Raw genomic sequence first — 44,957 nt, 5'->3', positions numbered from 1 at the left:
TGGGCGTTGATGACCAGGCGGGTCAGGCGTGAGGTGCGGGCCAGGCGGTGGATGTCGCTGATCGGCAGCAGATGCCCGGTAGCGATCAGCAACCCGGGCGCGAGCCGATCCGGGGCATGCCCACACGTACGACACGCATCCGCAGACGCCCCGGTGCCCGAAGATGCTCCGGCGTCCGCTGACCCGCCGGTACCCGCACGCGCGCCAGCACCTGCACGTGTGTCCCGGTTCGCGTGTTTCCCGCTTCCCACACCCGCATCTTCGCCCGTGCCCGTGCCCGTGCCCGTGTCTGTGCGCGGGCCGGTGCGCGTGCCGGCGCCCACGCCGGTGCTGCTGCCCGCGCGTGTGCCTGTGTCCGGTTGTGGGTGATCGTGCCCAGGCGGGGATGCCCCGCCGGGTGGTGCCTGCTGACGGGAGTACCCCCCGGGTGGCCGGGTGTGATCGTGTCCGGGCTCGGGGGAGCGGGGGTGTTCGGGCTGATGGGGTGGGGTGTCCGGCTGGAGGGGCGGGGTGGGGATCGACTCGGCGGGCTGGCCGGACTGGCCGGGCTCGGTGGGGCTGGCGGGTCCAGTGGTCGAGGCGTCGGTGGCTGCGCCGTCGGCGCGAGGCCCGGCGGTCGGGCTGGGGGCCGGGTCGGGGGTGGCAGTGGGCGGCTCGTCCGGGGTGCGGGCAGGGTGGGCGGTCTCCTGCCGGAGGCCGTCGTCGTCCTGCTGCCGGGGGCCGTCACCCTGCCAAGGGTCGTCCTGCTGTTGGGGGCCGTCCTCATCCTGCCGGAGGTCGGAGTCTTGCCAGAGGGCGTCGCCATACTGTTGGGGTTCGGTGTCGTTGCTGTCGTCCATGCTGGGTGCGGTCACGTCGTCGGGCATGGATTCGGCGCGGACCAAGATCAGCAACTCGCTGGAGACCTTCTTGGTCAGCAAAGCGGCGAACGCGTCAGCCTGGCGCACCCGCAAAGGCCGGTCGTCGTCTTTGTCCTTGGGACGGGCGTAGGCCGTCATGAACTCCACCAGCGCGGCGGACGCCTCCCGCGCAAGGCGGAACTCCCCCTCCACCCCACCGGTACGCGACTGCCGCAACAACAAAAACCGAGCGGCGTAATCGTCGTCGCACTCCTTGTCCAGCGTCCCCGGATTCAGCAACTCCCGCAGATATCGGCCGACCTTGGCGATCTCCGCCGGAGAACCGTTCCCGGCCAACTCCGCCACGATCGGCTCAGCCCGCACCGCGTCCTCGTCACTCAACTTGGCCGTCACCGCCGTGATCGCCTCCACCGACCCCTCCGGCAACAGACCCAGAGCAAACCGCTCCCGGATCACCGGCAGACGAGCCAACTCCACGGCCATCCGCATCAGCTGAGCCGCACCCCCCTTCCCCATCCCCGGCCCGACCCTCCCCACCGGCCCCCCGCCAGCACCGACCGCATCACCGCCGACGGACGCGCCTGCCGTGCGGTCCGCAACAGTGCCGCCCGCACCGGGAGAGAGGAGATCGGCAGTGGCCAGGCCGCTGGCGGAGTCGCGGACGGCCGGGTCTGTGGTGGCCGGATCGGGAGTGGCGGGGTCTGTGGTGGCCGGGTTTGTGGTGGCCGGGCTGGGAATGGGCGTGCTGGAGCGGAGCCAGGTGCCGGTGGAGGCATGCCCGTGCGCCTTGGCCTCACCGGTCACGTGCACCCGCTGCACCCGGGCGGCCAGCGCCGAGGTCACCAGATCTCGCGCCCGTATCAGCGTCTCCGCCTCATCCAGGCACAGTGCTGGACTGTCCGGCACACCGGCAACCGCCAACCGCCCGGCGATCCGCAACAACTCGCTCGCCAGCACCCCCGACCCCGTCGCCCTAACACCAGCGTCGCCGACACTGGTGCCGACGGGTTCGCCGATCGCATCACCGGCGACTGACCGCTCACCGCCGGGCGATCCGCCCACCGGAACGCCGCCACGAGCGTTGTGGTCATCTCTGCCGGGCGAGGCGAAATACGGATCGAGCGGGGTGCCCTTCAACAACTCCGGGACCGCCCCGTTCACACCGGCGCCAGTGCCGACGCCGTCGGCGAAGGCGAAGGAGAAGGCCGGAACGGGTGAGGAGTGCTCCTCGGCCGAACAGTCATCGATCGAACCAACTGACACCCCCGAGCACCCCCTTCACCCCGCCGGAACGGTCCAACAACCCCCACGCTATCGACCGCCACCGACAAAACCCGGTGCAAAGCACGGGCATAAGACCAGGTCACAAGCGCCGCGCAAAAGATCTACCGAACGACTGGACCCCGTCTCCGAGCTGCTGGGGAGCGTTTCGAAACGGCCCCACGCCCGCTCCCCGAACGGCAGGACCCGAACGACCCCACGCCCGCTCCCCGAACGGCAGGACCCGTATGGCAGGAACCGTATGGCTGGGGAGGGGCCGCCGCGGGTGGCGAGCCGTCGGCGGCTCCCGGAACCCGCGGGCGCGGATGGCGCGGCACGGCTCATCGGTGCGCCGTTCAGCAGGAACGTGACCTGCTCAGGCAAGCCGGCCCGCACAATGCACCGGCGCGGGAGGAATCTTGACGCTCATATCTATGTCGTGTAATTTAATGACACGACATAGAACTCCCTGGGAGACCTCAAATGAACACTCCGGCAGATCCGATCAAGCGTGTCTCCGTGGTCAGCACCGGCTCGGTGTCCATCCGGCCAGAGCACGTCGGGCCGACATGGAAGAACCTCTACTTCTGGCTGTTCACCTCGACACGGTGGACCACCCCTCGTCCGATCAACGTCTATGTGATCGAGCATCGTGAAGGCGTTGTGCTCTTCGACACCGGGCAGGACCGCGCGTCCGTGACCGACCCCGGCTACTTCCCGGGAGGGCTCAACGGGCTGATCTACTCACGCCTCGCGAAGTTCGCCGTCGAACCGGACGAGACGCTCACGGCCGGGCTGTCGAGGCTGGGGTACGCCATCGACGACGTGGGCACTGCGGTGCTCTCCCACCTGCACCAGGATCACATCGGCGGGCTGCCGCTGCTCGGCCACGCCGACATCGTCACCAGCCATGACGAGTGGGAGTCCCTGCAGAAGCGAATGCCGGAGGCACGTGGCCTGATGCCGTCGCACATCGACCTGCCGGGGCTGAACTGGAAGCGGATCACACCTGAACCGCTCGCGGATCCGGCGGTGGCCCCCTTCAGCACCGGCCACGATCTGTTCGGCGACGGAAGCCTCCTGCTCCTGCCCACTCCGGGGCACACCCCCGGATCGCTCTCAATGCTGATCCGTCGCCCAGGCCACGCGCCGCTGATCCTGGTGGGCGATCTCACCTACGACGCCGACCTCCTGGCCGCCGGCCAACTGCCCGGCGTGGGGAACAAGAAGCAGATGCGTGACGCGGTGGGCAAGGTGAACGCCTTGCGGGCCGCGATGCCCGGTCTGACGGTTCTGGCCGCCCACGACCCCGGGGCGGCCGGTCGCCTCGCCGAGACCCTCAGCCACGAGCGGAGCGCGTGAGCGCTGGAGGTGCCTCAACGCCGGCCGCCATCGATCCGGCGTGACCCAGGCAAGGCTCACCAAGGAGTAAAGCCATGATCAGCGAATTCTTCAGATCCTCGCGAACAGAAAGAAAAGTGCATTTCACCAACGCCTTGCGCATCGAGCGTCCGGTCAGCGCGGTCTTCGACTATCTGGCCGATCTGCGCAACCTTCCCGCCTGGAACTACGCGATCCGCGAGACCCGACCCGTCACGCCAGGACCGGCCGGTCTCGGGAGCGTTTATCAGCAGTTGCGCAGCCTCCCCCGGCCGATGCGGGAACAACTTGAAATCGTCGAGTACGAGCCCGGCCGCCGCCTCGTCATAGAAGGCGGCTTCGGCCTCCTCCAAGGACGCTCAATCTACGATCTGGAGGAGGCCGCCACCGCGACGAACCTGGTCAACGAGATCGAGCTCGAAGCCGGGGCCCGGAACGCGCCGGGCGGACTGGTGACCCGCGGCATAGCGCACGCCGTCGCGCGCAATCTCCGCGTCTTGAAGGACATCCTCGAAGCGCATGACCAGGGAACGGGATCACGGTGACGGCTACCTGGGGTGGAACCGCCCCGGGACCCCACACCGGCCTGTCTCCTGCTACGGGCGGCGGCCCCGGACAGGCCGATGACACGTCATCATCTGACATAGCATGCGTGCGAGAGCGTACGGGTGACGGCCGCAGGGCGCGCCACCTGAGAGTTTTCCGCTGAGAGAGGATCCGGCACGGTGAGGGACGCTGAGGAGTTTCGCTACCTTGTCTTGGCCGTGCAGCGAGAGGGCAACCGCATGCTCGCCGCCGCGCTCCGCCCGCTCGGCCTCACGCCGTCTCAGGCCGAGGTGGTGAGCGTCCTCGACGACCGCGGGCATCTCACCCTCTCCGGGCTCGGTGAGTTGCTCGTATGCGAGTCGGGGGCCAATCCGAGCAGGCTGGTGGACCGGCTCGTGACCGCCGGGCTCGTCGAGCGGACGACCAGCGCGAACGACAGACGGCACGTCACACTGACACTCACCGCGGCGGGCAGGCAACTGGCCGAGCGCGTCCAAGCGGTCCAGGACGGCCTGCACGAAGCGCTCGAGGAAATGCTCGCCGGGCAGCCGGTCGCGCCTACGCTGACCACGCTTCGAGCCGTGGCCTCCCACTTCCCCGCCGGAGAAACGGTGCGCCGGCGCAAGGAGGCCGCAGCCCCTTAGGTTCTGGGGACCGTGGCCCGGCTCGCCCGATCAGTGCCCGAGCCCGCCTTCGCCGAGCAGAGGCGCACACACGTCCGCCGCCTGCTGAACGGCTTCACCGCCTGACGACTCCGCCACTCGATCAAGGCGAGCCGGGCCGAAACGCCGACAGCCCGGTCACGCACCAGTCACCGAGCTGCGCGCATGCCCGTGAAGACCGTGGTGGCGGCCAGAAGGAAGGCGTCTGACCGGCGCATGATGCCCTCCGGCGCGTCAGGATCGAGCAGTACGTCGAGTGTCTTGCCGTCCTCCACGTCCGCCGGCTCGCTCAGCGTCTCTCGCAGCCGGGTCAGATGTGTGTGCAGGTAGGCGCGGGCCGTCTGTCCCAAAGGTGCCGGCAGGTCGAGAAGGGAAGTGAAGCTGCCGACTCCGGTGAGCCCGGCGCGGCCGAGCATCGCCGGCCAGTCCTCGACCACGCCGGTGCTGCCGGGCAGATCGGCTCGCATGGTCTCGAACCAGTGCTCCTGGGCCGCGTCGAGCCGGGCCTGCAGGCCCGGCCTGCCGATGCCGATGTCGCGTGGGAGGAAGCGCATGGGCAGGCCGCCCTCCGCTACGGCGAGCAGCCCGCCGGGCCTCAGCAAACCGGCGAGCTTGTTCAGGGCGCCCTGCTGGTCGCCGAGATGGTGCACCGCCCTGCTGCTCCAGATCAGATCCGCCGCGCCGAGGCCGCCTTCCCCGTGCTCGTCACCGCCGTCCAGGTCCTCGGGCAGCTGTGCGTGCCGGACGGCCACCCTGCCGCCGAGGCCCAGCCGCTCGGCGCGGGCCAGCACGCGGTCCAGCAGCCCGGGCGTGCCGTCCACCGCGACCACTTCGACGTCCGCGAAGACCTCGGCCAGCACGCAGGTCATCACGCCCGGCCCGCTGCCGATGTCGAGGACGCGCCGGATCTCCCTGTCCGGGCCGAGCAGATCCCTCAGACGGGCCGCCGTCCGGCGGAGGACCGGGAGCTGCAGCTCGCCGCCGTGCTCCAGCTGGGTGGCCATGACCTCCCAGTCGATGTCGGTGTGTCCGTGACCGTGACCATGTCCGTGTCCGTGTCCGGAATCGTTGTGTGGGCTCATGCCGAGGAGGGTGCACCCGCCGCCAGACGGACGGCAAATCCTGTTGCCGTTTCTGGAATCCGGGCCGCATACGCTTGTCTCCGCTCGTTTCCCTCGAGTAGACGATGGGCACCGACTCATCCTCCCAATCCACAGCGCAGACCAGCGATTGATCCGCTGATGTCCGATTTTCCGGGCCGCCGCAGCGGGGCGGATCAACCTACACCGGGGGGCATGTCCGGGAGTGCAGGACTGGCCGGGCCCGCCGATCTGCCGACGGCTTGGAGAAAGCGTGTGCCCCAATCTCTCAGATGATCGACGAATTCCGGCGGTTGGAGCACCTCGAATTCGGCGCCGAGATTGCCCAGCGCTTGCGTGGGCCAGTCCAGACTGGTGGAGATCATCGTCAGCCGGCAGCGATGGTGGCCGGCCGGTTCGACCTCGCCCCATTGGCCGACCATCCGGCGCACCTGCTCTGCGGGTGCGTGAACCAGCACGACGACGGTGTGAGCGGTCGGGACCTGGGTCACGGTGCGGACGAACGCGGCGGCGTCCCCGCCGGGCAGTGGCCGTGGCAGGAAGGCGGAGCCGGTGTTGCGCGGCTGGGCCAGCCGGTCGAGGCGGAAACTGCGCCAGTCGTGTCTGGTCAGGTCGTAGGCCACCAGATACCAGCGGCCCCCGAGCGCGACGAGACGATGGGGTTCCACCTCGCGTTCTGTTTGCGCGCCGCCGCGGGTGGTGTAGTGGAAGCGCAGCCGTTCCTGGTCCCGGCACGCCTGGGCGATCATCGTCAGCACCTCCGCCGGGATGACCGGCCCGGAGGAGGCCGCAGAGACGGTCATCGAGCGCAGCGCGTTCACTCTGGCACGCAGCCGGGGTGGCAGGACCTGCACCACCTTGGTCAGCGCGCGCACCGCCGCCTCGTCCAGCCCGGCGATGCCGCTCTGCGCCGCGTCTCCCATGCCGACCGCCAGCGCGACTCCTTCCTCGTCATCCAGCAGCAACGGGGGCAGCACGGCCCCGGGCTCCAGTTGATAGCCGCCGTCGGTGCCCCGGGAGGCGTGTACCGGATACCCCAGCTCGCGCAGGCGGTCGACGTCCCGGCGCAGCGTGCGTTCCGACACCCCGAGACGAGCGGCCAGATCCGCGCCCGGCCAGTGGCGGTGTGTCTGCAGCAACGACAGCAGCGTGAGCGTCCGGGAACTCGTGTTGGCCATGTCACCATTCTCTGAGGACTTCCGGTCAAAAACCGACCGGAAGCCTCGATAGCGTGATCCCATGATCACTAACGAGATCCAGTTGACCGCCCAGATCGACGCCGCCCCCGCCCCCGAGCACTTCACCGTCGTCCAGACGGAGATCGAGGGCGAGGTCGTGGTCCGTACCGACTACCTGGGCCTGGCCGCCACCTACCTCGAACTGATGCGCGCCGACTGCCACCTCCCGATCCCGGCCTGGCAGCCCGGCCGGCGGGTGGGCGTCATGGCGATCGGCACCGTACTGAGCTCGGTCAGCCCCAACCTGCGAGAGGGCGACTTAGTGCAGTCGATGACCGGCTGGAGCACCCATTCGGCGGGACCGGCCGCCTCTTACGTCAAGCTGGACCCGGACGCCTACCCCGACCCCAGCTACTACCTGGGCCAGGGCCCGACCGCCTACTACGGCATAGCCGACGTGGCCAAGGCCGGCGAAGGCGACGTCGTGTTCGTCTCCGGCGCGGCCGGCGGTGTCGGCTCACTGGCCGGACAGATCGCCCGCAACCTGGGCGCCAAGAAGGTGATCGGCAGCGCGGGCAGCCAGGCCAAGGCCGACTATCTCGTAAACGAACTCGGCTTCGACGCCGCCTTCGACTACCACCACGACCCGGTCGCCGCGCTCAAGGAGCTGGCCCCTGAGGGCATCACCGTCTTCTTCGACACCGTGGGCGGCGCGCTGTACGACGCCGCGCTCGAAGCCGCCGCACCGGGCGCCAGGTTCGCCCTGTGCGGCTCACTGTCCACCCAACTCGGCGCCGCCGCAGACCGCTTCCCCGAGCCCGACCGCGACGCCGCCCTGACCAGGGGAGTCGAGCTGATGCAGTTCTCCTGCTACCACACCCCCGACCAGATCGCTGCCTGGCACCACCACTTCCGCACCGCACTCGACCAGGGCCGCTTCGTCTACCCGCGAACCGTCATCGAGACCGGCATCGACGGCGTGCCCGGCACGTTCCTGGCCATGCTGCGCGGAGAATACCGAGGCAACGTCTCGGTACGACTGGCATGACCACGCTGCCCCGCCACGCGCTCAACCGGGCTCTGCTTCTGCGGCAGTTCTTGCTGGAGCGGACCGGCCTGGCGGCTACCTCAGGGGCGCGGATCTCACCTACGCGACCTCACCTACGCGAAACCCACCCGCGCGAAACTCGGCGGCGCGGACCTCACCGGCGCGGTGGGTGTGCCGTCGTGGGCGGCGGAGGGGGACGGGGTCGGGGTCCGGCGTCCCGGCGCTGGGGTGGGCGGCGGGGTGCCGGTGGAGCCTCACGCCAGGTGAAGTTTCATCCGGGGTTCAGAAGCATCGGAAATGGGACGGTCGGTCGGAGGGCGTCGGCGTGAGCCAAGCCTCGTGCCGGGCAAGGGATATGCCGGGTTTGGCGGCCCGCCGGATTTTGGCGGCAGGAGCGAGCACCACATTGCGGTGAAATGACCGTATAGCCAGCAGATCTTCCCGCGTACCCCCGCGCGCGATCATCGCATCGGCCGCCGCCCAGGTCCGCCGGACCGCCCGCGACGCAGCCCCGACTCCGGCCCCTGAGCCTCCCGCCGGTCCGGAACCGTCTCCGCCCCATCTCGGCGACATCGAGGCGAACACGCTGGACATCGTCGAGAGTGCCCGCAAGGGTGGGTGCATGATCAGTCTGTACGCGCACGCGGGCGGCGACGAGGGCTTGCACAGGCTGGAAGAGATCTTCTACACGAAGGTCCTCCAAGATCCCTTACTCAGGGAGCTGTTCCCCGAGCGTCGCCCGACGCATGTCGACCACCTGACCTGGTTCACGGCCGAGTCGTTCGGCGGGCCGGACCGCTTCACCCGTGAGCTCGGCTTCGACTACCTCATCGGGGTGCACCGCCACCTCGACATCTCCGACGAGCAGCGCGACCGCTTCGTGGAGCTGTACATGGAGGCCTTCGACGAGGCGGGGCTGCCCGGCGACGAGCCGTTCCGCGAAGCCGTACGCGAGCACCTGGAGTTCGGCTCGCGGGTGGCGCAGCAGAACTCCCGCGCGGTGACCGACGAAGAGCTCCACCCCCTGCGCGAGGTCCCCCTGTGGACGTGGAAGGAGCCGGACAGCCCGGCGACATAGCGAGGCTTCCCCAGCCATACGCCGTCCCGCCGAGGCCGGTTTCGCCGCACCGGCCGCCGGTGACGCGCGGTCCTATGCCCTTGGGGTGACGCGACCCCTGTCGTAGGCGAGCAGTTCCAGCTCGCCGAGGCGGGGATGGCCGCGAGGGCGGCCGGCGCCGCGGCGCGCGGCACGCCGAGCATGTGACGCGGGTCTTCCAGGGCGGTGCGGCGGCGATCTCTATCGCGTCCAACGCGGGGGGCTCCCCTTCAGGCTGGAGATCGACGAGGTGGCGGGCGACGCCGGACTGCACGGCGACGACCGACGAGGTGAGGGCGACCATCGAGTAGCGGCAACAAATAGATATGTCGAAGGGAAAGGCGCGGATCGCCGTGCGTGATTCCGGCGGACGGAAAGCGAGCCCCCATAAGAATGGTCCGCCGGCAGTTCTCCACCGAGGCTGACTTGATTCGGAGAGAATGCCGGAATTCGGGGACATAGGCACATTCAAGGGGGAAGAATGCCCAAGGGCCCTAAGGTTGTTGGATTTCTCGCGATCAGCGCCGCACTGACCGGCTGGATCGTCGCCTTGGGCACTCCGGCCGTCTCGGCATCCGCCCGGGGCGCCGTCGTGACCGTTCCCGGTGTCGATCACCGGGCCCTCGGTGACGATCCGCGAGCGCATGAACGCCATCGGGCCGGGCAACACGGCAGGCACCGGCAACGGGAGCACGGGCGGCAGCGGGAGAACCAGCACCTGCTCCGCGATGTCACGCTCGCCGTGACGCCGGCCCAGAAGGATGAGACGGATTCGCAGGCTCTGCCGTACAACTCACAGAAGACGGACGCGAGCGCGAACCCCCAGAGCGATCAGCACAGCCGGTCGGACGTCGCGAGCGGCGGCGGGGCCCCTGAGGCGATCGACAGGTACCTGCGGGATCTGGCCGCGCGGAACCAGTTCACCGGCTCGGTGCTGGTGGCGCGGCGTGGGAAGGTGCTGGCGCGGTTCGCCTCCGGCTTGGCCGACGAGGCCAACGACATCCCCAACCGGCCGGGCACGATCTTCCGGGTCGCCTCGGTCACCAAGCAGTTCACCTCCATGCTCGTGCTGAAGCTGCGCGACCGCGGCCTGCTCGGCCTGGACGACCCGATCTGCCCTTATCTCATCCCGACGTACATCACCACCTGCCCGGCGGACTGGCAGCCCATCACGATCCGTGAGCTCCTGATCCACACCTCCGGAATCCCCGACTACCAGAACCTGCCCGGCTTCTACACCATGCTCTCGCAGCCGACCACGACCCGGGAGATCATCTCGCGGTTCGTGAACCTGCCGCTGACCTCCCCGCCCGGCACCACCTGGAAGTACACCAGCTCCGGCTACATCGTGGCCGGGGCGATCATCCAGTCCGTGACGCACAAGCCGTACGGCACCGTGCTGCGCGAGGAGATCACCCGCCCGCTGCACCTCAAGCACACCGGCTACAGCAGGGGCAATCCGCCCGACGGGTACGCGAAGGGCTATTTCACGGTCGGATCACCGGCCCCGCCCATCAACGGGTCCGAGGCGTTCTCCGCGACCGGCCTCTACACCACCACCGACGACCTCGTCCGCTGGGACCGCGCGTTCGGCGCGGACCTGGTCGCGCCACCCGCCACCGTCGAGGAGGCGTTCACGCCACAGGCGCAGTGCCCCGCCAACGGCTGCCTCAACCTGCCGTCGAGCGCGTACGCCTTCGGCTGGCTCGTCGACACACTTGAGGGGCACCGGCTCCGGTACCACCCGGGGCTTCTCACGGGCTACTCGGCGAGCAACATGTACCTGCCCGACGACGACATCGAGGTGGTCGTGCTCAGCAACGTCGAGAAGACCGACACCAACGGCATCGCCCGCCGGCTCGCCACGATCGCCCTCGACTCCTGACCCTACGACTGGCGGGCGTCGTGCTCGACGCCCGCCAGGCACCGCATGTCGGGGAGCGGGGCCTAGACGTTGTAGTCGCGGATCTCCCAGTAGCGCGAGGGATGGCTGTCGCAGTTGTACTGGACGGCGTTGAGGTTGTTGGCGGTGCTCACACCACCGGCGATCGTCAGGCACTTCCCGGTCTGCACGTTCTGGAACTGCACGTAGATGCCGGCACGCGCGCCCAGCCCCCATAGGCGCGACGCGTCACTGTCGCAGTTGTACTGGACGGCGTTGAGGTTGTTCGCGCTGCTGACGCCGCCGGCGATCGTCAGGCACTTGCCGGTCTGCACGTTCCTGACCTTGAGAGCGCCGCTGGAGTAGCCCCAGATGTCCCAGCGACGTGAGGGGTGGCTGTCGCAGTTGTACTGGACGGCGACGACGTTGTTGTCGGTGCTGACGCCTCCGGCGATCGTCAGGCACTTGCCGGTCTGCCAGTTCACCAGCTGGACGTTGGAGGCGGCGTAGACCCTTGCGGCGGACGCCGGGGTGGCCGCCACCGTTCCCAGGGCGACCAGCGGAGCCAGGACGGCCACGGCCCGGAGCCCGGCCGAGCGAAGAATGGTTCTTTTCATGCGCCCAGAGTGCGGGCCGCTCCACCTGCCTGACGTGAGTAGGACCCTACTCAACCCGTCTCGGTCTCGACAAATAACAGCGCTTATATAAGTACTGTTACAATGCTCCCATGGACGACCCCGCCCAGGAAAGCCTCTGGCGGCCGCTGTGGCGGCTTCAGGCATCGATGGACGCCGACATCGCCCGGCTCTACTCCGGCAGGCGCATCGAAGGGCTCAAGCCGAGCTTCGTGATGGAGCTGCTCCGGCTCCACGCCCGCGGGCCGATGACCATCACCGAACTGGCGGACTCCGTCGGCCACACGCATTCGGCGCTCAGCCAGAAGGTGGCCGCGATGCGCGCGGCCGGCTGGGTCCGTACGGTCGCGGGCGACGACGCGCGCAGCAAGAAGGTGACACTGACCGACGACGCTCGCGCGATCGTCGGCCGCCTGGCGGCGGAGTGGCGGGCGACCGAGGCCGCCATCGCCGAGATCGAGGCCGAGATCCCCTACCCGCTCACCCGGGTCGTCACCGACATCGAGCGGGCCCTCGCACGCAAGAGCTTCCACGATCGGATCGCCGAGAAGCTGGCGCACGACCCCGCCTGGCGATGAGGCGCGCGCTGCTCGACGTGGCCCCGCTGCGGGCCTCACCACCGTTCCGGCGGCTGTTGATCGGCCAGGCTCTGTCCGGACTCGGCGGCCAGATGACGTCCGTCGCCGTGATGTTCCAGGTCTGGCGGATGACGGGCAGCACGGCGTGGACCGGCGCGGTCGGCCTGGCCCAGGCCGTTCCGCTTGTCGCGCTCGGGCTCTTCGCCGGCTCGGTCCTCGACCGGGTGGACCGGCGCAGGTTCTACCTGGTCACGGTCGGCGGCCAAGCCGCGTGTTCGCTGCTTCTGGCCGTCCAGGGCTTGCTCGGGTATCTGCCGGCCGCAGGGGTGCTGCTGGTGGTCGCGGCGCAGTCCTGCCTCACCGCCAGCAGCGGCCCGGCGTCACGCACCTTCATCCCCCGCCTCCTCCCCAAGCACCGGCTCGCCGCCGGGCTGGCGCTGAGCCGGATCACCTTCCAGGGCTCCATGTTGCTGGGCCCCGCACTGGGCGGGCTGATCCTGTCAGTGGCGGGTGTCGCCGGCTGCTACCTGGTCGACGCGCTCACCTTCGCCGCGGCGATCTTCGGCGCGCTGGGCCTGCCGCCGATGAGCCACGACGGCGAGCCCGCCCGCCCCGGCATACGCGGCGTGCTGGACGGCCTGGCCTTCCTGGCCCGCACCCCCGTCGTCCGCGGAGCACTCCTCACCGACCTCGCCACCACCGTGCTGTCGATGCCGGTCAGCCTGTTCCCTCTGATCAACGCGGAGCGGTTCGGCGACAGCCCCCGCACTCTGGGACTGTTCCTGACGGCCATCGCGGCCGGAGGCGTCGCCGCCTCCCTGTTGTCCGGAAGCTTCACCCGGCTGCCACGCCCGGGCCTGGTCATGCTCGGCGGATCGGCGGCATGGGGAGCGGCACTCACGCTCTTCGGCCTGTCGCCCAGCCCGTGGGCGGGGCTGGCCTTCCTGATCCTGGCAGGCGCCGCCGACACCGTTTCCGTGGTCTCCCGCAGCACCATCGTGCAGACACACACCCCGAACGCGCTGCTCGGCCGGGTCAGCGCGGCCGAGCAGATCGTCGGGCGAGCCGGGCCGGACATCGGCAACATGCGCAGCGGTCTCGTCGCGGGCGCCAGCTCGGGCATGACAGCCCTGGTCAGCGGCGGCTTGCTCTGCATCGGCGCCGTCGCGCTGGTCGGGGCGGCCACACCAGGCCTGCGCCGGCTGGCGGCGCCTCCGCCCGGGCCGGCCGACGAGTAGACGCTTTTCCTCCGCGACGCATTATCCCGACCGGCGCGGCTTTTCGAAAGAAGGAACATTCGTGTAACCACGGGAAGGAAAAGTGCCTTCTTCCCCCGCATGGGTGAACCGGTCGATGATCCGAACGTGCGGAAGGAAAGGACTTGGAAATGACAACAATCGCCATTGTCGTCGGCAGCACGCGGCCGGGCCGGATCGGCCGGAACGTGGCGGACTGGGTCCACCAGAGCGCCTCGAAGCGCCTTGAGGCCGACTACGAGCTCGTCGACCTCGCCGACCACGACCTGCCGCTCTACGACGAGGCGCTCCCCGCCGCCGCCGGCCGGTACGCCGGGGAGCACACCAAGCGGTGGGCCGAGATCGTCCGCCGGTACGACGGCTACCTCGTGGTCACTCCCGAGTACAACCACGCTCCGCCGGCGGCCCTGAAGAACGCCTTCGACCTGGTCTACGCCGAATGGCACAACAAGGCCATCGGCTTCGTCGGTTACGGTGCCGCGGGAGGCGTGCGGGCCGTCGAGCACCTGAAACAGGTGGCGGTCGAGCTGAGCATCGCGCCGGTCGCCGCTCAGGTCGGGCTGGTGATCCCGGCGGACTTCCCGGCCTACCCCGAGTTCACACCGCTGGAGCAGCGCGAGTCCGAGCTCGAACGCGTGCTGGACCAGCTGGAGTCCTGGACGAAGGCGCTGGCCACCGTACGCGGCTGACCTCCCGGCGTGGAAGGCGGGGAAGGCGCGGAGGGCGGGGAAGGCGCGTGGCTTGTCCACGCGCCTTCCCCGTGTGAGGCTGTCGTTGTCAGCGGCGAAGGGAGCGCGATGTCAGCGGGATCTCGGCTGCCCGGCGACGTGGAGCCCGGCGCGTGCGCGGCGTTCCGCGACGCCCTCGACCGGGTGGGGAGCAAATGGGGGATCGCGATCATCGCGGCCGCGAGCGGCGGGCCCATCCGGTTCGCCGAGCTCCACCGGACGATTCCCGGCATCAGCCGCCGCATGCTGACCCTCACGCTGCGCACCATGGAACGTGACGGGCTGCTCGTCCGCACCGTTTATCCCACGGTGCCCCCGCAGGTGGAGTACACGGCCACCTCCCTGGCCACGGAGCTGTTCACGTCCACGCGCGCACTGTCGGACTGGGCGGAGAACAACCACGAGAAGATCACGGCCGCGCGGGCGGCCTACGACGGCAACGCCGGCGCGCGTCAGTAGCGGGCGGTCCTCCCGCTGCGACGTACGCCTGCTCACGAACGGACAGACGTACGCCTTGATCTGGTAGATGTCCGGCGTGTACGTGGTCGCCATGACGTGGCCCTGCCGGCTCTCCTCGCCCATGGCGTACACGTAGGCCTCGCGGGACCCGAGCTCGGTCATGATCGCCGCGGCCTGCTCGGCGTCCGACCCGGAAAGCTTGCGAGAGTGACGCGAACCGGGCGCGGGGCGCCGGACCGGAGCGTGTCCGGCGCCCGGTCAGCCCTCCACCCAGCCGTACTTCTGCGCGAAGGTCAGCAGACCGCGCCGCAGGTGGACGATCTGCGTGCCGGTCAGCTCGGGGGCCTCCACGAGGAGCACCTCGGTCAGCTCCTGGACGAACTCGTTCGCGGACAGGACGTCGCAGAGGCCGTCGTCCTCCTCCGGCCTGCGCGCGGGCGCGCCGCCCTCCCCCGGCTGCGCCGGTCCGGCCGTCACGGGCCCGTTCTCCGTGCCCCCGGCCGCCTGCCGCGGCGGGCGCTCCTCCTCTCTGACGCGCACCGCGAAGGCCTTCAGGCCCCGTTCGCCCTGGGCGACCTCGAACTCGACGGGCGTCCCGGGCGCTACCGACCTCTTGTCGTCGAGCAGGTCGTTGACGTGCAGGAACACGTCCTCGCCGCCGCCGTCGGGGACGATGAACCCATAACCGCGAACGTCATCGAACCGCAGCACCTTGCCAGTCCTCACCACGACCATCCCTCCACACACGAACAACACATCACCGGAAATTATGGCGGCGCGGGGCCGCTGCGGGCCGCCGGCACCAGCTTGTCGGGAACGGGATCGTCCCCGTGGCGCATCCGCTCACGCACGTCCTTGCCGTCGCCGGCGAGATGCCGGCCGTCTCCGCCGATCCGGGCATCGGGCTGCGACTCCTCGTCGCCCGTGCAGCCGCGCGGCATCCCCTTGGCTTCGGGTTGTGCGCCTCGCCAGGCCGGGGGATTCGCCGGTGAGGCGGCGGGGACCAGGCGGGTGAGGAGGGCTCGGAGGCTGGGGGTGCCAATAGGCCCGTCAGGGCCTACCTGGAATCGAACCAGGTTGAGAAGGAAGCCTCCGAATGGCCTCACCCGCCGGGCGCAAGGAAAGCGGGAAAGCTGGAGCCAGACCGGCGCCCGTACGGGCAAACCGGTTCCAATGAGAAGGAAGCCCTCCCATGGCCTTGCTGTCGGCAAGATATCAGGCCGGGATGAGCTCGTGCAGTGTGGCGGGCGTGTAGACCCGAGCCCCGTCCGGCAGGCCGGCGGGCGTCCCGAGCCCGATGTACGTGCTGTGGCCGCCGATGGAGGGCTTGGCCCGGAGGAGGCCGGCCAGGTAGCCGACCCGGAGGTAGTCCCGTTCCACGATCGAGCGCACGAGCAGCGACGCGGTGACCCGGTTGCCCTCCACCTGGTTGAACGCCGGACGGCCGGACAGGTAGAGATGCAGCCACTTCACCCACCACGCGCCGTCGTCCCCGCGCAGGAAGACGAGCGGCAGCGCGATGCGGCCGGACCCGCGCAGGTCGGACTTCATCCGCACGGTGCGCGGTTCGAACGGTCTGCCCTCCTGGGCGGCGTCCCTGGTCATGTAGCCGAAGAACGCCTCCGCGGCTTCATTGAACCCCTCCCCCGTGTAGATGTTGACCTGAGGGATGATGATCGGCCGAGTGGCGCGGGACAGACGCACGTCGATGAACTCCGAGGCGCCGTCGGCTGCATCGGTGAGGTCGCCCGAGTAGGTCGCGAAGTCGTTGCCGTAGGCCGTCCACGAGATGTGCGTCGGGTTGTCATAGGTGGGGTCGAGCATGAGCGCGGACAAGTCGTAGTCGGTGCGCCGCGCGGCCTGACGCCAGTGCACGAAGAACCGGAGCAGTTCACCGTCCACCGGCGAAAGCGAGCCGCGGGGCAGCATCCCGAGCCCGGGCACGACGGCCTTGCCCGACAGGGGCAGCGCCACGTCGAGCACGGCGGGGTCGACGATCAGCTCGCCGGGGTCGGGCAGGCGGCGGGTGATCTCCTCGTCCAGGATGGCGAGGGTCCGGTGGAGGGCCTCCTCATCGAGCGGGGAACGCGTGTCGGGTGTCGTCCACGCCCTGCCGTGCCGGTTGACGAAGATCCGGCTCACTGGCGCGAGCCGGTTCTGCAGATGCTCGCGCAGGGACAGCAGCACACGGCCGGAGGCACGGGCGGCCGACCTTTCCGCCGCCTCCAGCACGGCGGAGCCACCCCCCGCGCGCAGCAGGTGGTCGAGGCGGCGCAGCAGGGCGCCCGGCGTGTGCTCCAGCAGCGAGACGGCTTCATCGGTACGGCCCGCGGCCAGCGCGGCCTCGACCCGGCTGCCGGAGCTCGCCGCCTTGCGCACTCCCCTGGCCACCTCGAAGACCTGGGCCGCCCGAGGGAACTGCGGGTACTCGTGGGGGTGCAGCCGCTCACCGAGCCGCTTCCACTGCTCCCGGTGGCGTAGCACGTCCCCGTGCTTGGCGGCCGGGACGGCGTCCAGGGCGGTCAGCAGGATGCGGCGTTCGGCGCGGCGGAACGAACGCAGGCGGGTGGGGGTGGCCAGGGTGACGTCGCCGCCGGAGCACGCCGCGGCCAGCCGGAGCACGTCTGTCACGGTGTCGGCGAGCAGCGGCCGCCCGGCCGCCAGCCGTGCTTCGTTGACGACGGCCCGGTTCTCGCGTACCGGGACGTGTTCGGGCTCGTCGCCGGCGCAGAAGGCGGCCAGCGCGCGCAGAGCGTCCAAGTCCTCGGCGGCGAGCGGCACCTCGGAGCCGGCCAGTGACAGATAGAGCTCCCGCGCTTCGTCCCGCAGGCTTCCGCCCAGCTCCAGCACGGTCACCCGGTCGCCTGCCAGGGGGATCAGCTCGGCGTGCGCGGCCAGCAGGTCGGCGTAGGTGTGCTGGTAGCCGCCGTACCGTGGCAGGTCCAGCAGGTTGAGCGAGCCCGGCTGGAGCCGGGCGGCGGCGACCGGGTCGAGCATGGCCTCGCGCAGCAGCCCCGCCCAGAACTCCAGCGTGTCCGGGACGTTCCTCGGGAAGTCGATGAAGTAGGCGTTGTGCTCGACGTGGTCGCCGGTCAGGCGGCGGACCGCGGCCAGGACGCGCACGCCGAGATCGATCACCTGCTCGCCGGGCAGCCGGGACAGGCGGTCGAGCAGAGCGGGGGAACACGTGAAACCGACGCTCAGCAGCGCCGCGTCGAGCTGCCGGGCGGCCACCTCACCCCAGCCGGGCATGGTGTCGTTCCCCGCGTCGTCGACGGGAACGCGCAGGCGCCGGGCGATGATGAGATCCTCCACGGAGGAACGATATAGGGCGGACACGGGCGGATCGCCACTGAAAAACAGGGACAAGCCCGGACGCCGGGAAGATCCTCGCCGCCTCCGTGTGACTCGGACAGGACCGGGTGGTCTCAGAATCCGATGGCTTCGCGGAGCAGCAGGACGATGCCGCGCCCGGGGTGGGGTTCCGCGTTGAGGATGAGCAGGCGGTTGACGGCGCTGGGCTGCCCGTAGACCTCCAGGGCTCGGGCGTTCTCCAGTGGCAGGGCGTGGTCTTCCACGCGGCGCAGCGCGGCGGGCAGGTCGGGCACCACCTTCTGCGCGCCGACGATCCAGATCGCGCGGCCGGCGCCGCCGGCGTAGGCGGGGAGCTGGCTCCCGCTGGCCGAGGGGACGACGAGCGAGCCGGTTTCTGTGACCGCGGCGACGCTGCCCACGACGACGTCGGGGCCGGCGAGCAGCCGGCGGATGTCGTCGGCTTCGGTGACACGGTCCATGGCCAGGAGACGTGGCTTCAGCGCCTGATACCGCCCACTGGTGTTGATGTCCTCATCGATGCCGGACAGGCGGAGGGTCTCGCTGGCGCCGGTGAACACGCCGGCGCCCTCGGGTATCAGATCCTTGATGCGGGTACGCGCGGCGGCGGCGTCGTCGAGGATCTCGACGGTGAAACCGTTCGCCGTCAGCGCGGTGGCCGCCCGCTCCAGGCGCTCCGCCGGCGCCGGGTCGGTGAACTGCGTCTCCGCCCATGCCACATGGGCGGAGCCCGCGAGCGGAGTGGTGTCGAAGTACTTGACCTCGAAGACGCGCTCGGTGAACTTCCAGCCGTCCGGGGTGCGCCGGTAGCCGTCGTGGAACAGGGCATAGTTGAAGATCGACCTGCCGTCGCGCAGACGCCCGAGTTCGCAGACGTAGGCGCGGCCGGACGCGGTGTCGCCGTCAAGCTGGATCGCGCCCGGGTGCGTGGTCTGCACGAAGTACTCCCACTCCCCCGCCAGCCGCTCGGTCCCGGCGCGGATCTCCTCCCGGCCGGTCAGCTCGATGCCGGCGTCGGGGATCCGATACACGGCGTCGTGGGTGAACAGCGACGCGAAACGGTCGTAGTCGCCCATCATCGCCGCGTCGCCGAACTCGCCGCGCAGCGTCTCGATCTCGATGCGGTCGGCGACGGCCTGCAGATCGTTCATCGGTTCACCTCGTTGTCTGTCCAGCCCGGCGTACGACGGCATCGGGCTGCTGTGGGATGGCGCCGCCTGAAGAGTCCACGCCGACCTGGCAAAGGTGGCGCCGGGAGTGGCCAGGGTGCCGCCCGGCGCGATCGCCAGGCGAACGAGCCGGTCACATTCCCGCTGGGTCTCCCGTTCTCCGCATGGCGGGTTGTTCTCACCGGTACGACAACACAGGCCCCCGGAATGTCAGGTGACGCACCCGCCTCCCGGTTCCGGGGTTGCGTCCGAAACGACAGCGGATCCGCTTCAGCGCGGCCGCCTGCTCGCACTGCGCCTTCGACTCACTCTGAACGGGCCGGCAAGCGTGGGCTCATGCCTTCGAGCGCGATGTCGATGAGCCGGCGCCAGTCACCGGCCGCATAGCGGCTGATCGCGGCCACCGCGCCGGCGATCATGTAGAGGTCGTCGACCTTGGAGTCCGGCCGCAGGGTCCCGTCCGCCAGCCCGCGGTCCAGCAGCGCCTGGCCGATCGCGAGCAGTTCGACGGCCACCTGTCCGCGGGGTTCGGTCGAGCCCAGGGCCGCCTCGATGGCGCTGGAGACACCGCGCGCCCGGTCGTGCACCTCACCGATCCGGCTCAGGAAGCAGACCAGGGCCTGGCGGGTGTCGGGGTTCGGCAGGCACTCGGCACGGGCGAACGCCAGGATTTCCGCGAAGCGCCGCTCCGCCACCGCTTCGATGAGCGCCTGCCGAGTGGGGAAGTGCCGATAGACGGTGCCCACGCCCACTCCCGCGGCCCTGGCGACCTCCGCCATCTGCACCTCGTCGCCGTGTTCGGCGAACAGCTCGCAGGCCACCTCCAGCACCCGGCCGCGGTTGTGCTCGGCGTCGGCACGGGCCTTGCGATCAGGCTTCTTTGACATCCGTGGTCGGCTCCCGCCTATACTCAATACGGAACCGGATTCCGAATCCGGTTCACTAGTGGAAGGGTATCTCATGTCCCGAGACCGCTTCATCCTCCTCGCTCCCGAAGACTCCCCGGCGACCTGGGCCGTCAAGGTGACGGACGACGACACAGAGGGCCGCTTCACCCTCGCCGAGGGCCGCGGAAGCATCCAGATCACGCTCGACGACGCGCGCGACGAGTTCGTGTACGTGCTGGAGGGTGAGCTCGACGCCCGCTGCGACGGCCGTACGCACCGGCTCACCGCGGGGATGTGCGCGCTCCTGCCACACGGCCTCGTACGCGACGTTTCCGGGACGCGGGCGCACCTGCTCCGGCTGTCCTGGCCCGGCACCACGGACAGCCGCTACGTCCTCGGCAAGAGCCAGGCCAGGCCGGGACGGATCAAGGTGCCGCCCGCGTTCGCGGCGAAGGCCCGAACCACCGACACCGGCGGCACGCTGTCGGTGATGGAGACGCTCGTGGTCAACGAGATCCCCCGCCACATCCACCACAAGGCGGACGAGGGCGTGTACGTGCTCGACGGGGAACTCACCGTCGAATTCGACGGCGAGACGCATACGGCGGCCAAGGGACAGTTCGTCCTGCTCCCCCACGGGGTCCGGCACGCCCTCCGCCCCGGGTCCACGCCGCCGCCGCGAGTCATCCAGATCTCCGCGCCGGGCGGTTGGGAGTGTTTCATCGAGGACCTCATCGAGGCGGGGGCACGAAGCGGCACCGGCGGACGACTCGAACCCGCCAGGCTCAACCCCATCGCCGCCAAGTACGACATCACATACGACGAGGCATAGGGCCATGCGAGTCTGCGACACCGGGGCCGCGCGATTTAGGATCGGGCCATGCCCTTGGCCGCAGACGACGTCGACCGCTTCGAGAACTGCAGGCCGCGCCTGGAGGCCATCGCCTACCGGCTCCTCGGCTCCGCCGGGGAGGCCGAGGACGCCGTACAGGAGACGTTCCTGCGCTGGCAGGCCACCGACGTCGGCCGCATCGAGGTTCCCGAGGCCTGGCTGACCAAGGTCCTGACCAACCTGTGCCTCAACCAGCTCACCTCCGCGCGGGCGCGCCGCGAGACCTACGTGGGCCAATGGCTTCCCGAGCCGCTGCTCGCCGGTGACCCGATGCTCGGCCCGGCCGACACCGCCGAGCAGCGCGAGTCGGTCTCGTACGCGGTCCTCACGCTCATGGAGCGCCTCTCCCCCGGCGAGCGGGCGGTGTACGTGCTGCGGGAGGCCTTCGACTACTCGCACAAGGAGATCGCCGAGATCCTCGACGTCACCGAGTCCGCCAGCCAGCAGATCTTCCACCGCGCCAAGAAGCACGTCGCGGACGGCAGGGCCCGCTCGGCGATCGACCAGGCCGCCGCCCGGCGGATCGTCGAGGAGTTCCTGTCCGCCGCCGCCAGCGGCCGGATCGAGCCGCTCGTGCGCCTACTCACCGAGGACGCCGTCTCGATCGGCGACGGCGGCGGGAAGGTCCCGGCGCGCACCAAGGCGTTCGAGGGCGCCGTCGCGGTCGCGAAGTTCCTCAGGGGCCTGTTCGCACCCGGCGAGGCCAAGCGCGCCCTGGTCGGCGGCGTGCCCGGCGTCTACGCCTGGACCGCCAACGGCGGCCCGGCCGTCGTGGCCGTCGTGGACGGCCGGGTCGTCGGCGTCATGTGCCTGGAGGTGACCGCCGGCGGCATCGCCGCTGTCCGTGCCCAGGCCAACCCCGACAAGCTCGAACGCGCGACCGCGCGGTGGGCGGCCGGCGACCACGGGGAGCCCCTGTTCCACGCATTCTGATCGCCATGTGAGGTGCTTCACACCGCGTTCCTGTCAGGAAACGGCGCGCCGCCCGGTTCAGGTGGCAAACCACAAGACAGGAGCAAGGGCATGCAGCACCGCATTATCGTCCTCGGAGCCGGATACAGCGGAGCCGTCGCCGCCGGGCGCCTCGCCAGGCGGCTCCGCCGCGAGGACGTCGCCGTCACCCTCGTCAACGCCGAGCCCGACTTCGTCGAGCGCGTCCGCATGCACCAGCTGGTGGCCGGCCAGGAGCTGAAGCCCCGGCCGTTCAGCGAGATGTTCGCGGGCACCGGCGTCGAGCTGCGGCTCGCGAAGGTCACCGGCGTCGACGCCGACCGCAAGACCGTCACCGTCGCCGACGCCGCCGGCACCGAGGAACTCACCTACGACACGCTCGTCTACGCTCTCGGCAGCGACTGGAACGACCAAGGCGTCCCCGGGGCCGCCGAGCACGCCTACGGAATTGCCGGCCGCCCCGGAGCGCTCCGGCTGCGTGAGCGCCTGGCCCGCCTCGACGCCGGGCAGACCGTGGTCGTCGTCGGCGGCGGCCTCACCGGCCTGGAGGCCGCGACCGAGATCGCCGAGGCCCGCCCGGACCTCGACGTCGCCCTCGCCGCCCGCGGCGACCTCGGCGACTGGCTCTCGTCCAAGGGCCGCGACCACCTGCGGAAGGTCTTGGCCAAGCTCGGGATCACCGTGCATGAGCACACCGCCGTCACCGGCGTCGAACCCGGCCGCGTCACCACCGCCGACGGCACAGCCCTCCCGGCCGCGGTCACTGTGTGGACCGCCGGCTTCGCGGTCCACCCGATCGCGAAGGCGACCACCCTGGAGGTCGCCGGCACCGGCCAGATCGTGGTGGACGGCACCATGCGCTCGGTCTCACACCCCGATGTGTACGCCATCGGCGACGCGGCCATGGCCATCGGCCCGGGGAACAAGCCGCTACGGATGTCGTGCGCCTCGGGCATTCCGACCGCGTGGCAGGCCGCCGACGCGATCGCGGCACGCCTGACCGGCGGGAAACTCCCCAACGCGCCGATCCGCTACTTCAACCAGTGCATTTCCCTGGGTCGCAAGAACGGCTTGATCCAGTACGTCACCGCCGACGACCGCTCCGTACGGGCGGCCCTGACCGGACGGATCGCCGCCGTCTACAAGGAGCTGATCTGCAAGGGCGCCGCCTGGAGCGTCGCCAACCCGATGCTCGGGCTGCCGGTCCGCCGCCGCCCGGTCACGCGGGGGCGGGCCGCGGCGGGCTCCGCCGTCAAGGAGCCGGCGTAGAGCGCGGCCCCGTGCCGGCCGGCGATTGACAAAGCGGCGGCTGTCCAAGACCCTTCCTTGGAGCATCCGAGGGGGCGGAATCTGGGTGGAATTTCACGTTCTCGGACCGCTCAGTGTCTCCCGCGACGGCCGGCCGGTCCCTGTCAGCGGAGCACCGAAACTCCAGCTCACCCTTGCCGCCCTGTTGTCCAAGGCCGGCCAGCCGGTGTCGATCGACTGGCTGATCGCCGCCGTCTGGGGTGACCAGCCGCCCGCCTCCGCGCGGCGCAACATCCACCTCTACGTCCACCGGCTGCGGCGGGTGTTCGGCGCCCATGTCCTGCCTGGACGGCCGGGCGGGTACGCGCTCATCACCGACTCCCTCGACGCGGCACGTTTCCGCAGCCTTGCCGCGCAAGGAGGCGCGGCCCTGGACCGTGGAGATCTCGAACAGGCCCGTGACCGGCTGCGTGCGGCGCTGGACCTGTGGCGGGGGCCCGCGTTCGCGGAGTTCGGCGACCATCCGCTCATCGCCGAGGAGGCCCGGCGACTGGAGGAGTCGCGACTCACCGCCCACGAACGGCTGGCGGAGGCCGAGCTCGAACTGGGCCGGCACATCGAGGTTGCCGCCGAGCTGGCCGATCTCACCCGGGAGCATCCGTACCGCGAGAGCTTGCGCGCCCATCTCATGCTCTCGCTGTACCGGTCCGGCCGTCAGGTCGAGGCGCTGGAGGTCTTCCGCCGGACCCGCGACCTGCTGAACGCTCAGCTCGGCATCGAACCCGGTCCCGCGCTCCAGCGTCTGCACGAGGCGATGCTCCGCGGCGACGAGGAGCTTCTCCCCTCCCTGGGACCACCACGGACGGCCTCCACGCAGCGGAAGCCGGAGGAATGGGCCGCGGACGACTGCCCGTACCGGGGTCTGATGGCATTCCAGCCGGAGGACGAAGCATGGTTCTTCGGCCGCTCTCAGCTGGTCGACCGGCTCCGCGAGCTGGTCGACCGACTTCCGGTGGTCGGCGTGTTCGGGGCGTCGGGAAGCGGGAAGTCATCTCTCCTGCGCGCCGGCCTGCTGGGGTCGATCTCCAGCCGGCACGGCACGGCCGGGCCTTGGCGGGGCCTGCTCATGACGCCGGGCGAGCACCCGCTGGACACGCTGGCCGACCTGGTGGCGAAGACGTCCGGCGGAGATCCCGATGCGCTCCGCGACGATCTGTCCGGCGATCCCGCCGCCGTGGACACCGCCATGGACACCGCCGTGAACGCCGCGCTCGGCGGCGCCGGGGAGACCCGCCTGCTGCTGGTGGTGGACCAGTTCGAGGAGATTTTCACGCTGTGCGCCGACGAGGGAGAACGCCGCCGCTTCGTCGAGGCCCTGCTGGGCCTGGCGCTCGGCGCCGGCCGCCGCGTCGTTCTCGTGCTCGGCATACGGGCCGACTTCCTCGCCCACCTGACTCAGCACCCCGGCCTGGTCGAGGCTCTCGGCGGCGAGGCCCAGTTGCTCGTGGGACCGATGTCGCCGGCGGACCTTCACGAGACCGTCGTCCGTCCCTCCGCCCGGGCGGGGCTCACCGTGGAGCCCGACCTGCTGGCCACGGTGCTTGCCGACGCCGCGGAGGAGCCGGGCAGCCTGCCGCTGGTCTCGCACGCGCTGCTGGAGACCTGGCGCACCCGCACCGGCCCGAGCCTCACGCTGCCGGCCTATCAGGCGGCCGGCGGCGTGCGCGGGGCCATCGCGCAGAGCGCGGAACGGGTCTTCGACGAGCTCGCCCCCGCGGAGCGGCAGGCCGCACGACGGATCTTCGTGAGACTGACGGCGCTGGGAGACGGCACCGAGGACACCAGGCGTCCCATCTCCCGGGCGGAGCTCGTCGGCGTGGCCGACCCCGAGGTCACCTCGGGCGTGCTGGACCGGCTCGCGGCCGCACGGCTGGTCGTACTCGCGGAGCAGACGGTGGAGGTGGCGCACGAGGCGCTGATCCGGGCCTGGCCCCGGCTTCACCGCTGGCTCACCGACGACCGCGAGAACCTGTTCGTCCACCGGCGGCTCACCGACGCGGCGCAGACGTGGCGGGAACTGGAGCGCGACTCCGGAGCCCTGTACCGAGGCGCCCAGCTTCTCGCCGCCAAGACCTGGGCGGAGGATCACCCGCAGGAGCTGAACGACGTCGAAAGCGCCTTTCTGCGCGCCAGCCGCGCGCTGGAGGACAGCGAGCGCACCGCGGCGAGACGCCGCACCCGGCTCCTGCAACGCCTCCTGGCCGCGATGGCCGTGCTCTTCCTGCTCGCCCTGTCCGGCGGAGGCGTGGCCGTGCGGCAGGGCCAGGAGGCAGGCCGTCAGCAGCTGGTCGCCCTCTCCCGGCAGCTGTCCTTGGAGGCCCGATCACTCCTCGGCACCGATCCCGATCTGGCCGGCCTGCTGGCGATCGCCGCGTTCCGTCTCAATCCGGAGGCCGAGACGCGCGGCGCCCTGATCAGCGTGTCGGCCGCGGCGCGGCGCCGGATCGAGCTCAACGCCGAAGGCCCCTCGATCTTCGGGGTCGCGTTCAGCCCGGACGGCTCCCGGCTGGCCTCGGCCGGCAGCGACGGAACGGTCGGCCTCTGGGACCCGCGCGGCCGGGCCCGCGTCGCGACCTTGTCCGAGCACGCGGAAGTCGCGGGCGCCGGGGAGGTCCAGGCCAGGGCGGTGGCGTTCAGCCGCGACGGCAGGCTGCTGGCGTCCGTCGTCAGGGAGCCCGCGCCCGGGGCGTCCAAGGGCTCGATCGTCGTGTGGGACCTGGGCTCCCGCCGGCCGGTGTTCCGGCAGCCCCGGAAGAGACTCACCGACGCGATGGCGCTGAGCCCCGACGGGACGAAGATCGCCGTCGGGGCCGGCAAGGGTGCCGTCGAGGTGTGGGACCTGACCACCGGGACCAGACGCACCCTGAAAGGACGGCGGGAGGAGGTCGTGGCTCTCGCGTTCAGCCCCGACCAGGCGTTCCTGGTGTCGTCCACAGGCGGAACCGAGAAGCCGCGCGTGTGGGACGTCGCCTCTGGGACCGTGGTGGCCACGCTCGGCACCGACAACGTCCACAGGCTGGGTTTCGATTCCGCCGACGGCACCCTCGCCACGGGATCGCCGTATCACGGGGTGCGGTTCTGGCGCGTCGCCCACGACCGCGTGACGGCGCTGTCCGCGCTGCCCAGGCGGTCGCCGTACATCTGGGACATGTCCGCTCCCGTCGCCGGGCGGATCGCCGTCACCGACGAGGACGGCCTGATCACCGTCTGGGACATCGCGCGGCGGCAGCCCGTCGAGACCTACCAGGACAGAAGCCGCACCGAGGCGCTGTCGCTCACCTTCAGCGCCGACGGCTCGATGCTCGCCTCGAGCGGACTGGGCCCGACCATCGTGATCCGGCAGCGCGCCCTCCCTCCGTTCAGCGGGCACAGCGGGGCGGTCAACGACATCGACGTCAGCCCGGACGGCCGGATCGTCGCGTCGGCGAGCAACGACACCACCGTCCGGCTGTGGGACGCGCACGGAAAGCCGGTCGCCACCCTGGGCGGCCATCCCGATCAGGTCCGGGCCGCCGCCTTCAGCCCGGACGGCCGCCGGCTCGCGACCGTCACCCGTAGCCACACGCTCACCGTCTGGGACGTCGCCGGCAGGCGCAGGCTCACCACCGTCGATTACAAGGGACTCGGCGCCTCCACCGACGTCGGCTTCGACCCGCGCGGGCGCTTCCTCGTCGCGACCGCGCTCACCCGGTTCCGCTGGGACGTCCGCGATCCCGGCGATTTAGCCGAGACGCCTTTCCCTGGTCCCGGGTACCTCGCCTCGGCCCTGGCGTTCGGCCCGCGCGATCGGCTGCTCGCCACCACCGCCCCCGACGGAAACCTGGTCGTCTGGGATCTGGCCCGGGACCGGGAGGTCCACACCCTCAGGACCGGGCAGGGCTCGGTGCTCGACGTCGCCTTCAGCCCGGACGGCGAGCTGATCGCGACGGCCGGGGCGGACCGTACCGTCAGACTCTGGGACACGCGGACCGGGAAGCTTCACGACACGCTGAGCGGTCACACCGCACCGGTCCAGGTCATCGCCTTCAGCCGGGACGGCCGCGCGCTCGCGTCCGCGGGCGACGATCGGACGATCATCGTCTGGGACTTTCCGTCCAGGAGGCCGGCGGCCACCCTCACCGGCCACAGCGCACCGGTCAAAGGTCTCGCCTTCACCGCCGACGGAGACCTGATCTCCGGGGGAGACGACGGCAGGATCATCCGCTGGCCGCTCCGGCCCGATCCGCTCGTGGGCCGGCTCTGCCAGGAGATCGGCCGCGACCTGACACCGGAGGAGTGGGCCACTTATCTCCCCTCTGTGGACCGCCGGCGCACGTGCTGAAGGATGAACGGCGGCCCAGCGGCTCGCGGCGGACTGACCTCCGGCGGTGCGATCACATCCACGCCCGGCCCTTTACAGCGTAGATTCATTGGTTCGTTCGAACACGGGCCACTCCCCCGCTGGCCGTCAGCGCTCTGTCGGCGAGAGAGGGCCGGCCGTGCTCATGCGCGCGGTCACCTGCCACCAGAGGGCCAACTGCAGCAGGGCCAGCGCCACGGCGAACGGCGGCAGCGTCCAGGCCCCGATTCCCTGGGCGATCGTGCCGGCCAGCCATGGGAACACGGCGCCGCCGATCACGGACACGCCGTTCAGCAGCCCGATGGCCGTGGGCACCAGCCGGGCGACGGTCAGCCTCGGCGCCACGGCCATCGTGGTCGGGAAGATCGGCCCCAGCCAGAAGCCCAGCAGGAAGAAGGCCGCGGTCGCCACCGCCGTCACCGGCACGAGCCATGTCAGCAGGGCGGTCGCGGTGATCCCCGCGAGGCAGGCGAACGTCATGCCCGTGTCGGTCATCCCGAACCTCGCGGACACCGGGCTGATCAAGAAGCGGCCGAGGGCGAGCCCGAGCCAGTATCCGGAGACGGTGTACCCGGCCAGCAGGTCGCCCTGCCCACGCCCGTCGACCAGGAAGCTGAACCCCCAGTTGCCGACGCTCATCTCCAGCCCGACATACACCGTGAGGAACGCGGCGCCCAGCAGGACAGCTGGCTCCCGCGACGCGGCGGCCAGCAGCCGGTCGCCCGCCGCCGGCACTACAGGCGTGCCGTCACGCGCCTCGTCTCCTGTCTCGTCACGCGTCTCGTCGCGCGTCTCGTCGCGCGTCTTGTGCGATGGGAGGACCAGGTGGAAGCCGGCCACGACCGGCAGGCAGACCAGGGCCAGGACCAGCCAGACCATCGTCCACGGCTGGCGCTCCAGAATCCAGGTGGCCAGCAGGGGCCCGAGCAGCGCGCCGACACCGAAGAACGCGTGCAGACGGTTGAGCAGGGTCGTCGCCCGGGGCAGGCCCGTGAGGTAGGCGTTGAGCACCGACTCGATGACGCCGGTGCCGTACCCCGCGAGCAGCTGGATCGCCACCAGGGCCAGGAACGGCGGCCGGGCGGCGGTGCACAGCCCCGCCAGCACGTACGCGCCGCCTCCGGCGACCAGGGACGTCCGCACGCCGAAGCGGTGGATCAGCGGGCCCGCGGTCGAGCCGGCCAGCATGAACCCGGCCGAGAAGCTGAAGAAGGTGGTCCCGATCACCGCGTTGCCGAGGCCGTAGTCGCGGATCTGCGCGGGAAGCAGCACCCCGCCGACGCCGGCGCTCACCCCCACCAGGATGAAGGCGGCGTACGCGAGAACGACAGGCGCCCACCACCGGCGCCGCAGCGCGTCCACCCGACCTCCCCGGTACGAGCGGCCTCCGGCCGCTCATCCGCCTTCTGTTCCGGGACCGGCCGCGCGCCCGCACCCGAGAGGTGCGGTACGCCCGCGATCACCGCCGAGGCAGCCTACACGCCGCGCGAACAAGGGCGAACCGGCCCGGGGCGAGGCCCGGCACGCGCGGCGATCAGGGGCGGTTGACGACGAGTTCGGCGCCGAGCTGGGCGTACAGTTCGAGCTGGTCGTAGAAGACGCAGTGGACGGCGATGCGATCGCCGTCCATGGTGCGCAAGGAGCACCCGCGTACGTTGATGGGCCGGCCGGTGGCCTCGATGACCTCGCCGTTCGGCATCAGTATCGGGCCGAGGTGCGTTCCGGTGATCGTCCACTGCGTGATCACGACGTTGCCGCAGACGACGAACGTGTTCCACGGCGTCCAGCGCACGTCGGGGAAGGCTGTGAGCATCACGCCCAGGAACGAGGCGATCTGGTCGCGGCCCTCACCGATTCCGGCCGGCGACACGTAGACGGCTTCGTCCGTGTAGCACAGCAGGGCGGCCTCCAGGTCGTGCGCGTTCATCGCATCGAGCAGGCAGTCCGCCCTGTTGGCCATATCCGACATGTGCGAGTCCCCCTTCCTCGCGGTCCGGGGCCACCGTCAGACCAGGCTATCGGGACGCGGACGACGGCTTCAGCCCGAGGTGCTCGTTGCGTCCGGGCCCGGAGGGCGCGCCCGTCAGCGACGGCCGGCCCGGGTCAGGGCAGCAGGCGCAGCGCCTCGGCCAGCACCGGGTCCCTTCCGGCGGAGACGTCCTCCGCCGTCAGCCGGACGTAGTGGTCGGGCGCCGTGCCGCTGCCGTCGACGACCTCGCGGCGGGGGCCGAGGTGGTGCCGTTCGGGCAGGAAGAGGGCGCTGTTGTCGTCGAGCAGGTACGGCCGGGCCGGTCCGGAGACCACCCCGGCGGTGCGGGTGCCCACCAGGACGCCGGCGCGCAGGTCCTTGACCGCCGACGTGAAGTGGTCGCAGGCGGACGCGCAGTCGCCGTCGGTGAGCACCGTCAACGGCAGGTTCACGAGCGCGACGCCGTCGTCGGTGGGGTTCGTCTCGCAGGCGCCGTTCACGTCGCACTGGTAGGCGGTCACCTTGCCGTGGACCCACCCGCCCAGCAGCCGGGTGACCTCGTCCGGCGAGCCGCCCCGGTTGCCGCGCAGGTCGACGACGACCCCGCGGAGCTTCCCGCTCTCGCGCATGCGGGCGATGGCCGCGAACGTCTCATCGGCCGCGCCGTCCCGGAACCCCAGCAGCCGGACGTACGCGACGTGCTTGTCCACCAGGCGGGAGGTGACCGCCCGGGTGCTGTCCGGGTTCTCGGGGAACGAGGCGGACTTCAGCGTGACGGTCCAGGTGCGGCCGGTGGAGGGCCGGCGCATCGTGAGCCGGACGGGGGTCTCGCCGGGAGCGTCGGAGAAGAGCGCGTCCACGGCGCCCGTGGACAGCACGCCCCCGGCGAACGGCGGTGCACCGTTCACCGCCTCGATGACGTCGCCCGGCCGCAGGCCCGCCTGGGCGGCCGGCCCTCCGGAGATCGAGGTGACGTAGAGCGGCGGCACCGCCTGCCACGGCGCGCTGCGGACCAGGCCGGCGAAGGGTGTGGTGACGAACCCCAGCCCGTACTGCTTGTCCGGGGCCGCCCCGGGGGGCATCAGGACCCGCTGCCACTTGGCGTGGTTGTCGTGCAGGGCGCCCACCATGCCCCGGAGGGCCGCCTCGGCCAGCGCCTGCCGCAGGGCCGCTTCCCCGTGCACCGCGTCGTCGATCCGCCGGTAAACGGCGGCGAACGCGGCCCAGTCGGCCTCTCGGTTCCCGGTCAGCGGAGGGGCCATGGCGTCCGGGACGGTCCGGCCACGCCGGTCGAGCTCGTGGACGAGCCCGGAGAAGGCGGCGTTCAGCAGCGTGCGGTCGTCCAGTTTCGCGCCGCCGTAATAGTGCTCGAAGAGGCAGCGGTACGCCTGCTCGATCGTGCCGAGGGTCGTCGGCCGGAGATCCTCCGGCTCCTTGGTCGGCTCGACGCACGACGGAGCCCGTACGGAGGGCGCCTGGTCGAACCGCCCCGCCGAGCCGCTCGCCCCCTGAGCCTGTCCGGTTGAGCTCCCCGCCCCCGCCACGCAGGCGGCCAGGAGCATCGCCCCCAGGCCGGCCGTGAGCGCGGCCGGCAGGCGCTTGATTGATCTGCGGTCGTCTTCTGTCATGGAGACGGTTTACGGGAACGCCGGTTGCAGCGCGGTATCGGTGCGCGGGAGCCCTCCCCTGCCGGCTCAGTGCCCGTACCCGGGCGTGATGGGCGAAACTCGGGGAAACCGCCGGCGCGAGATCATGTCTTTGCCGCGCGTTCCCGGTCAGCGCCACGGCTCCTCGGGCGTGCCGGTTCGCCGGGTGTGGTGGTCCAGCAGCCTGGACAGCAGCTCGATCAGCCGCTGCCGCTCCTCGGGGGACAGCGGAGCCAGCAGCTCCTCCTGGCATTCGGCCAGCCGCTTCTCCAGCCGCCGCAGCTGCCGCCTGCCCGCGGCGGTCAGCGAGATGACGTTGCGCCGCCGATCGGAGGGGTCCGGGGCGCGCTCGACCAGTCCGCGATCGGCGAGCTCGTTGATCGTCGCGACCATGTCGCTGAGGTGGATGCCGCTACGGCGGCCCAGCGCGGCCTGGCTGGCCGGGCCGAGCTCCTCCAGCGTCGCCAGCAGGCGGTAATGGTAGCCGCGGGCGCCGGCGGACGAGAACCCGTCACCCACCAGGCGGTGCGCGTGACCGGCGGTCTGGGTGAGCAGCCAGCTGGGCAGGCTCTCCCACCTGGCGGGCGTCTCGGCGGACGGGTTCTCCATGGGACAAGCCTACCGAATCGTTGGGAACACTAATGAATATGTTATCGTTTGACCGACGAACGTTAGTAATCCGAACGTTTGACCACCGAACGAATCTCCCCCTGGAGCCGAGACCATGATCAAGCCCTTCCGCATCGACATCCCCCAGGCCGACCTCGACGACCTGGCCGACCGGCTCGCCCGCACCCGCTGGCCCAACGAGGTCGCCGACGCCGGGTGGGACTACGGCTTCCCCCTGGCGCGGCTCAAGGAGCTGGCCGAATACTGGCGCACCGGCTACGACTGGCGCGAGCACGAGGCCAAACTCAACGAGCTTCCGCACTTCACCACCGAGATCGACGGCCAGAACATCCACTTCGTCCACGTCCCGTCCTCGAAACCGGACGCGCCGGCGCTGATCCTCACCCACGGCTGGCCCGGTTCGTTCCTGGAGTTCCTCGACGTCATCGAACCGCTGTCGCGCGACTTCCACCTGGTGATTCCGTCCATCCCGGGTTACGGCTTCTCCGGGCCGACCCACGAGCGCGGCTGGGACGTCGTCCGGGTCGCGCGGGCCTGGGCCGAGCTGATGCGCCGTCTCGGGTACGAGCGCTACGGCGCGCAGGGCGGCGACTTCGGCTCGGGCATCTCCATGGCGCTCGGCGCGGTGGCCCCCGATCAGGTCGTCGGGGTGCACGTCAACTACCTGCCTACCCGGCCGGCCCCGGACGCCGGCGTCGAACTGTCGGAAACGGACGAGGCCCGGCTCGACAAGGTGCGGCAGCTCATGGCGAACCGTCCGCCGTACCAGGCTCTGCAGGCCACCACCCCGCAGACCATCGGCTACGCGCTGACCGACTCGCCGGTCGGCCAGCTGGCCTGGATCGCCGAGCGCTTCGCGCAGTGGACAGATCCGCGCACGCCGGTCGGCGTCGATCGGATGCTCACCGACATCTCGCTGTACTGGCTGACCGCCACCGCGGCCTCCTCGGCGCGGCTGCACCGCGATGCCCCGCGGCGGATCGAGCCGTGCCCGGTGCCGCTCGGCGTGGCGGTGTTCGCGCACGACATCACACAGTCGGTGCGCCCGCTGGCCGAGCGGCTGTACGACATCAGGCACTGGTCGGAGTTCGAGCGCGGCGGCCACTTCGCCGCGATGGAGGTGCCGGAGCTGCTCGCCGAGGACGTCCGGGACTTCTTCCTCGCCCGCGTCAAGGACGACGACCGCGCCGCCACCGGCTGAGCCGCGTCCGTCGTTCCGGTCAGCGGCCGGCGGCGAGTGTGAGGCCGACGAGCTTGGCCAGGAAACGATCGACCTGCTCCTCCAGCGGCGGCCAGGGCAGGTCGGGCTGATTGACCCGCATCGACACGGCCCCGTGCACCGCCGCCCTCAGGTCCAGTGAGACCTCCGCGGCGTCACCGGCCGGGGCGAGCCCGGCGTCGATGCACCGCTGCACCGCCGCGGTGGTGCGCTCGGCCAGCTCCTGCTTGAACGACATGGCCATCCGGCGGTTGAGCGTGCTCTCGTGCAGCACCTTGTACAGGCCGGGATGCCGCTGGACCCACGTGCCCAGCAGCAGGACACGGGCACGCAGCCTCTCCGCCGGATCGGCGGCGCCGGTCTCCGCCTGGTCGACGGCCTCCAGGAGCTCGCGATGGAACCTCTCCAGGGCGGCCAGGACGAGCGCGTCCCGGTCGGCGAAGTGGATGTACACGGAGGTCGCCGCGACGCCGACCTCCCGGGCCACCGCGCGCATGGACAGGGCCTGGTCGTCGCCGTGCTCGTCCAGCAGCCGCAGGGCGGCGCCGACGATGTCCTCGCGCAGCCGCTCGCCCTGGCCGCGCGGGTTGCGGCCCCGCCTGCCGGCGGGAGGGCCGGCCTGGGTGGAGGGGGTCGTGTCCATGGTGGCCCCATTGTAGGCAGGCCACTATTGCACTACAGTCGTAGCGCTACAGTCGTTTACTTATGGAGGAACGCCCATGGAGAACCAGGTGAAGGCGCTGGACCCGGTGTTCGCCGAGATGAGCGCCGCCACCGACCGCCTGCTCTGGGACGAGGCCCCGGAGCTGACCGCGCGCGAGAAGGTCCTGCTGTGCCTCACAGCCGACGTCTGCCTGCAGACTCTCGGCCCGCCCTTCGAACGGCATGTGACGATGGCTGCGGACTGCGGCTTGTCGGCCGACGACCTGCGGGAGATGCTCCGCTTCGTCGCCTACGACAGCGGTTATCCCGCCGCCCTGGCGGCGCTCACCCGCCTGACCGACCTGGAGCGGGAGCACGCCCTGCCCGCCCCCACCGGCCAGGGCCACGAGGTGAACGCCGACGGCACGGGCAGCCCGATGCCGGAGCCGATGCGGCAGGCCGTGGCCGCCCTCGACGCGCCGTTCGGCGTCTACATGGACCTGCAGTCGCGGATGCGCGCCGGCATGCGGCTGCTGTCGGTCCGTGAGCGCGCTTTCATCACGATGACCGTCGACGTGCTCTTCCAGACCCTGCGGGAGAGTTTCCGCGCTCATCTGACGCGCGCCCTCGGCGCCGGCGCCACACCGGAGGAGGCCCGTGCCGTCGTACGGTTTGCCGCACAGTTCGGTATGACGAAGGCCTGGCGCGCCATGCACGTGCTTGACGCCCTGCTCACCGAACTCGGCGCCGCCCGGGTCTGACACGGGGAAGAAGACGCGTGGTGGGGCGGCGGCCGTGAAACCGCCGCCCCACCGGCCGGTGGTGTGCGGTTAGTTGGGCAGCCAGTTGCGCATGTCGATCACCTCCTCTCACCCGGATCGATGCGAGCGCGCTCGGCCGAGTGGCGTACTGATCGCAGCACGCCGAGCACGCTCAACGTGCCGATGGCCCCGGCTCCGCAGATCACCTCGTACGCGGGCAGCACCTCCGCGGCGGCGCCGCCGACGGCCATGCCGAGCCCCTGGAGGGTCATGACTCCGGCGCCGAGCAAGGACATCGCCCGCCCGCGCGTCTGCTCGGGCACGGCGTCCACGAACCACCTGTCCATGCCCAGCGTGTACGCCGCGCACAGCCCCGTGAGCAGCATGAACACCACCCCCAGCGCCGGCGGCGGATGGACGGCGAACGCGGCCATGGGCAGTAAGGACACGGCGGCGAGCGGGAGCGCGATCCTGTCGCGCGTGACCGGCGTGAGCAACGTGCCGGCCAGGAGCTCGCTCACCACGGTTCCCGCGGGCATCGCGGCCAGGAACAGACCGAACCCCGCCGAGCCTGCCCCCGCGGCGTCCGAGTAGGGCGCGGCCGCTCCCTCGGCGACGACGAAGAACATCGGCGGGATCCACCACATCAGCAGCAGGGCCCGGATGCGGCGGTCGCCCAGCAGCCGCACGGTCGAGACGGGCGACCGGTCCGTGGTCGCGCTGTTCCCGGATGCCCGGGCGGGCCTGTCACGGGTGCCGAGGCGAAGCAGGAGCGCGGAGCCGAGGAAGGTGATGACGGCCACGCACAGCGCGGCGCGGGGCGGCATCCAGATCAGCGCCAGGCCGCCGAGTCCATAGCCGATGATCTGGGAGGTCTGCGCGACGATCCGCACCAGCGAACGGCCGAGGACGTACAGGTCGCCCTGCAGGATGTCCGCGATGCTCGCCGCCCGGGTGCCGGTGAACAGCGGTGCGATGACCGCGACGGCGCACCGAAGGACGAACAGCGCGGCGAGCGGCGTCCACGGTGCGGCCATCGCGGTCATGCACGCCGCGCTGAGCAGGTCGCAGGTGACGAGCAGCCGGCGGGGCGGGTGCCGGTCGGCGAGGCCGGACAGCAGCACCCCGCTGAGCGCGTACGGCAGGAAGCCGAGCGCGAAGATGAGTCCGGTCAGCAGCGCCGAGCCGGTCTGGCGGAAGACGAGCACGGCCAGGGCGACCTCGGCGAAGACCCCGCCCAGGACGGACAGGACGTGGGCGGCGAAGACAGCCCGGAACTCCCGCACCGCGAAGACGGCCCGGTACCGGGTGACCGGAGTGTCCCGCGGGTCACCGGTCTCCCCGGCGACCACCGCTCGCCTCGTCCGCATTGATGAGCTCCTCCCGCCGCGGGCCGTCGTCGATGTCCCGATAACCGACGCGGCGCACGCGCCGGTTTGGACAGGGGCGGCCCGTTGAGCGCATGATCTTTCCCGGCTGATCAGCCGGGGTCGGCGTGGAAGGAGGCGCGCCCTGCCGCCGGCGGGGGACTCAACGCGCCATGGCCGCGAGCCGGTCGGCGACGCACGGCCCGATCCCGGGGTGTCCGGTCACGCCGGAGGCGTCTCGGCCGTCTCGGGGCGGGGGAAGGAGTCGAGCAGGCGCTGGACCGTGTTCAGGTCGCCGGACACGGTGATGTCTCCGGCGTGCACGGCTTCCTCCAGGCTGCGCCTCCGGGTCAGCACGGCGGCGAACGTCCTGGGGTCGGTGGTGACGGTCGCGTCGGGCGCGGAGGGTTCGCCGCGGGTGATGCCGATGACGCCGCCGGCGACGCGCACGGTGACGCGGTCGTCGCCGAAGACGAGCACGTAGGTCGCGGACAGGCCGCCGCCCGTCTCCGCGGAGAAGTCTCCCTGCAGCGCCAGCATGAGGGCGTCGACGCTGATGCCGGCGTCGAGATCACGGAACGGCGACTGCCGGCCCCAGCGGCCGAGGTGGACGAGGACCGGTTGAAGCTCCCGTCCCCAGTCGGTCAGCTCGTACACCCAGGACCGCGCGGGCGGGCCGAGCTTGCGGCGGCGGACGATGCCGGTCTGCTCCAGCTCACGCAGCCGCTGCGAAAGGCGGTTGGGACCGGCGTTGGGCAGCCCGCTCCGCAGGTCGCTGAACCGTTTGGGGCCCAGAAGCAGTTCGCGTACGACGAGGAGGGCCCAGCGCTCGCCGACCAGGTCGAGGGCGTGTGCGGCGGCGCAGGCGTCGCCGTAGGTTCGCGCGCTTCCCACGCCGTCGATGCTTGGCACGCCGCCGAGTCTAGCCGATGAACTGTTCCGATACGGATCCTGTTGGTATCAAAGTTGTACTGAACACTTCTCCTATGTAATCTTCGACTCGTTCTCAGAGCGAAAGCTCGTTCTCGAAGCGAAGAAGGAACGATGATTCTGATCACAGGAGCCAACGGACGCCCCGGCTCCGCCACCGTCCGCGAGTTCGCCCGCCACGGCACACCGGTCCGCGCGCTCGTGCGGGACCCGGAGAAGGCCGGAGACCTGCGGGCGCTTCCGGGCGTCGACGTGGTGCACGGCGACATGCTCTGGCCGGAGACGCTGGAGTCCGCGCTGGCCGGGGTGGACCGCGTGCTGATGATCTCCGGCGCAGGACCGGAGCTGCTGGAGACGCAGTGCACGTTCATCGACGCCGCGATCAAGGCCGGAGTCGGGCACATCGTGAAGTTCTCCGGCAAGGACTCGGTCGACGGGTTCGACAACGAGCGGTTCCGGTCCTCCCGCAGCCACGAGCAGATCCTGCGCTACCTCATCGCCTCGGGTGTGCCGTGGACGCTGCTGCGGCCGAGCCAGTTCATGCAGGTGTACTTCGAGGAGGTGCCGGACATCGTCGCCCACGGCGAGCTTCGCCTGCCGCTCGGTGACACGACCATGGCCCCGATCGACATCGAGGACATCGCCAAGATCGCCTACGCCGTGCTCACCACACCCGGCCATGAAGGCAGGACCTATCCGATGACCGGCCCCGAGGCCCTCACGATGGCCGACGCCGCCCGGCACATCTCCGACGCCATCGGCAGGCCGGTCCGCTACCGCGACGTGACCTCGGAGGAAAAGCAGCGGGACTGGCTGGCGGCCGGGTACCCGCCGCCGCGCGCGAGCGCGTTCGCGCAGCTCTTCCGGGAACGCAGACGGCTGGGCCGCTCGACCGTCGACCTGAGCACCCACGAGCACTTCGGGATCGAACCGACCACCTTCGCCCAGTTCGCCCGTCGCAACGCTGGCGTCTTCCGCGGCGCCGACGACTACACCGTCACCCCCGCATGAGGACGTCGGTGAACCGGGAGGAGCCGGTGAAGGCGTTCGTGCTCGTCCACGGTGGCGCACACGGGGCGTGGGCGTTCGGGCGGCTGGCGCCGCTCCTCGCCCAGGAGGGCCACCACGTCGTCGCGCAGGACCTGCCAGGGCACGGGCTGGGGGCGCGATTCCCCCGTTCGTACACCACACGGCCCCTGAACCCGCAGGAGTTCGCGACAGAGCCCTCCCCTCTCGCGCACCTGACCCTGCGTGACTACTGCGACCAGGTCACGGGCACCGTCCGGCGGCTCGCCGAACGGATGCCCCATCACCAGATCGTTCTGCTCGGCCACAGCATGGCCGGGCTCGTGCTCAACCGGGTGGGTGAGACGGTCCCCGGGCTCATCGGCCGCCTGGTCTACCTGTCCGCCTGGATGATCGCCGACGGCACGTCGTTCAGCGACTACATGGACGCGCCGGAATACTCCACCGGCCTGATCCCCTCGATCCTCCGCGCCGACCCGGGCGTCACCGGCGCGCTGCGCATGGACTTCCGGTCCGGCGACCCGGACTACCGCGCCCGCGTCAAGGAGACCTTCGCCGCCGACGTGGACGACCACGACTGGGAGGCCGTCGCCAACCTTCTCACCCCCGACACGCCCATCGGCCCGCTCACCGAACCGGTGACCGTCACGCCGGGCCGATGGGGCCGCATCCCCCGCACGTACATCACCTGCACCCGCGATCGGGCCCTCCCGCCCGCGGCCCAGCGGCGCTTCGTCGACGAGGCCAACAAGAGCAGTCCCGGCAACCCCACCGACGTGCGAACGCTCACGACCAGCCACTCTCCCTTCGCCTCCCAGCCGGAGGAACTGGCGGAGATCCTGCTGGGACTCTGACGAATGGAGCGAGCATGATCTGGACAGCCGGCTTCCGCACCGCAGTGATCAGCCCCTACGAGGAGCTGAAGCTCACCGAACCGCGCGGCTTCGACGACCAGACGGTGCGCCAGGTGCTCCACATGGCCGGCGGAGGAGAACTTCTCCGCGTACGCCTGACGAACCGCTACGGCCGCACCCCGCTGACCATCGCCGCCGCGAGGGCCGCCACCGAACACGGGCAGGCCGCCCTCACCTTCGACGGCGCCGGGAGGGTCACCATCCCGCCGGGAGAAGAGGCCGTCAGTGATCCGATGGAACTGGCCGTCGCCCCCGGCGCCGACCTGGTCCTCGACCTCTATCTCCCCGAGAAGACAGGTCTGGCCACCTATTCCCACATGCCCAAGGAGACCGCTCTCATAGCCGGCGGCAACCACGTCACGTCTCCCACGCTTCCCGGGGCCGAACAGGTGGAAGCCAGGTTCTTCGTCTCGGGCGTCGACGTGCTCGTCCCGGACGACACCGCGATCGCCGTGGCGTTCGGCGACTCCTGGTTCGAAGGGGTCGGATCCACGACCGGCGCGAACAACCGCTCCGTTGACTTCCTCAACCGGCGCCTCAAGCGGGGATGGGTCGTCAACCAGGGCATCGCGGGAAACCGCCTGCTGCGGGACGAGGTCGGGGAGCACGCGCTGGCGCGCTTCGACCGCGACGTTGTCTCGATCCCCGGCGTGACCCACGTCCTGGTGCACTTCGGCATCAACGACCTCGGCCTTCCCGGCATGACCGGCAGGCCTCCCGCCACCTCCGTCGCCCTCATCGAGGGGTTCACGACCCTGGCCCACCGCGCCCACCAGGCCGGCCTGAAGATCCTCGCCGCCACAATCGGCCCCTTCGCGGGCGCCGTCCCCCCTGGGATCAGCACACCGGAGGGCCTCGCCGCCCGGCGCGAGGTCAACGACTGGATCCGTACCACCGACGCCTTCGACGCCGTCTTCGACGTGGCCCGGGCCGTCGAGAACCCCGAAGACCCCGACTACATCCACCCCGCCCTGGACAGCGGCGACGGCATGCACCTCAACGACGAAGGCGCCCGGGCCATGGCCGACGCCGTGAACCTGGAGACCCTCGCCCTCTGAAGGCTCGTACGAGCGCCCGTCACAACTTTCCGTTCCAAACCGGCATGAGGCCCGCGTCGAGTACCTGAGTCACCGCGGAAGCAGGCGGTGACCACAGCGAATGTCAGACCAAGGAGACAGGCGTCATGGCGGGCAAGCGGTCGGAGATGGTCAGGGACCACTGGCGCAGCATGAGGGCGGCGGCCGTCGCGAACCCGGACGAGGCCCCTGAGGAGCTACGCGAAAGAGTCGAACGGTATTGGCCCGGCCTGACGGCCGAGCCTGCCCGTCCCGGCGGCGTTGACGCTGATGTCGCCCTGGGTGGATCTGACCGTCGGCAACGAGACGTTCGAGTCGAATCGCGAGCGGCCGTCCGTCCGTCCCTCCACGGGCTTCCCCATGGAGACGGACCGGGTGAAGGCCGGATCCGGGTGATCTCCCACACGACGATCGCCGGGGCCGTGGTCATGCCGGCTCGTCCGCCGGTCCCCGCGGCCCCGGGGCGTCCTGCGCCGTGGCGGACAGTTGCGCGGCGTCCCGCCCCGGGGAGGTGCCGAAGGCCTTGCGGTACTCGCGGCTGAACTGCGACGGGCTCTCGTAACCGACGAAATACCCGATCTCCCCCACGTTCTCGGGCCGGGTCATCAGCAGGGTCCGGGCCGCCTGGAGACGGATCTGCTTCTGGAACTGCACCGGCGTCATCGACGTCGCCGCGCGGAAGTGCCGGTGAAACGACGACGCGCTCATACCGCAGAGCCCCGCCAGATCCGCGATGACGAACGGCTCCTGGTAATGCTCGCGGATCCAGCGGATCGCCCGGGAGATGTGCGCCAGGCTGCCGTTGGCCAGGCCGATCTGCCGCACGACCGCGCCCTGATCGCCGCTGAGGAGCCACCAGAGGATCTCCCGCCGATACCCGCGCGCCAGCGCTCGCAGATCGTCCGGCCGGTCCGCGACGCGCAGCAGGCGTAGGACGGGATCGAGCAGCTCCGGCGTGGCGTCGCTCACCCCCATCCCGGTGAACGCCGGAGGTCTTCCGGCCGCGGTCGTCTCCAGGAGCAGCGGCGCGATGGCCGCCGGACGCAGAGTCATGCTGAAGACCGCGAACGGCTCATCCGGACTGGCTTTCAGCGCCTGCCCGATCACCGGGAGGTCGACCGACACGACGAGGTACTGGCCGGCGCCGTAGTCGTACGGGACGCCGTTCAGCACCGTGCGCTTGACACCCTGCGCGACGATCGCCAGCGACGGCTCGGAGATCGCGGCGACCGGGGGTGTCGGCCGGTCCACGGACGCGATCGTCACTCCTTCCGCGATCACCCTCCGGTCGTCACCGGCGGTGTGCCGCATGATCAGCCGCCGAATCTCGTCAAGCGGGTCCATGCCCGCCAGCTAACCATCCGCGCACCGGGCGGCGTGACCGGACCCCCGGCACGCCGGACACGCGAGGTTGACAGGATCGTGCAAGGCGGAGGCAGGATCGGGCTCACGGCGCAGCGGGCCGCCATGGTGCCATGGGCAGGTCAGCAGCCCTGTGAATCCAGAAGGCACGTAGCGATGAAACGCAGAACCCTCGGCGCGACCGGGATGTCCGTCAGTGAGCTCTCCCTCGGCGCGATGATGTTCGGCAGCATGGGAAACCGCGACCACGACGACGCGGCCCGCATCATCCACCGCGCACTCGACGCCGGCATCAACATCATCGACACCGCGGACGTCTACTCTCACGGCGAATGCGAGGAGATCGTCGGGAAGGCCGTGAAGGGCCGCCGCGACGACCTCGTCATCGCCACGAAATTCGGGTTGCCGATGGGTGAGGACCCCAACCTGCGGGGCGGCTCCCGGCGGTACATCGTCCGCGCGGTCGAAGACAGCCTGCGCCGCCTGGACACCGATCACATCGACCTCTACCAGATGCACCGTCCCGACCACGAAACCGACGTCGGCGAGACGCTCTCCGCCCTGACCGACCTCGTCCGCGCCGGCAAGATCCGGGCGTTCGGCTCCTCCATGTTCTCCGCGGAGCTGATCACCGAGGCGCAGTGGACGGCACAGCGCACTGGGACGTACCGATTCGTGGCCGAGCAGGCGATGTACTCCATCTTCACCCGCAAGCCCGAGGCCGCCGTGTTCCCGACCGCCCAGCGCCACGGGCTCGGCGTCCTCACCTTCAGCCCCCTCAACGGCGGGTGGCTGTCCGGCCGGGCCGACCTCACGACCGGCCACCGGGCCTCGTCGCAGCCGTCCCGGTACGATCCGGCGACGCCGGCCGGCAGGCTCAAGGCCGCCGGGCTCGCGGAGCTCGCCGTCCTCGCCGACGAGGTGTCCATGACGCTGCCGCAACTCGCGATCGCCTTCGCCCGCGCGCACCCGGCCGTCACGTCCGTGCTGATCGGGCCGCGCACCGCCGGCCAACTCGACGGGCTCCTGCCCGGCGCCGACGTCGACCTGACCGACGACGTCCTGGACCGCATCGACGCCATCGTGCCGCCGGGAACGGACCTCAACCCCGAGGACAACTACGGCACCACCCCGCCCGCGCTGCAGTACGCCCGGCTTCGCCGCCGCCAGGCCTGATCGGTTGTACGGGCCCTGGATCTTCAGGCCAGGTTCGAGGCCTCACCCGCGCGTGCGGAAACGGCCCTTGGTTGTCGTCGTTCTTCTCTCAGCCAGAACAACGATCAATCAAGGGCCGTCCAGTGCTGCACCGGGGTCAATCGTCCTGACCCGGACTGATTCGCGCCGTCACGAGAGGCTGCAGGTTGCTCCGTTCAGGGCGAACGCGGTGGGCTTGGCCGCGTTGCCCGTGTGGGTGGCCTGGAAGCCGATCTGGGCGGAGCCGCCGGCCGGCAGTGAGCCGTTGTAGCTGACGTTACGGGCGGTGACCTGGCCGCTGCTGGGGGAGTAGGTGGCGTTCCATCCGTTGGTGATGGTCTGCCCGCTGGGGAGGGTGAAGGCCAGGGACCAGCCGTTGATCGCGGACGATCCGGTGTTGGTGATCGTGATGTCCTCGGTCAGGCCGTTGTTCCAGGCGTTGACGGTGGCGCTGACCCGGCAGGCGCCCGGCTCGCCGCTGGGCGACGGCGAGGGTGTCGGAGTCGGCGTAGGCGTGGGAGTCGGGGTCGGGGTCGGCGTGGGAGTCGGCGTAGGCGTAGGAGTCGGGGTGGGGGTCGGGGTCGGCGTGGGGGTGGGGCTCGGCGGGGCGTTGTTCAGGGCGTTGAGCACCGCGTCGTAGGCGGGCTTCTTGTTGTTGCCGCTGAACAGCAGCGGGGTGTCACCCGAACGCCAGGAGTCCTGGTCGCGCACGCCCCACACGGTGATGCCGGCGCAGCGGGCGACGGCCAGGCAGTCGTTGACGATGTTCGCGTAGGTCGTCGGCGAGGCGCCCTGGACGTCCAGCTCGGTGATCTGAACGTCGACGCCGAGCGCGGCGAAGCTGGAGATCGTGGTGCGGTAGTTGCTGTTGTAGGCGCTGCCGCTGTTGAAGTGCGACTGCAGCCCGACGCAGTCGATCGGCACGCCGCGCTGCTTGAAGTCCTTGACCATGTTGTAGACGCCCTGCGTCTTGGCCCAGGTCCAGTTGTCGATGTTGTAGTCGTTGTAGCAGAGCTTGGCGGCCGGGTCGGCGGCGCGCGCGGTGCGGAAGGCCACCTCGATCCAGTCGTTGCCGGTGCGCTGCAGGTTGGAGTTGCGCCGGCCGCCGTTGCTGTCGTCGAAGGCCTCGTTGACCACGTCCCAGGCGTAGATCTTGCCCTTGTAGTGGCCCACCACCCCGTTGATGTGGTTGATCATCGCCTGGCGCAGCGCGCTGCCCTCCATGCCCTGCATCCAGGGCGGCTGCTGGCCGTGCCAGGCCAGCGTGTGCCCGCGCACCCGCTTGCCGTTCTGCACGGCCCAGTTGTAGACGCGGTCACCGGCGCTGAAGTTGAACTGGTTCTGGTTGGGCTCGGTGGCGTCCTGCTTCATCTCGTTCTCGGCCGTCACCATGTTGAACTCACGGGCCGCGATCGTGGTGTACGCCGAATCGCCGAGCCTGCCCGAGGCGATCGCGGTGCCGAAGTAGCGCCCGCTCTGCGCGGCCGCCGCGCCGAGCGTGCTCGCCGCTGCATCGGCGGGGCCCGGCACCGCGAGTGCAGTGATTGTGCTGACTACACCCAGAGCGCCGGCGAGCAGGGCCCGCAGGCCGCTGCGGGATCGCCGGGAGTTGGGCGGGGGTAGGGCGTTTGTGCCCATGCCTGAGCCTCCATGACTGAATCGCGGGGGAAACGAGAGAAGCGGAAATACGGGAAGACGCGGAAAAGCCCACGGAATCGACATCGCGCCCCGTCACCGTGGACGCACGGCACCGGGGCATCGCGGATAGCGCCCTGCCGCGCACCACCGAGCCGGCAGGAGACCGCCTTCGGAGAGTCAGTGTGGAAACTATCCCGAAACATGTCAAGGCCAGCCATATAGTTTTCGAACGCTCTGCCCGTCGTGCACCGCCGGCATATACCGCGACCTCCCGTGCGTCCTCCCGAAATGTTGCGGCAGCGCCGTCACGGCGAGGCGGGACCCACTGCTGTAACTTTCAGCACCGGTCCTTCGGGAACCGGTGCGGCGACCCCGAAAACCCCAGATGAGCCGCGCTCGGCTTTCCCGTTCCCGGCGCGCCCGGCTGAGAGCCTTGACGGCACACCGTCGCCTCGTATTGGCTCCGCACCACCACCGTCACCACCATCCATCACCTGTGAAGAAGGGATACGCCCGGCAAGCTCCCGGCCAGCGCTGACAGAAGCCGCCCCGCGTCACCGAGGCCGGAATGCCTCGGCCCCCGGGACGGACAGCATGTCCCTGCGTCCACGACACATGACACAAGAGTTTCCGTGTACGGCGGGAGATTGGCGTGGCCTTATAAAACGCCGTCGCCACGATGCGGTTTCCAGCCGGCGATTCTCCTGCCATACGCCGGCATGTCACCATTTCCAGCCGCATGAGCCGTCACCTCACGGCGGCGATCCACCGGAAAACGGACCACCATGGATGTTAGCGCTAACACAATGATCCGAGCAGCCCTGCCCGCCGGCGCTGGAGAGAGGTTGAACATGCGTACGTGGAAGCGAGGGTGGGCTGCGGCGCTGCTGGCCGTGGCCGTGGCGGCGCTGGGCGTGGTGATGAGTCCGGGGGTGGCCGGGGCGGAGTCCAACGGCGGGGTGCGGGTGATGCCGCTGGGTGACTCGATCACCGAGGGCACCCAGGTCCCCGGCGGATACCGGATCGGCCTGTGGCA

38 protein-coding genes and 2 pseudogenes are annotated in these 44,957 nt (G+C 70.6%); 22 read left to right on the top strand and 18 right to left on the bottom strand.

The genetic code is table 11. The features are described from left to right. Positions 1–2,123, bottom strand: a pseudogene (locus tag AB0B72_RS37305) (hypothetical protein); the annotation flags it as partial. 480 nt (positions 2,124–2,603) lie between these two features. Here AB0B72_RS37305 and AB0B72_RS37300 point away from each other — a divergent pair. From AB0B72_RS37300 to AB0B72_RS37290, 3 genes are all read left to right on the top strand, one after another. Beyond that, positions 2,604–3,482 (top strand): N-acyl homoserine lactonase family protein, encoded by an 879-nt coding sequence (locus AB0B72_RS37300; protein ID WP_367744279.1) that lies wholly within the window; start codon positions 2,604–2,606, stop codon positions 3,480–3,482. Positions 3,483–3,556: 74 nt separating this feature from the next. Next, positions 3,557–4,045: an SRPBCC family protein gene (locus AB0B72_RS37295; RefSeq protein ID WP_367744278.1), complete on the top strand. Its 489-nt coding sequence runs from the start codon at positions 3,557–3,559 to the stop codon at positions 4,043–4,045. Positions 4,046–4,225: 180 nt separating this feature from the next. Continuing rightward, complete coding sequence (locus AB0B72_RS37290) at positions 4,226–4,690, top strand: MarR family winged helix-turn-helix transcriptional regulator (RefSeq protein ID WP_367744277.1); 465 nt, start codon at positions 4,226–4,228, stop codon at positions 4,688–4,690. 167 nt (positions 4,691–4,857) lie between these two features. Here AB0B72_RS37290 and AB0B72_RS37285 read toward each other — a convergent pair whose 3' ends face one another. Beyond that, on the bottom strand, positions 4,858–5,790 hold the full coding sequence (locus AB0B72_RS37285) for a trans-aconitate 2-methyltransferase (protein WP_367744276.1): 933 nt from the start codon (positions 5,788–5,790) through the stop codon (positions 4,858–4,860). Positions 5,791–5,984: 194 nt separating this feature from the next. Beyond that, positions 5,985–6,986, bottom strand: a complete 1,002-nt coding sequence (locus AB0B72_RS37280) for a helix-turn-helix transcriptional regulator (protein ID WP_367744274.1) — start codon at positions 6,984–6,986, stop codon at positions 5,985–5,987. 61 nt (positions 6,987–7,047) lie between these two features. On the opposite strand from AB0B72_RS37280, the gene AB0B72_RS37275 reads away from it, so the two are divergent. The 3 genes from AB0B72_RS37275 to AB0B72_RS37265 all read left to right on the top strand — a co-directional run bounded on the left by AB0B72_RS37275 (position 7,048) and on the right by AB0B72_RS37265 (position 11,015). Beyond that, positions 7,048–8,034: a zinc-binding dehydrogenase gene (locus tag AB0B72_RS37275; protein ID WP_367744273.1), complete on the top strand. Its 987-nt coding sequence runs from the start codon at positions 7,048–7,050 to the stop codon at positions 8,032–8,034. A 622-nt stretch (positions 8,035–8,656) separates the two neighbouring features. Continuing rightward, complete coding sequence (locus tag AB0B72_RS37270) at positions 8,657–9,112, top strand: group II truncated hemoglobin (protein ID WP_367744272.1); 456 nt, start codon at positions 8,657–8,659, stop codon at positions 9,110–9,112. A gap of 499 nt (positions 9,113–9,611) precedes the next feature. After that, positions 9,612–11,015 (top strand): serine hydrolase domain-containing protein, encoded by a 1,404-nt coding sequence (locus AB0B72_RS37265; protein ID WP_367744271.1) that lies wholly within the window; start codon positions 9,612–9,614, stop codon positions 11,013–11,015. Positions 11,016–11,077: 62 nt separating this feature from the next. Here AB0B72_RS37265 and AB0B72_RS37260 read toward each other — a convergent pair whose 3' ends face one another. Further along, on the bottom strand, positions 11,078–11,629 hold the full coding sequence (locus AB0B72_RS37260; RefSeq protein WP_367744270.1) for an RICIN domain-containing protein: 552 nt from the start codon (positions 11,627–11,629) through the stop codon (positions 11,078–11,080). 110 nt (positions 11,630–11,739) lie between these two features. On the opposite strand from AB0B72_RS37260, the gene AB0B72_RS37255 reads away from it, so the two are divergent. From AB0B72_RS37255 to AB0B72_RS37240, 4 genes are all read left to right on the top strand, one after another. Further along, positions 11,740–12,225, top strand: coding sequence for a MarR family winged helix-turn-helix transcriptional regulator (locus tag AB0B72_RS37255; protein WP_367744268.1), 486 nt, complete (start codon positions 11,740–11,742; stop codon positions 12,223–12,225). Then, complete coding sequence (locus AB0B72_RS37250) at positions 12,222–13,463, top strand: MFS transporter (RefSeq protein WP_367744267.1); 1,242 nt, start codon at positions 12,222–12,224, stop codon at positions 13,461–13,463. Before AB0B72_RS37255 ends, AB0B72_RS37250 begins: the two co-directional genes overlap by 4 nt. Positions 13,464–13,612: 149 nt before the next feature. Then, entirely contained in the window at positions 13,613–14,170 is a 558-nt protein-coding gene (locus tag AB0B72_RS37245) for an NADPH-dependent FMN reductase (RefSeq protein ID WP_367744266.1), read from the top strand. 108 nt (positions 14,171–14,278) lie between these two features. Next, positions 14,279–14,668 carry a winged helix-turn-helix transcriptional regulator gene (locus AB0B72_RS37240; RefSeq protein ID WP_367744265.1) on the top strand — a complete coding sequence of 130 codons (390 nt, stop codon included), beginning with the start codon at positions 14,279–14,281 and terminating at the stop codon, positions 14,666–14,668. A 258-nt stretch (positions 14,669–14,926) separates the two neighbouring features. Here AB0B72_RS37240 and AB0B72_RS37235 read toward each other — a convergent pair whose 3' ends face one another. The 5 genes from AB0B72_RS37235 to AB0B72_RS37215 form a co-directional block, all read right to left on the bottom strand. Next, positions 14,927–15,403: a cold-shock protein gene (locus AB0B72_RS37235; RefSeq protein WP_367744264.1), complete on the bottom strand. Its 477-nt coding sequence runs from the start codon at positions 15,401–15,403 to the stop codon at positions 14,927–14,929. A 32-nt stretch (positions 15,404–15,435) separates the two neighbouring features. Beyond that, positions 15,436–15,609 (bottom strand): hypothetical protein, encoded by a 174-nt coding sequence (locus tag AB0B72_RS37230; protein ID WP_367744263.1) that lies wholly within the window; start codon positions 15,607–15,609, stop codon positions 15,436–15,438. Positions 15,610–15,883: 274 nt separating this feature from the next. Next, positions 15,884–17,983 carry a hypothetical protein gene (locus AB0B72_RS37225; protein WP_367744262.1) on the bottom strand — a complete coding sequence of 700 codons (2,100 nt, stop codon included), beginning with the start codon at positions 17,981–17,983 and terminating at the stop codon, positions 15,884–15,886. A 113-nt stretch (positions 17,984–18,096) separates the two neighbouring features. Beyond that, a complete protein-coding gene (locus tag AB0B72_RS37220) occupies positions 18,097–19,152 on the bottom strand; it encodes a nuclear transport factor 2 family protein (protein ID WP_367744261.1) in 1,056 nt (351 codons plus the stop codon). Between the two features lie 323 nt (positions 19,153–19,475). After that, positions 19,476–20,057 carry a TetR/AcrR family transcriptional regulator gene (locus AB0B72_RS37215; RefSeq protein ID WP_367744259.1) on the bottom strand — a complete coding sequence of 194 codons (582 nt, stop codon included), beginning with the start codon at positions 20,055–20,057 and terminating at the stop codon, positions 19,476–19,478. Between the two features lie 73 nt (positions 20,058–20,130). On the opposite strand from AB0B72_RS37215, the gene AB0B72_RS37210 reads away from it, so the two are divergent. From AB0B72_RS37210 to AB0B72_RS37195, 4 genes are all read left to right on the top strand, one after another. After that, positions 20,131–20,889 carry a cupin domain-containing protein gene (locus AB0B72_RS37210; RefSeq protein WP_367744258.1) on the top strand — a complete coding sequence of 253 codons (759 nt, stop codon included), beginning with the start codon at positions 20,131–20,133 and terminating at the stop codon, positions 20,887–20,889. Positions 20,890–20,937: 48 nt separating this feature from the next. Continuing rightward, on the top strand, positions 20,938–21,882 hold the full coding sequence (locus AB0B72_RS37205) for an RNA polymerase sigma-70 factor (RefSeq protein WP_367744256.1): 945 nt from the start codon (positions 20,938–20,940) through the stop codon (positions 21,880–21,882). Positions 21,883–21,972: 90 nt separating this feature from the next. Beyond that, positions 21,973–23,169 (top strand): NAD(P)/FAD-dependent oxidoreductase, encoded by a 1,197-nt coding sequence (locus AB0B72_RS37200; RefSeq protein ID WP_367744255.1) that lies wholly within the window; start codon positions 21,973–21,975, stop codon positions 23,167–23,169. Positions 23,170–23,254: 85 nt separating this feature from the next. Next, a complete protein-coding gene (locus tag AB0B72_RS37195; protein WP_367744254.1) occupies positions 23,255–27,529 on the top strand; it encodes a BTAD domain-containing putative transcriptional regulator in 4,275 nt (1,424 codons plus the stop codon). A 126-nt stretch (positions 27,530–27,655) separates the two neighbouring features. Here the strand turns inward: AB0B72_RS37195 and AB0B72_RS37190 are convergent, their stop codons facing one another. The 4 genes from AB0B72_RS37190 to AB0B72_RS37175 form a co-directional block, all read right to left on the bottom strand. Then, complete coding sequence (locus tag AB0B72_RS37190) at positions 27,656–28,909, bottom strand: sugar MFS transporter (RefSeq protein ID WP_367744253.1); 1,254 nt, start codon at positions 28,907–28,909, stop codon at positions 27,656–27,658. 172 nt (positions 28,910–29,081) lie between these two features. Further along, positions 29,082–29,516, bottom strand: coding sequence for an ester cyclase (locus AB0B72_RS37185; protein WP_367744252.1), 435 nt, complete (start codon positions 29,514–29,516; stop codon positions 29,082–29,084). A gap of 134 nt (positions 29,517–29,650) precedes the next feature. Further along, positions 29,651–31,144 (bottom strand): S41 family peptidase, encoded by a 1,494-nt coding sequence (locus AB0B72_RS37180; protein WP_367744251.1) that lies wholly within the window; start codon positions 31,142–31,144, stop codon positions 29,651–29,653. A gap of 147 nt (positions 31,145–31,291) precedes the next feature. Next, positions 31,292–31,771: a MarR family winged helix-turn-helix transcriptional regulator gene (locus AB0B72_RS37175; protein WP_367744250.1), complete on the bottom strand. Its 480-nt coding sequence runs from the start codon at positions 31,769–31,771 to the stop codon at positions 31,292–31,294. A 115-nt stretch (positions 31,772–31,886) separates the two neighbouring features. Here AB0B72_RS37175 and AB0B72_RS37170 point away from each other — a divergent pair, with 115 nt between their 5' ends. Next, complete coding sequence (locus AB0B72_RS37170) at positions 31,887–32,993, top strand: epoxide hydrolase family protein (protein WP_367744249.1); 1,107 nt, start codon at positions 31,887–31,889, stop codon at positions 32,991–32,993. 19 nt (positions 32,994–33,012) lie between these two features. Here AB0B72_RS37170 and AB0B72_RS37165 read toward each other — a convergent pair whose 3' ends face one another. Continuing rightward, entirely contained in the window at positions 33,013–33,654 is a 642-nt protein-coding gene (locus AB0B72_RS37165) for a TetR/AcrR family transcriptional regulator (RefSeq protein ID WP_367744248.1), read from the bottom strand. A gap of 76 nt (positions 33,655–33,730) precedes the next feature. Between AB0B72_RS37165 and AB0B72_RS37160 the strand changes: the two genes are divergently transcribed. Further along, entirely contained in the window at positions 33,731–34,414 is a 684-nt protein-coding gene (locus AB0B72_RS37160) for a carboxymuconolactone decarboxylase family protein (protein ID WP_367744247.1), read from the top strand. Between the two features lie 98 nt (positions 34,415–34,512). Here AB0B72_RS37160 and AB0B72_RS37155 read toward each other — a convergent pair whose 3' ends face one another. Both AB0B72_RS37155 and AB0B72_RS37150 read right to left on the bottom strand, forming a co-directional pair. After that, the gene (locus tag AB0B72_RS37155; protein ID WP_367744246.1) at positions 34,513–35,784 is read right to left on the bottom strand and encodes an MFS transporter; all 1,272 of its coding nucleotides are present in this window, start codon (positions 35,782–35,784) and stop codon (positions 34,513–34,515) included. Between the two features lie 219 nt (positions 35,785–36,003). Next, positions 36,004–36,693, bottom strand: coding sequence for a winged helix-turn-helix transcriptional regulator (locus tag AB0B72_RS37150; protein WP_367744245.1), 690 nt, complete (start codon positions 36,691–36,693; stop codon positions 36,004–36,006). A 132-nt stretch (positions 36,694–36,825) separates the two neighbouring features. Between AB0B72_RS37150 and AB0B72_RS37145 the strand changes: the two genes are divergently transcribed. The 4 genes from AB0B72_RS37145 to AB0B72_RS37130 all read left to right on the top strand — a co-directional run bounded on the left by AB0B72_RS37145 (position 36,826) and on the right by AB0B72_RS37130 (position 40,123). Then, positions 36,826–37,722 carry an SDR family oxidoreductase gene (locus tag AB0B72_RS37145; protein WP_367744244.1) on the top strand — a complete coding sequence of 299 codons (897 nt, stop codon included), beginning with the start codon at positions 36,826–36,828 and terminating at the stop codon, positions 37,720–37,722. Next, positions 37,719–38,591, top strand: a complete 873-nt coding sequence (locus AB0B72_RS37140) for an alpha/beta hydrolase (protein ID WP_367744241.1) — start codon at positions 37,719–37,721, stop codon at positions 38,589–38,591. Before AB0B72_RS37145 ends, AB0B72_RS37140 begins: the two co-directional genes overlap by 4 nt. A 14-nt stretch (positions 38,592–38,605) precedes the next feature. After that, positions 38,606–39,709: a GDSL-type esterase/lipase family protein gene (locus AB0B72_RS37135; protein WP_367744240.1), complete on the top strand. Its 1,104-nt coding sequence runs from the start codon at positions 38,606–38,608 to the stop codon at positions 39,707–39,709. Positions 39,710–39,997: 288 nt separating this feature from the next. Next, the gene (locus tag AB0B72_RS37130; RefSeq protein WP_367744238.1) at positions 39,998–40,123 is read left to right on the top strand and encodes a hypothetical protein; all 126 of its coding nucleotides are present in this window, start codon (positions 39,998–40,000) and stop codon (positions 40,121–40,123) included. A 30-nt stretch (positions 40,124–40,153) separates the two neighbouring features. On the opposite strand, the gene AB0B72_RS37125 is transcribed toward AB0B72_RS37130, so the two are convergent. Beyond that, the gene (locus AB0B72_RS37125; protein ID WP_367744237.1) at positions 40,154–41,071 is read right to left on the bottom strand and encodes an AraC family transcriptional regulator N-terminal domain-containing protein; all 918 of its coding nucleotides are present in this window, start codon (positions 41,069–41,071) and stop codon (positions 40,154–40,156) included. 174 nt (positions 41,072–41,245) lie between these two features. On the opposite strand from AB0B72_RS37125, the gene AB0B72_RS37120 reads away from it, so the two are divergent. Continuing rightward, entirely contained in the window at positions 41,246–42,265 is a 1,020-nt protein-coding gene (locus AB0B72_RS37120) for an aldo/keto reductase (protein ID WP_367744236.1), read from the top strand. Between the two features lie 168 nt (positions 42,266–42,433). Here the strand turns inward: AB0B72_RS37120 and AB0B72_RS37115 are convergent, their stop codons facing one another. Next, entirely contained in the window at positions 42,434–43,921 is a 1,488-nt protein-coding gene (locus AB0B72_RS37115; protein ID WP_367744235.1) for an endo-1,4-beta-xylanase, read from the bottom strand. Between the two features lie 851 nt (positions 43,922–44,772). Here AB0B72_RS37115 and AB0B72_RS37110 point away from each other — a divergent pair. Beyond that, positions 44,773–44,957, top strand: a pseudogene (locus AB0B72_RS37110) (SGNH hydrolase); the annotation flags it as partial.

It is taken from the genome of Microbispora sp. NPDC049125 (assembly GCF_040802045.1).
Taxonomy (GTDB): domain Bacteria; phylum Actinomycetota; class Actinomycetes; order Streptosporangiales; family Streptosporangiaceae; genus Microbispora.
This window is presented reverse-complemented; position numbering and strand designations above follow the sequence as displayed.

What these genes read in the sequence shown, in the direction of transcription:
- AB0B72_RS37140 (WP_367744241.1), top strand. Translation starts at nt 37,719, where the DNA reads ATGAGGACGTCGGTGAACCGGGAGGAGCCGGTGAAGGCGTTCGTGCTC.
- AB0B72_RS37210 (WP_367744258.1), top strand. Translation starts at nt 20,131, where the DNA reads ATGTCCCGAGACCGCTTCATCCTCCTCGCTCCCGAAGACTCCCCGGCG.
- AB0B72_RS37180 (WP_367744251.1), bottom strand. Translation starts at nt 31,144, where the DNA reads ATGACAGAAGACGACCGCAGATCAATCAAGCGCCTGCCGGCCGCGCTC.
- AB0B72_RS37280 (WP_367744274.1), bottom strand. Translation starts at nt 6,986, where the DNA reads ATGGCCAACACGAGTTCCCGGACGCTCACGCTGCTGTCGTTGCTGCAG.
- AB0B72_RS37270 (WP_367744272.1), top strand. Translation starts at nt 8,657, where the DNA reads ATGATCAGTCTGTACGCGCACGCGGGCGGCGACGAGGGCTTGCACAGG.
- AB0B72_RS37205 (WP_367744256.1), top strand. Translation starts at nt 20,938, where the DNA reads ATGCCCTTGGCCGCAGACGACGTCGACCGCTTCGAGAACTGCAGGCCG.
- AB0B72_RS37230 (WP_367744263.1), bottom strand. Translation starts at nt 15,609, where the DNA reads ATGCCGCGCGGCTGCACGGGCGACGAGGAGTCGCAGCCCGATGCCCGG.
- AB0B72_RS37125 (WP_367744237.1), bottom strand. Translation starts at nt 41,071, where the DNA reads ATGGACCCGCTTGACGAGATTCGGCGGCTGATCATGCGGCACACCGCC.
- AB0B72_RS37250 (WP_367744267.1), top strand. Translation starts at nt 12,222, where the DNA reads ATGAGGCGCGCGCTGCTCGACGTGGCCCCGCTGCGGGCCTCACCACCG.
- AB0B72_RS37130 (WP_367744238.1), top strand. Translation starts at nt 39,998, where the DNA reads ATGTCGCCCTGGGTGGATCTGACCGTCGGCAACGAGACGTTCGAGTCG.
- AB0B72_RS37170 (WP_367744249.1), top strand. Translation starts at nt 31,887, where the DNA reads ATGATCAAGCCCTTCCGCATCGACATCCCCCAGGCCGACCTCGACGAC.
- AB0B72_RS37300 (WP_367744279.1), top strand. Translation starts at nt 2,604, where the DNA reads ATGAACACTCCGGCAGATCCGATCAAGCGTGTCTCCGTGGTCAGCACC.
- AB0B72_RS37295 (WP_367744278.1), top strand. Translation starts at nt 3,557, where the DNA reads ATGATCAGCGAATTCTTCAGATCCTCGCGAACAGAAAGAAAAGTGCAT.
- AB0B72_RS37115 (WP_367744235.1), bottom strand. Translation starts at nt 43,921, where the DNA reads ATGGGCACAAACGCCCTACCCCCGCCCAACTCCCGGCGATCCCGCAGC.
- AB0B72_RS37160 (WP_367744247.1), top strand. Translation starts at nt 33,731, where the DNA reads ATGGAGAACCAGGTGAAGGCGCTGGACCCGGTGTTCGCCGAGATGAGC.
- AB0B72_RS37275 (WP_367744273.1), top strand. Translation starts at nt 7,048, where the DNA reads ATGATCACTAACGAGATCCAGTTGACCGCCCAGATCGACGCCGCCCCC.
- AB0B72_RS37245 (WP_367744266.1), top strand. Translation starts at nt 13,613, where the DNA reads ATGACAACAATCGCCATTGTCGTCGGCAGCACGCGGCCGGGCCGGATC.
- AB0B72_RS37175 (WP_367744250.1), bottom strand. Translation starts at nt 31,771, where the DNA reads ATGGAGAACCCGTCCGCCGAGACGCCCGCCAGGTGGGAGAGCCTGCCC.
- AB0B72_RS37260 (WP_367744270.1), bottom strand. Translation starts at nt 11,629, where the DNA reads ATGAAAAGAACCATTCTTCGCTCGGCCGGGCTCCGGGCCGTGGCCGTC.
- AB0B72_RS37235 (WP_367744264.1), bottom strand. Translation starts at nt 15,403, where the DNA reads ATGGTCGTGGTGAGGACTGGCAAGGTGCTGCGGTTCGATGACGTTCGC.
- AB0B72_RS37265 (WP_367744271.1), top strand. Translation starts at nt 9,612, where the DNA reads ATGCCCAAGGGCCCTAAGGTTGTTGGATTTCTCGCGATCAGCGCCGCA.
- AB0B72_RS37155 (WP_367744246.1), bottom strand. Translation starts at nt 35,784, where the DNA reads ATGCGGACGAGGCGAGCGGTGGTCGCCGGGGAGACCGGTGACCCGCGG.
- AB0B72_RS37285 (WP_367744276.1), bottom strand. Translation starts at nt 5,790, where the DNA reads ATGAGCCCACACAACGATTCCGGACACGGACACGGACATGGTCACGGT.
- AB0B72_RS37135 (WP_367744240.1), top strand. Translation starts at nt 38,606, where the DNA reads ATGATCTGGACAGCCGGCTTCCGCACCGCAGTGATCAGCCCCTACGAG.
- AB0B72_RS37240 (WP_367744265.1), top strand. Translation starts at nt 14,279, where the DNA reads ATGTCAGCGGGATCTCGGCTGCCCGGCGACGTGGAGCCCGGCGCGTGC.
- AB0B72_RS37200 (WP_367744255.1), top strand. Translation starts at nt 21,973, where the DNA reads ATGCAGCACCGCATTATCGTCCTCGGAGCCGGATACAGCGGAGCCGTC.
- AB0B72_RS37185 (WP_367744252.1), bottom strand. Translation starts at nt 29,516, where the DNA reads ATGTCGGATATGGCCAACAGGGCGGACTGCCTGCTCGATGCGATGAAC.
- AB0B72_RS37145 (WP_367744244.1), top strand. Translation starts at nt 36,826, where the DNA reads ATGATTCTGATCACAGGAGCCAACGGACGCCCCGGCTCCGCCACCGTC.
- AB0B72_RS37220 (WP_367744261.1), bottom strand. Translation starts at nt 19,152, where the DNA reads ATGAACGATCTGCAGGCCGTCGCCGACCGCATCGAGATCGAGACGCTG.
- AB0B72_RS37215 (WP_367744259.1), bottom strand. Translation starts at nt 20,057, where the DNA reads ATGTCAAAGAAGCCTGATCGCAAGGCCCGTGCCGACGCCGAGCACAAC.
- AB0B72_RS37165 (WP_367744248.1), bottom strand. Translation starts at nt 33,654, where the DNA reads ATGGACACGACCCCCTCCACCCAGGCCGGCCCTCCCGCCGGCAGGCGG.
- AB0B72_RS37255 (WP_367744268.1), top strand. Translation starts at nt 11,740, where the DNA reads ATGGACGACCCCGCCCAGGAAAGCCTCTGGCGGCCGCTGTGGCGGCTT.
- AB0B72_RS37120 (WP_367744236.1), top strand. Translation starts at nt 41,246, where the DNA reads ATGAAACGCAGAACCCTCGGCGCGACCGGGATGTCCGTCAGTGAGCTC.